Raw genomic sequence first — 56,746 nt, forward strand, 5'->3', positions numbered from 1 at the left:
CCTCATTTCACCGGCAACTCGCCGACCACTGCGTCCAACAACACAACCCACCCTGAACAGCAGAAATGACGCCCACACAAACCTCAGGAGCGCCATATACGTTCGACTCTAGCAACGAAGTCCCGACCGGGCAATACCCGAATCGCAGGCTGAGTTACGTGGGCACGATCGGGGCGGAGGGTCAAGCGCTGACCGCTCATCTGCGGGCCAGGGACACAGGTGGCGCAGGGCGTGAGCTGACTGTCAGCCCACGCGGATACCCTGGGCGGCGAGGAACTCGCGGGCTCGACCCAGTTGGCGGTCGGTGGAGAAGACGTTCCACTGTTCGGCGAGGCTCTCCTGGTGGACGAGGTCGCGGAACCGGCCGAACGCGCCCTTGCCCTCGATCGCCCGCTCCAGTCGCTCCCTCAGCGCCGAATCATTCTGCCGCTCAGCGAAGGCCGCCATGTCCCGCCAGCCATCCCGCGAGCCGGTGCAGTCGAACCGGAGCCAACGGTCGGGCTCCTCCTCCACGTCGACGGCGGCGTCCTGCCCGACCATCATCGGGTCAGTGCTGCTGGCGTCGTACACGTCCCCGGTGTGCAGGTCGACGTAGCCACCGGCCGACATGCTTGGATCGCCCTCCAGTTCGCTACCGAGCATCGCGAGGTCGACCGGCGCCACCCGCCCTGCGAGCGGCTCGCGGCGCAGGGACGCGAGCAGGTCCTCGGCCAGCACCTCGTCACCCGTGCCGGCGCGCCACGTCAGCCGGTTGACGACCGACAGTGTCACCGGCTCGGCCTGATCCCGTCGCTGTTCCAGTGCCATCGGTAGACCGGCCCCCACCTGTTGCAGCGCGTCGTCGACGTCACGGCCGCGCACCGCGGCGAGGAAGCGGTCCGCATCTTTTGCCACGATGGCTGCGCGCAGATCGGACAGGTCGAGCGGGGGCATCTGCTCACGTCCGGGCCACGCGTGCAGCAGCATCGGATGCGGCTGGGGTGGTCTGCGCGGAGCCCGACTGTCCCCGTCGTCGTCGGCCCACCGGCGCCCGTACTGGTCCGGAATGCTGCCCCATCCCCAGTACGGCAGTGGACTCGGTGGAGTGATGCCCAGCACTTGTACGGGGTCGACCTTGTCGGCGCCCACCACACAGCGGTGGATCCAGTCATCACCCAGGTCGAAAGTGAACTGGAACTCCGCTCCGGGCGCCAGCAGCCGAGCGACCTTGGCCGACTCGATGTCCACCGGCTCCGCAATGGGCCCACCGATCGACCCCGCCATCTCGGCCCCCGTCTCCGTGTCGGTGACCACTCGTCCATCGGCAAGGGTGAACATCGACAGGTGAGACCTGTCCCACCGGGCGAAGGCGTCGTTGACCGCATTCGCGAGGTCCATGAAGGTGTGCGACGGCCCGACCGCGAACACGCGGCCGGGCCACGGCCACAGTTCCTCGCCGCGCCCGCCGAGCAGCTCCACGGTCACCGACAACCACGTTCGTGCCATCCCCCGAGGATGGCATGCGGGCCGCTGCGCCGTCAGGTTACAGCCGCAGAGTGCCGGCCAACGGAATACGATTTTCAACGTTCCGCGATGAGTCCGGCCGTCTCTTCCGGTCTGTCTATGTGTATCCCGTTCATCCGATCATTGGAGGAATCGCCCATGCCCCGCACCCGGATCCACAATATGAATATCTCCCTCGACGGCTATGCCGCCGGCGAGCACGTGACGTTCGACGCCCCGATCGGCGGTGCCGAACGGCTATTCGATTGGTTCGACGGACGCGTCATTCACGGGGTCGACCGGGTAGACGCCCCAGTCACCCTGGACCGCGCCGTGACGAGCCTGTGGAGCCAGGGCATCGGCGCGGAGATCATGGGCCGTCGCAAGTTCGGCCCCCAAACCGGCGATTGGCCCGACGACGGGTGGCGGGGCTGGTGGGGCGACGAACCGCCATTTCACACACCGGTGTTCGTCATGAGCCACTATCCACACCCCAGCATCGACTTTCCGAACGGAACCAGCTTCCACTTCGTGGACGCGCCACCCCATGAGGTGCTGCGCATGGCCCGGGAAGCTGCCAACGGTCGGGACATCCGTATAGGCGGAGGACCCTCGACCGTGCGGCAGTTTCTGCAAGCCGACTTGATCGACTTCATGCACCTGGTGATCGTGCCCATCACCCTCGGGCGCGGCGTATCCCTCTGGGAGGGCTTGAACGGCATCGAAGACCGCTTCACAGTCGAGACCGTCACCTCCCCGAGCGGGCTTACCCACCAGTTCTGGAACAAGCACGGCCACGACTGAACCCGGTGGCTGTTGCAGTCGAACCCGTTACCACTTCCGGGCGGTGAGCAGGAGGTACTCCCAGTTCATCACGGTGCCGCCGGTGCCGTAGTCGAAACGGCGTGCGAGATCGGCGAGTTCGTGATCCAGCGCGGCGACCCGGGCGGGGTCGTCGGCGATGTTCCGGTACACCGCGATGGTCGGACCGTAGCGGGTCTTGAAGTAGTCGCGGAAGTCCTCCGGCGACCGGAACTGGTCGATGCGCACCGTGTGCCGGGTGGCCACGATGTCGGTGACCCGGTGGCCGAACAACGCCCGGACGTGTTCCTCGCGACCCCACAGCGGCGGGGGCTGCGCGCCCGGAGGGGGCGGGGGTGCGTACGGTTTCATCGTTGCGAACATCTGGCCGATGAAGCCCTCGGGGGTCCAGCTGAGCAGGCCGATCGTCCCTCCCGGCCGGCAGACGCGGACGAGTTCGTCGGCGCTCGCCTGATGGTGCGGGGCGAACATGACGCCGACACACGACATGACGGTGTCGAATTCGTTGTCGGCGAACGGCATTGCCTCGGCATCGGCCTCGCGCCACTCCACCTCGACTCCGAGTTCGGCGGCCCGGCGGCGTCCGGCGTCGAACAGTTCGGGGGTGAGGTCACCGGCGACGACGCTCGCGCCGGACAGCGCCGCGGGAATGGCGGCGTTGCCGGAGCCTGCCGCGACGTCGAGAACACGGTCACCGGGCCTGACCCGGCTCGCCCGGACCAGGGCGGGGCCGAGGCCGGCGATGATGTCGGTGGCCAGGGCGGGGTAGTCGCCGAGGGCCCACATGGCGCGGTGTTTGTTCTTCAGGTCGCGGTCGGCTTGCACTGCGTCGATCGTGTCATCCATCTCGGTACTCCGGTGGCTCGGCTGCATCGGTCGAGATCCAGCCTGGCCGGACTGTGGTGCCCCGAACAGGCACCCTCGGGGTAGGTTCCCGTCACCTCGGATGTCAGTCCTGGTCGCGGAACTGCGCCGCGAGTTCGCTGCGCGAGCGGATACCGAGTTTCGCGTAGACCCGGGTCAGGTGGTACTGGACGGTCTTGACGGACAGGAACAGCTCGCCCGCCGCCTCCTTGTTGCTGGCTCCACCCGCGACGAGTTCGGTCACGGCCCGTTCCTGCGGAGTCAGTTCCTCGAGCGTGAACCGGCTGCGTTTGAGGTTGAGGCCGCCGGCCTTGAGTTCACGGTCGCACCGCTGCACGTAGGAGGTGGCTCCGAGCGCGAAATACCCCTCCCGGGCCGCCTGCATGACGGCGTCCGCTTCGCGCCGCTTGCCTGCCCGGCGCAGGGTCTGGCCGTATGCGAAGTTCACGCGGGCACGATCGTAGGGGAGGGGAAGGGTGTCGAGGTGCGTCAAAGCCGTCTCGAACACGTCCCGGGCGGCATCGATGTCGCCACGCGCGCCGGCGACGCGACCGCGGGCGTATCCGAGACGTGCCATCGCCGACCGGTGCCCGCGCTCCGCGGCGCGTTCCTCGTGCGGGGTGAGGAAGGCGTCCGCGTCGTCGACGCGTCCGGCCATCACGAGAGCGTTCGCGTAGACGTCGGGCCACTGCCAGAAGCCGGGCTCGTCGATGCCCTCGCGGGGCTCGAGACGGGTGAGAGGCTCGAGCGCCCTGATCACGGCGGCGTAGTCGGCCTGCACTTCGGCGCATTGGGCGCGTGCCAGGGCGGACGGAATGAACATCATCGGGTAGTCGTGCGAACTCGCTGCCGCGAGGCGGAGGTGCTCCTGCGCGGCGGGCCAGTTTCCGCGCAGCGCGTGTGTCTGCGCGCCGGTCCAGTGTACGAGGGGCCGGACGAGGTCGAGCGCGGCGTCCTCGAGTTGGTGTCCGGCACGGTCGACCGTGGCGATGGCGCCGCTCCAGTCGCCGAGGGCGAATTGCGTTCGCGCCAGCCAGGCCTGCGCCCACAGCGAGATGCGGGTCGAGCCCATCCGGAACGCGGTGGGGACGGCGCTCTCGAGTTCCTGGCGCGCCGATTCGGGATCGTCCAGCGCCAGGTCGAGCCAACCCCTGGCCATGTCGAAGCGCTGGGACTGGGCACCGAGGGCGATCTTCGCGGACAGCGTGTCGTAGGCGGCCCGTGCCTCCACGATCTGACCCGTGGCAGCGAGTCCGAGTCCCATGATCGCCGCGGATTCGACGGCCGACGGATCGCCCGGATCGACGAGAGCCACGGCCCGGCTGGCCCATTCGACGAGGTCCGGTCCGTGCCAGCGGACGAGTGAGTCCAGGACGCGGCGCTGGCAGATCAGCGCGGCGGTGGCCGGATCGGTATCCGGGTCGCATGCGGTCCACGACTGGGTGAGCAGCAGATCGGCCTCCGCGGGTCGTCCCCGGAGGATTGCGAGGTAGCCGAGTACGGCGTCGCGTAACGGACTTTCGGGGAAGCTCTCGATCTCCGGTGCGAAAGCCAGTGCCTGGGGAAGGTTGCTGGCACCGACGAGAGCGTCGACGGCCCGGATGAGGCGTTGTTCGCGTTCGCCGCGGTCCGCGGTCAGGCGACTCGACTTGATCAATGCGTCCGCGACGGCCGACCACGCCCCGACGGTCGCCCTCTGCGCAGAGTAGGTGTCCAGTTCGTCCGCGAGCGCGGGGTCTGCGAACGGCGCCGCAGCGGCGCGATGGTCAAGCCGCCTGCCCTCGTCGTCGACGATCCGTGCGGCATGATCGTGCAGGTCACGCAGTCGGATGGGCCCGAGGCCGCGGTAGACGGCGGCCCGGGTCAGCGGTGACGGGAAGGTCAGCACGGTCACGCCGCGATGCTCGCCGACGGTGAGGAGGCCGGCCCGATGGATTTCGTCGAGCGCCTCCACCGGGTTCTCGATGGCGGCGAGCGCGGCGGCGTCGGCGAATCGGGGATCCCCGGCGAGTACCGCCGCCGATTCGACGAGCGCCCGGGCAGGCGCTGAGCACGCGGACAGTTGTGACTGCACTTTCGCCGCGCACGTGCGGGGCACCGGGAGGACCGGCTGCCACTGGCCCCACGCGCTCGGATCGACCTCCTGCAGAAGTTGCGTGAGGTGCCGCGGATTCCCGGCAGTGTGCTGAACGAGCTGGTGCGCCACCGGGGCCGGAAGATCGACATGCGCAAGGGTATTCGCAAGTTCGCGGGTATCGGATGCATCGAGCGGGCGGACGTGGATCCGATGCCGGCGATGTCGGTCGAGGAGATCGAGCACGTCCGCGGGAACACCGTCGGGAGGTTCCGAGTTCGTGACGAGGACGATCATTGCCGGTCGGTCGAGCAGATGCACGGCGGAGCTCAGCGCCTGCAGTGAGGGAAGGTCTGCCCAGTGCGCATCGTCGAGCACGACGACGAACGGCGCGTCACCGGCAGGCGGATCCACCGCCGCGACGAGTTCGCGAGCGACGTCCAGGGGGTCCTCCGACGTCACCGCCGCACCCAGGAGCTGTTCGGCGACCCCGAAGGGATGGCCCGAAGCCCACGGGTCGCAGACCGCGGAGAACGCGGGCAGGTCGGGATGCGCCGCGAGGAAGTTTTCCACCACAGTCGTCTTGCCGATGCCCGGCACGCCTTCGACGACCACGACGACGGGCGCGTTCTCGGCCGCCTCACACAGGATCGACTCTAGTTCGGCGAGTTCGCGGGAACGCCCGACGAGCTCGATGTTCCCTGGGTCACTCACACCACTCACCGTATCGCGACGCCTGATTTCGGCGTGTTCCTGGCGAAAACTGGGAACGCTTGTACCGTGAGGTTAGAAGCTGCTGGTCAGAACGACTGCGAGTCGAAGGATTCGGTGCATTCATGACGACGGAGGTTAACTCCACGAAGCTGGAGCGGGTGGCGATCCGCTTTGCCGGAGACTCCGGCGACGGCATGCAGTTGACCGGCGACCGGTTCACGTCGGAGGCGGCGGCGTTCGGCAACGACCTCGCCACCCAGCCCAACTTCCCCGCCGAGATCCGGGCGCCTCAGGGCACGCTCCCCGGTGTGTCGTCGTTCCAGATCCAGATCGCGGACTACGACATTCTCACGGCCGGCGACCGCCCGGACGTCCTGGTCGCCATGAACCCGGCGGCGCTGAAGGCGAACCTGGCCGATCTGCCGCGCGGCGGCATGATCATCGTGAACACGGACGAGTTCACCAAGCGGAATCTCGCGAAGGTCGGATACGCCACCAGCCCCCTCGACGACGACTCACTCGAGGACTACGTGGTGCACCCGGTGGCGATGTCGACGTTGACGGTCGGCGCGGTCGAACCCGCCGGACTGAGCAGGAAGGACGGCGAGCGGGCGAAGAACATGTTCGCGCTCGGGCTGCTGTCGTGGATGTACAACCGCCCGACCCACAGCATCGAGCGGTTCCTGCAGACCAAGTTCGCAGCGAAGCCGCAGATCGCGGAGGGCAATCTGCTCGCGTTCAGGGCCGGGTGGAATTACGGGGAAACGACGGAGAGTTTCGCGACCACCTACGAGGTGTCCGCGGCGACGCTTCCACCCGCCACGTACCGCCAGGTCACCGGGAACACGGCCCTGGCCTACGGGGTGGTGACCGCGGGACGGTTGGCGGCGCGGGACGTCTTCCTCGGCACCTATCCGATCACGCCGGCGTCGGACATCCTGCACGAGCTGAGCAAGCACCGGAATCTCGGCGTCACCACGTTCCAGGCCGAGGACGAGATCGCTGGAATCGGCGCGGCGCTGGGCGCGTCGATCGGGGGTGCGCTCGGTGTGACGAGCACATCCGGACCCGGACTGGCGCTGAAGAGCGAGGCCATCGGGCTGGCGGTGATGACGGAGGTCCCGCTGCTCGTCATCGACGTCCAGCGCGGTGGCCCCTCCACCGGGCTGCCGACGAAGACCGAGCAGTCGGACCTGTTGCAGGCGATGTACGGGCGCAACGGCGAGTCGCCGGTCGCCGTGATCGCGCCGCGCTCACCCGCGGACTGTTTCGATGCCGCGGTCGAGGCCGCCCGGATCGCGTTCACGTACCGCACACCGGTGCTGTTGCTGTCGGACGGCGCCATCGCGAACGGCAGCGAACCGTGGGCCATCCCGGACGTGTCCGAACTCGACCGGATCGACCCCGGCTGCGACACGGCACCCCCGGTGGACGGCGAATTCGCACCGTACGCCCGCGACCGGGAGACGCTCGCCCGTGCCATGGCGATACCGGGCACTCCCGGCCTCGAACACCGCATCGGCGGTCTCGAGAAGGCCGACGGCAGCGGCGACATCTCCTACGATCCCGCCAACCACGACCTCATGGTGCGCCTGCGCCAGGCCAAGATCGACGGAATCGCCGTTCCCGACGTGGTCGTCGACGATCCCTCGGGTGAGGCCGACCTGCTGCTCGTCGGGTGGGGCAGCTCTTACGGGCCCATCGGTGAGGCCTGCCGACGTGCCCGCCGTGAGGGCAAGAAGGTGGCCCACGTGCACGTGCGCAACCTCAACCCGCTGCCCGTCAATCTCGGTGCTGTGCTGCGCAGCTACGGGACCGTCGTCGCACCGGAGATGAATCTGGGCCAGCTCGCGATGATCCTCCGTTCGAGGTTTCTCGTCGACGTGCAATCGGTGACCAAGGTGCAGGGGCTCGCCTTCCTCGGCGACGAACTGCACGAGGTGATCGACTCCGCGCTGGCCGGAACGTTGCGTGAGCACGAGCTTGCGAAGACCTCCGACGCGCTTGCGTCGGCGACGTACCGATCGACCGGACCCCGGCAGGAGGAATCGGCGTGACACGGATGATCAGTCGTGTCGGTGCGGATCTGGGCCTGAGCGCCACCGCGCACGTGCCCAGGACCGACGAACCGCAGAAGGCCAAGGACTTCACGTCGGACCAGGAGGTCCGTTGGTGTCCGGGCTGCGGAGACTACGTCATTCTCGCCACGATCCGAAGTTTCCTGCCGGAGTTGGGACTCCGACGCGAGAACCTGATGTTCGTCTCCGGCATCGGATGCTCGAGCCGGTTCCCGTACTACCTCGACACGTACGGCCTGCACACGATCCACGGTCGCGCGCCCGCCATCGCGACGGGTCTCGCGGTGACGCGCCCCGACCTGTCGGTGTGGGTGGTGACCGGCGACGGCGATGCGCTGTCGATCGGGGGCAACCATCTCATCCACGCTCTGCGGAGGAACGTCAACATGACGATCCTGCTGTTCAACAACAGGATCTACGGGCTGACCAAGGGGCAGTACTCGCCGACCTCGGAGGTCGGCAAGGTCACCAAGTCGACGCCGCTGGGGTCGGTGGACCACCCGTTCAACACGCTGTCCCTCGCGCTGGGAGCCGAGGCTACGTTCGCGGCCCGCGCCATGGACTCGGACCGCAAGGGGTTGACGGAAGTGCTGCGGCAGGCGGCGGCGCACCGCGGCACGTCGTTCGTGGAGATCTACCAGGACTGCCCGATCTTCAACGACGGCTCGTTCGACGTCCTACGCAAGGACGGTTCCGAGCAGCGCCTCATCCCGCTGACCCACGGGGAGCCGATCGTCTTCGGGTCTGCCGGCGAATACTCCGTCGTCCGAGCCGGTTTCGGTCTGAAGGTGGTCGCGACTGCCGATGTCGACCGGGACGAGATCGTCGTGCACGACGCCCACACCGACGACCCCGACTACGCGTACGCGCTGTCGCGGCTCTCCGACCAGGACCTCACCCACACCGTGACCGGCGTGTTCCGCAGCGTCACGCGGGATACGTACGACGACATGGTGCGCCTGCAGAACGAGATCTCTCGGGAGAAGGACCCCGTCGACGACGGCTCGCTGCAGCGCCTGCTGACCGGTCACGACACCTGGACGGTGGAGTAGGCGGCCGCCGCCTCGCCGCGGGTGGCCCGTACACGCGGAACGAAGAAGGTGACGAATGCGCCGAGAACCGCGATGCCCGCGAAGACGTAGAACGCCACCTGGCTGCTGATGCCGGCGCTGATCAGTGCTCCGCCGATCAGGGGGCCGAAGATGCCGCCCAGCCGGCCGAATCCGGCGCACCAGGCCACTCCGGCGCCGCGCGCGGACGTCGAGTAGTAGTTGGAGACGAAGCCGTAGATCAGGACCTGGGTGCCGATGGTGCCGACTCCGGCGACGGCGACGGACGCGAGGAGCACCGGCAGCGGGAAACCGAGCGTCAGGAGAATCAGGGCCAGCGCGGCGAGCCCGAATGTCGTGGCGACGACGCGTTGCGGTCCGATGCCGTCGGCGACCTTGGAGGCGATCAGACCGCCGAGGATCGCGCCGCCGTTGAGGACGAGCAGGAACGACAGCGAACCCTTCGCGTTGAAACCGGCGTCTTCCATGATCTTCGGAAGCCACGTGTTGAGTCCGTAGGTGAGCAGCAGGCCGGAGAAGCTCATCATTCCGAGAAGAGCAGTGCCCCAGGCGTAACGGCGCGTCGCGAGTGCGGCGAAGCCGACCTTCTCGACCGATGCCCGTTCCGCGGCGATCTCGTCGGCGCCGGGCATCGGGATACCGGTGCGTTCGGAGATGCGGCGGGCCTTGTCCTCGTTCCCGCGGGCGACGAGCCACTTCGGCGACTCGGGCAGTTTCACGAGCGCCAGCGGTAGCAGGATCACGATGGGCAGTGCGCCGATCCAGAAGAGGCCACGCCAGCCGATCGTGTCGCGCAGGACAATCGCGAGGAGGGACGCGAGCACCCCGCCGGCGGGGACGCCGCTGTAGACGATGGCGTTGTACAGGTTCCGCTTTCCGGGAGGTGCGAACTCCGCCACCATCGCACCGGCGGTGGCGACGAGGCCGCCGACCCCGATGCCGGTGAAGAATCGCAGCAGGCCGAACATGGTGACGTTGGTGGCCAACGCGGCGAGTCCCATCCCGATGGAGAACCAGGCGATGTTGACGAGCATCATCCGCCGCCGGCCGAGGTAGTCGCCCACTGCGCCCGCGGTGAGTGCGCCCACCATGACACCGATCAGCGCGTACGAGCCCAGTGCACCGGCCTGCTGCGCGGAGATCTCGCCGAGTTGGCCGGGATCGTTCATCAACGTCGGGAGGATGGTGCCGTACACGACCAGGTCGTAGCCGTCGAAGATGATCGCGATCGTGGCGATCGCGACGACCCAGGTGACGGCACTGCGGTGTTTCGGGCTTGCCCAAGTGTCGGGGGTGGTGGAGGGGTTCATGGTGATCTCCGCTCGGTGGGTGTGACGGGAAACCGGGCCGTACTCGTATGTGCGCTGTATCACAATCGAATTCGAATAAAGAAATGCCCCATCGGCGAGACGATGCAATGCGCCCCGCCGATGAGGCGGTCGAGATCTGTCGGCTGCTAGCCGAGGTCGCCGCCGGCGACGGGTAGGACCGTCCCGGTGATGTAGGTGGCCTCGTCGGAGGCCAGGAAGACGATGGCCGCGGCCTGCTCGTCCAGCGTTCCGTACCGCTTCATCAGGGACGAGTCGACGGTCTGGTCGACGATCTGCTGGTACCAGACCTTTTCCTGATCGGTTTCCGCGCCGGGGCCGCGGGGAACACGGCGAGCGGGTGCCTCGGTGCCGCCGGGAGCGGTGGCCACCACGCGGATTCCGTACTGCGCGGCTTCGAGAGCGAGTGAAGCGGTCAGGGCGTTGACCCCGCCCTTCGACGCCGCGTAGGGCACGCGGTTGACACCCCGCGTGGCCACCGAGGACACGTTGACGATGGTGCCCGACTGCTGCGCGATCAGGTGGGGGAGGACGGCGCGGCACGTCCACAGGGTCGGGAACAGTGAGCGCTGCACCTCCGCCTGGATCTGCTCGGCGGTGTAGTGCTCGTACGGCTTGGCCCAGATGGTGCCGCCGACGTTGTTGATCAGCACGTCGAGCCGGCCGTGCTGCTGCCGTGCCTCGTCGATCGCGGCCTCGGCGTCCGCGAACTGTTCCAGATCGGCGGTGATGCTGTGCGCGTCGGTTCCGTTTTCGCGCAATCCCTTCGCGACCTCGTGGACGAGTTCGGCGCGGTCGATCAGAATCAGCGACGCACCCTCTGCCGCGAGTCGGGTCGCGACCGTCAGGCCGATGCCCTGCGCTGCGCCGGTGACTGCGACGACCTTGCCGTCGAAGCGGTGCGGAGTGACGAGTCCACTCATGCGACGGCACTCCTCTCGATGGCGCGGCACATGGTGGCCTTCGCGTGCGCGCTGTGGCTGATGATCAGGTCGTGGGCGGCGGCCCGGTCACCCTTCTCGAAGGCGGCGACGATGTCGAGGTGGTCGTGCTGGATGTGCTCGTCCACCCAGTCTGCGGTGCGAAGCACCTTGGTCATGAGTTGCGTGACCTCCAGGCGGTTGTACGCCTCGAGGAGCACGTCGTTGGCGGTGCACCGGAACAGGAATTCGTGGAAGGCGGCGTTGGTGTCGGTGAAGGCGCCGGCGTCCGTGAAGTGATCGTTCTCGATCGATTCGCAAGAGGTCTCGGCGAGGATCCGGTACTCGGACAGCTGTTCCTTCGTCATCCGGCCGATGGTCAGTTCCATCGCACCGAGTTCGAGCGCCATGCGGGCGTCGAACTGTGCGCCCGATTCGGACAGCGGCTGGTGTTCCTCGCCGATCTCGTACTCGGGGGCCGCCTCGACCGCGTCCGCCGCCGCCGGTGCGGACGCCTCGGACCCACTCGGCGTCGCCGCGTTGTTGAACTTCTCGAAGTAGAAGTTCGCCGGCGTGACGCCCTCCGACTTCAGATGGTCGCGCACCGCCTCGACCATGGGCGGCGGACCGCACAGGTACACGTCCACATCGCCGTCGTTCAGGTGTGCGGGCTCGAACAGGCCGGTCACGTACCCCTTGTTCGGCGCACTGCTCGCCGGGTCCGACACGCAGTAGTCGAACGTGAACTGGGGCAGGGACTTCGTGTATTCCTCGAGCTTGTCCAGCTCTACCAGGTCCGCGTCGGACGAGACTCCGTAGACCAGGTGCACGGGGTGGTCGGCGGCGTCGGTGCGCATCTTGTCGAGGATCGAAAGCAGTGGGGCCAGTCCGGTGCCGCCTGCCAGCAGCAGGGCGCGACGCTTCTGCTCGCGGAGGAAGAAGCTTCCCATCGGGCCGGTGAGCTCGAGCGTGTCGCCGACCTGTGCGCGGCTACGCAGGTACTCCGACATCAGGCCGCCGTCGGTGATCTTGACCAGGAACGACAGTTCCTTCGACGTGGGTCCGGTGCTGAACGAGTACGAGCGTGTCGCCTCGGTCCCGGGAACGGTGATGTTCACGTACTGGCCGGGGAGGAAGACGAGGTCGTCCCGGTTCGCGATCTCGATCGTGAACCCGATGGTGGTGTCGGAGAACTTGCGGATCTCCGTGACCGTCGAGGAGAAGGTGCCTGCGGCGGTCTTGGCGACGTCGGACGTCGTCGGGATCTGCAGTACCAGATCGCTTTCCGGCATCATCTGGCACGGAAGGCAGTAACCCTGCTCCGCCTCTTCATCGGTGAGCGCTTCCTCGATGTAGTCGCCGCCGTCGTACGTGCCGGATTCGCAGAGCGACTTGCAGGTGCCGCACGCCCCGTCTCGACAGTCGAGGGGAATGTTGATGCGCGCGCGGTAGGACGCGTCGGCGACCGTCTCGTCGCCGTCACACTTGATGAAGCGGGTGATCCCGTCCTCGAAACTCAGTGCAACTTGGAAAGTCATGGAAAACAGCTCGATTCGCGAAGAATGGGGAAGAAATCAGATGTGGTAGATGTCGACCACGTGGTGGATGTAGTCGTTCTTGAGCACGACCTTCTTCTTCAGGATCAGAGGCTGCTCACCGGAGAAGTCGATGGTGTAGAACGAATTCCCGAAGTACGTGTCGACCGTGTTGTACCGGAAGTAGAGCGTGAACCAGTTGAACCGGACGTCCACCACGTCGCCGCGACGGTCGGTGACCTCGACGTTCGAGATGTTGTGACCGGTGCGCGGCTCCGGAAGGCTCGTCGCGCTGGACCGGTCGGTCTTGATGCGGAACACCCGGTCCTCGATGCCGCCACGGTTGGCGTAGTAGATCAGGGAGATCTCGGTCATCGGGTCGGTGGTCAGTTCACCGTCGTCGGCCCACGCCGGCATCCAGAACTCGGAGTCGGGGTGATAGCACTCGATCCACTTCTCGAACTCGCGGTCGTCGAGGTAGCGGGCCTCACGGTAGAGGAACTGCTCGATGTCGTGCTGGGTGACAGTGCTTTCGGCTACTGCGGTCATGTTCGTCGTCTCCCTCAGCGGTTGTTCGCGGCAACGTCGGCGTCGAGCGCCTTGGTGAGTGCTTGCACCCAGTAGCCGTGCTGGATCGGGTAGAGGCCCTCGTCCTCGGTCTTCACACCGCTGGAGATGGGGTTGATGCCGATCTTCTTCGCGTCCTCGTCGGGGCCCTGGAGTTGGTGGGTGACACCGCGGCTGAGGTCGTTGAACGGTGCGGCACCGGCCTGGTACGTCTTCTGGCAGGAGCGGAACTCCTCGAGATCGTCCGGGGTGGCCATGCCGGTGGCGTTGAAGAAGTCCTCGTACTGGCGGATGCGCGCGGCGCGTGCCGTCCGGCTCTCACCCTTGGGGGCGATGCAGTAGATGGTGACCTCGGTCTTGTCGACGGAGATCGGACGGAAATGCCGGATCTGCGAACCGAACTGGTCCATCAGATACACGTTCGGGTACAGGCACAGGTTGCGGGACACACCGATCATCCAGTCGGCACGGTCCTCGCCGTACTCGGCGACGAGTTCCTCGCGACGCTCGTTGAGCGGGCGGTTGGCGGGGTCGGCCCACTTGGTCCACAGCAGCAGGTGACCGTTGTCGAACGAGTAGTACCCGCCCTGCTGCTTCGACCACTTGCCGGCGTCCATCGCCTTCGTGGCGTTGGTGGACTCGCCCGACTCCCGACGCGACGTGGTCGCGGCGTAGTTCCAGTGGGTGGCGGACACGTGGTAACCGTCGGCGCCGTTCTCGGTCTGCAGCTTCCAGTTGCCGTCGTAGGTGTAGGTGGACGCACCGCGCAGGACCTCGAGGCCGTCGGGCGACTGGTCGACGATCATGTCGATGATCTTCGTGGTGTCACCGAGGTGTTCCTCGAGCGGCGGCACGTCGGCGTTGAGGCTGCCGAACAGGAATCCGCGGTAGTTCTCGAACCGCGCGACCTTGGTGAGGTCGTGGGAGCCGTCCTTGTTGAACTGTTCCGGGTAGCCGGCCTCGCGCGGGTCCTTGACCTTGAGGAGCTTGCCGGAGTTGTTGAACGTCCAGCCGTGGAACGGGCAGGTGAACGTGGTCCGGTTGTCCGTCTTGCGCCGGCAGAGCATGGCGCCGCGGTGGCTGCACGCGTTCACCAGGGCGTTGAGCTCGCCCTCCTTGTTGCGGGAGATCACGATCGGCTGGCGGCCCATGTACGTGGTGAAGTAGTCGCCGACGTTCGGGATCTGGCTCTCGTGGGCCAGGTAGATCCAGTTGCCCTCGAAGATGTGCTTCATCTCGAGTTCGAACAGGTCCTCGTCGGTGAATACGCTACGTCGCACCTGGTAGCGACCGGTTTCCGCGTCCTCGATGAGTGCGTCGGCCAACTTGGCGCGCACGTCGTCGGACGGCGCTGTGTACAGGGTTTCAGTCATGGGATCCTCCAAGATCTCCGGGGGGCTTGCGCCCTGCGAGGGCGCCCGGGTCCGGCAATGGATTCCACTCTTGCAGCCTGTGCGCTGCATCACACTAGGTATTTACCGAGTACTGACTAGGACGTGTCCGGCATGCGCACACGAGCCGGGATCGGACGGCAGGACCCTGGACACGCAGACGCACCCCTTCTCCGCGTCCGCACCCGAATTCGGAAGCTATTTCGGGTGCGGTTGCGGAGAAAGGGTGCGTCTGTGGGGTCGAGCGGTTACTTGTTGCCGAAGTACGAGACGTCGTCGTTGCCGATCAGGTCGGGCACGGTCCAGCCGTCGAGGTCGTACTCGGACAGGCACTGCTCGGCCAAGCCCTTCATGGACGCGACGTCGCCGCGGTTCTCGGCGGCGAACAGCAGTTCGGCCTTGACGTTCTCGTGGTTGCCGGAGTAGTTGCGCTCGTAGAGTTCGTGGCGGCCACCGAACTCGCTGCCGATCGAATCCCACAGGGCCTTCATGATCTTGACGCGTTCGACGGCGGTCATGCCGTCGGAGCCGCGGACGTACTTGTCGAGGTACGGCCGGACGTCGGGGCTCTTGAAGTCGCGAGCGCTCGAGGGCAGGTAGATCAGGCCGGATGCGACGTCCTGTTCGATGATCTCCTTGATGCGCGGGTAGCCCTGGATCATGAACATCCGGTACGTGAGGCCGTATTCGAGCTTGGGGATGACGGTGTCGCCGATCCACGGCTCGGGGTTTCGTGCCATCGATTCGGTGAGTGACCAGAACAGGTTTCGCCAGCCGATGACCTCGCCGACGCGGGTCTGCACTCCGCGGAAGCCGCCGGCGCCGGTGGCGTCGAGGGCCTTCATCAGCATGCCGGCGATGAAGTCGAGTTTCACGGCCAGACGCGTGCAGCCCTGGAACGTGAAGCGGGGCAGGAACCCGGACTGCGGGAAGAAGCCGTTGATCTTGTCGACGTCGCCGTACATGAAGACGTTCTCCCACGGCACCAGCACCTTGTCGAAGATGAAGATGGTGTCGTTCTCGTCCATCCGGCTCGACAGCGGGTAGTCGAACGGGGTGCCCATCACGGCCGCGTTCTGGGTGAACGAGGACCGGCAGATCAGCTTCACGCCCGGTGCGTCCATCGGGACGGTGCAGATGAGGGCGAATTCCTTCTTCTTGATCGGCAGGCCGTAGTGGGCGATGAAGTTGTAGTTGGTGATGGCCGAGCCGGTGGCCACGACCTTCGCGCCGGAGACGATCAGGCCGGCGTCGGTCTCCTTCTCGACCTTCATGAACACGTCGCCGACCTCGTCCGGCGGGAGCTGGCGGTCGACGGGCGGGTTGATGATCGCGTGGTTCCAGTAGAGAACCTTCTCCTGCGATTCCTTGTACCAGCGTTCGGCGTTGTCCTGGAACGGGGAGTACAGCTCTTTGTTGGCGTGCAGGGTGCCGAGGAACGAGGCCTTGTAGTCGGGGGAGCGGCCCATCCAGCCGTAGGTCATGCGTGCCCAGGTGGCGATGGCGTCGCGTTCCTTCAGCAGGTCGTCCGAGGACGTCGGGGCCTTGAAGAACGGCATCGTCACGCCGCCGTTGCCGGTGTCGGTGGGGGTGGTGACCTTGTCGACGTGCTCACCGGTGTGCATCGAGTCGTAGAGACGCGCGGTCATCCGGATCGGGTTACGGAACGCCGGATGCGTGGTGACGTCTTCGACGCGCTCGCCGTGCAGCCAGATCTCGCGGTCGTCGCGCAGCGACTCGATGTACTCGTCACCGGTCATCGGGCGGGTGGCGAAGTTCGCGGTGCGGTTGGCTTCACAGTCGGCGGCGGGGTTGACCTTCGTCGGGTCGAGCGTGGTCTCGGGAGCGCTTTCGGTGGTGGTCATGGAATGTCCTTTCGGATTCGGCGGTCAGTTGACGGGCTGAAGATGGAACGGGGTGAAGGAGGTGGTGGAGTCGAACCAGCCGCTGTTCGGATCGTCCATCGATCCGTTCCACGCGGCCGACGCGGACGGTGAGCCGAGGTCGTGGAACGTGCTCCGGTAGAACAGCAGCGGATCCTTGCCGCTCGAGTCGGCAGCCACGATCTCACCGATGAAGATGATGTGGTCGCCGCCGTCGTACTCGGCCCACGGCCGGCACGACAATGTGGCGGCGGCGCCGCAGATGACGGGCGCGGTCGGTCCGTCGGCCCACACGGGTTCGGGGTTCTGCGGGCGCCCGGCGAAATGCATCGCGGTGTCCACCTGGTCTGCGGCGAGGATGTTGACGGCGAACGGCGCCTTGCTCAAGTAGTTGCAGGCCTTCGACTTTCGGGTCAGGGTGATCTGGCACAGTCTCGGCTCGATCGAGACGGCGGTGAAGGCGGTGACCGTCGCTCCGTGCGGCAGGCCCTCGGAGTTGGCGCATGTGATGACCGTGACTCCGCTGGCAAACTGCCCGAAGATGTTCCGGAGTTCGCGCTGCTCCATGGTCGGAGCCTCCCTTCCTGTCCGGCGCGCTGATGAGGTACGGACGAAAGTACGACCGTGAGCACCGTGCGTCGATCCGCTGAGCGCGGAGGTGATCCGCTTTGCGCAGTGACTTGGATCACCGTGGAAATTGCAATCGAAGGTGTCCGTGGTCACACTGGTGCCATGCAGCCCACGTCCAAGCTGGTTCGCGCCGAAGATTGGGACGAAGCGTCGCACGTGGTGTCGGACGTGTACTTCCCGCATCGGCTGACGCCGCTGAACAGGTCGAACGCGCGCAACACCGTCGCGGAGGCGGTGGAACTCGGACCTGTGAAGATCACGCATATCGGCTGGGGCGCGGACGTGTCGATCCAGTCGGACCACCCCGGCGCGTATGCGATCAACGTGCCGCTGTCGGGTCATCTGGAATCGGTGACCGGCAAGCACGAGGTGTCGTCCGTGCCCGGGGCAGGAACGATCTGCCCGCCCGACACCACGACGCTCATCACCGCCTGGAGCAAGGACTGCTCCATCATCGGCGTGCGCGTCGACCGCGACTACCTGCACCGCGAGATGGCACGGATCCTGGCGCGGCCGGGACTGCGACTGCCCCCGCAGCTGGACCTGACCAGCGAGAACGGTGCCAGCTGGCTGGCTCTGGTGCGGTCGCTGCTCGACCAGATGCTGCGGTCGGACGGAATCTACACGAACCCTCTCGTCGCCGAGCAACTGTCGGGGGCGGTCACCACGGCGCTGGTCCTGGCGGCGATTCCGGACGACGAGACGGCCGGTGCCGGTACTCGGCCGCGGATCGTCAAGCGCGTCATCGACGAGATCCACGCCGACCCCGCGCGGGCGTGGACGGCGGCCGAGATGGCCGAGATCGCGGGTGTCGGGGTCCGCCGCCTGCAGGAGGGATTCCAGGAGTACGTCGGGGTGAGCCCTCGCGACTACCTGCTGGACGTTCGGCTCGAACGCGTCCACGACGACCTGCTGCGCGCGGACGGTTCGTCGACGGTCGCCGAGGTCGCGATGCGCTGGGGCTTCACCCACACCGGCCGGTTCGCTGCGGCGTACCGGCGGAAGTACGGCGAGGCGCCCTCCGAAGCGCTCCGGGGCTGACGGTCCGGCGTCAGCTCACGTACGAGAAGATCGTCGCCATGCCGGCGGCGAGGTGATAGTCGTTGTGGCAGTGCGTGATCCACTGACCGGGGTTCGTCGTGTCGATGTCGGCGGCGACGGTCTGCCCGGGGAGCACGATCACGGTGTCCTTCCGCGGTCCGGAGCCGTCCGGGCGGGCCACGGCGAACGTGTGCCCGTGCAGGTGCATGGGGTGGAACATCATCGTGGGGTTCGTGTAGACCAGCCGCACTCGCTGGTCCCGGTGGACGGTCAGCGGGGTGTGGTCGGGATAGGCCTGGCCGTTCACCGTCCACACGTACTGCTTCATGTCGCCGCCGAGCTTCGCCTCCAGGGTGACACCCGGGTCGACCACGGGGAGCCGGACGGCGTCGGTGGCCCGCAGGTCGGCCACGGTGAGCGGGGGAGGGCCCAGCTCACGGGGCGCCACGGCGGGGTCGGGGGCTGCGCCGCCGCCGGTGCGCACCATCGCGAATCCCTGCGCGCCCTTCCCCTCGGCGACCGCGACCAGCGGGAACACCCCGTCCTGCAGGGTGACGACGGCGTCGTACCGCTCGCCCATGCCGATCAGCACCGAGTCGGTGTCGACCGGTTCGACGGGGAAACCGTCCGTGTCCGTGACGGTCAGCCGGTGGCCACCCAGCGCGACCCGGAACGCGGTGTCGTCGCCGGCGTTGATCAGCCGGATGCGGGCGCGTTGCCCCGGCCGTGCCGTGAAGACGGTCGGATCGCCGGGTGCTTTCCCGTTCAGCAGGTACACCGGGTACCGGACGTCGCCGGAGTCACCGCCGAGCACGGGCGACGTCATCTCGGGCATGGACGTCATTCGCCCGCCGCGGAGTTCGTCGAAGACCTGCGACGGCGTGCGGTCGGTCAACCAGTCGGAGAGGACGACGACGAATTCGGCGTCGTAGTTCGCGGGTGCCCCGGGATCGTCGATGATCAGGGCCCCGTACAGCCCGCGGCCGCGCTGGAGGTCGCCGTGCGTGTGGTACCAGTACGTGCCCGGGTCGGGCGGGATGAAGTCGTAGACGAACTCTGTGCCCGCCGGTATCGGAGCCTGCGTGACATCCGGGACCCCGTCCATGTCGTTGCGGATGGCCAGCCCGTGCCAGTGCACCGTGGTGGAATCCGGGAGCTGGTTGCGAAACCGCACCTGAACCCTGTCCCCGACGTTCGCCCGCAGGATCGGGCCCGGCAGTTGCGTGTTGTACAACCACGCGGCGGTGCGCGTACCTGCGATGTCGACGTCGGACTGCGTCGCGGAGAGCTCGTAGGCCACCGGCCTGCCGGCGGGGAACCGGTGTTCCTCGGCCTCGGCGTATGCGCGCACCTCCGGAGAGTCGGGCCCGATCGCGCCCTCCGTGTCGTCGCTGCGGGCGCAGGCCCCGGTGAGCCCGAGGAGGGCGGCTCCCGCTCCCCACTGCAGCACACGCCGCCGGGACAACTGCACGTCGAGTGGACGGTTCCCAGGCATCCCCCCGCTCCTTCCGCGGGTAGACCGTTTCCCGTGACGCTACTCGGGCGGGCTACGCCAGGGCGCCGATTCGTGCCCGGTCGCGGAGGGCGATGAGTTCGCGGGCGTGCGCCTCCAGCTTGCGATCCTCGTCGGACTGCGGAACCCACTGCCGCACTGCCGTTGCGGCGCCGTCCTCGTCGACGGCGGCGACGACGGTGAGGCAGTGCGTGGTGAGGTTCATTTCGCGAGTGCGCGGGTCGCCGGACCGCACGTGCACCGAGATGTGCATGGTCTGCGCGCCGGTGTGCAGCAGGCGGGCGTCGACCTCGACGACGTGACCGATCTGGATCGGGCGGTAGAACCGGACCCCGCCGGCGTAGACGGACACGCACGGCGTGCCGTTCCACGACGTGCCGCACAGGTAGGCGGCCTCGTCGATCCAGCGCATCACCGTTCCACCGTGCGTCTTGCCGCCCCAGTTGACGTCGGTGGGCGCGGCGAGGAAGCGGGTGAGCGATTCCGGTGCGGTGCCCGCGTCGGTGTAACTCTGTTTGCTCATCGCTTCTTCGATGTCGGCGCGCAGACCGATGCGCATGACCGCCTCCTCGGACTCGGCGCGGTCGGAAGCGGTGTTCGGCTTCCACGGCGGCACGCTCGTGGGCTTACCGGAATCGTCGACGGCGACGAAGATGATGAGGCAGTTGCTGGCTTCGGTGAACTGCCCGGTGCGCGGGTCCGCCGACGACACGGTGCACTGGATGTGCATGCTCGAGCGCCCGGTGTGGACGAGTCGCGCTTCGACCTCGACGAGGTGTCCCGACTCGATGGAGCGAGTGAACTTGATGTTTCCCACGTATGCGGTGACGCAGTAGCTCCCGCTCCAGCCGACCGCACAGGCGTAGGCGGCCTTGTCGATCCATTCGAGGATCCGGCCCCCCTGGACGGCCCCTCCGAGCGTCGCCACCTCGGTGGGTGCGGCCAGGAAGCGGAGGGTGATGCTGCGGGGAGGCGTGGTCATCGATGTGATCCTCGGGAATTCGACGTGGCCGGCACGAGGGCGCGAACCGGGGACGGCGAAACGTCGTTGTCCGCCGGTGGCGGGGAAATTATCCCACAGATGCACCGGACCGACCCGTCCGCGATGTGAACGGACCCAGGTTGACGAATGCCTGTGACCACGCGCACACTCGACAACGACCGCACAGCGTTCTCCATGTACGCACAGCGTACGAGAGTGATCGGATCAGGTGATGACCTCGACGTCGACGACGACCGCACCTCACGTGGACCGAGCAGGCCTCGACCACGTCGATCGGGAGTTCTACCTCCCCGCGCAGCGAGTACTGCCGTGGAAGGCGAACCTCGCGGCACTCCCCGGTGAACCGGGAACCCCGCTGCGCATCGCGGGGGTCGTGCGGTCACGCGACGGCGAACCACTGTCGGGGGCGGAGCTCGAGATTTGGCACGCGGACGCCGACGGCTGCTACTCCGGGTACTCTGTCGAGATTCTGCGCAACAACCTGCGCGGCATCGTCGTCACGTGCGCCGGGGGCCGCTTCGACATCTCGACCGTGCAGCCCGCGCCTTGCGAATTCTCCAGCGCCCGAGGCGAAGCCGATGTCGGTCACGTCAACGTCGTCGTGCATGCGCGTGGCTTCCGGCCGCTCGAGACGCGCCTGGTGCCGACACCGGGCGCATCGCGTGAGGTAGTCGCGTCCGCCGTCGAGTCGCTCGTCGGCCTCGGTGCCGGCGGAGAGGTCTCCTGCGACTTCGTGCTCGACCCGATCTGACCGACGTGACGCCGTCAGCCGGCGTAACCCATGTCCGAGCTCAGGGCGGCCGCGGCGGCGAGAACGCACGGAACGGCCTGCTCCCGGAACTGCGCGGGAGTGTTGCGCGCGGACGACGTGGAGCACGCGACCACGCCGACCACTGTGCCGCCGGCGTCGCGGACGGGGGCGGCCAGCGAGATCAAACCCTTCTCGAGCTCCTCGGATGTCAGTGCGAATCCCTGTTCGCGGACCTTGGCGAGTTCCCGCTCGAGTTCGGCTGGCGTGCTGATGGTTTCGGGCCCGAGTTTCTGGAACGTGGACTCGGCGACCACCCGCTCGACGACGTCGGCGGGGGCCCAGGCCAGGAGTGCACGGCCCATGGACGTGGCGTACGCGGGGACGCGGGTGCCGACGGAGACGTTGATGCTCATGATCCGGCGGACGGGGACGCGCGCCGCGTAGACCACGTCGGCGCCGTCGAGCACGCCGAGCGACGCGGATTCCTGGGTCTTCTCGGCCACCTCGAGCAGTCGGGGCATCGCGGCCTCGATCAGTGCGTGCGACTCCGAGTAGTGCTGTCCGATGCTGAGCACGCGAGGGGTGAGCGACCACCGGCCTCCCGACCCGGCGACGTACCCCAGCTTCTGCAGGGTGAGCAGGATCCGGCGGACCGCGGGGCGCGACAGTCCCGCTTCCGTGGCGAGTTCTGCCAGCGTCGGGTTCGGACGCTGCGCGTCGAACGCGAGGAGCACTGCGAAGCCGCGCTCGATGCTCTGGATGTAATCGCGATCGCTCTCGGTCATTGCGGCCTCCACCAGCGATTCGTGTGCATATTCGGACTCGGGGTTGACATTTCAATGTGACTGCGCGCACAGTAGTGGTGTACGCACAGCGTTATGTTAGTACGCAGAGCGTACAGAGTGCAAGACCCTCGGCGCGTGAACACCCACCGCGTCGTCCAAAACTCGATATCAGCCCAATCCGCTCCCCTCCCAGCCCAAGGAGAAACAGATGACCACCACCGAGAGCCCCACCGCCGCCGGATCCGGCTCCGCCGCCACCGACAAGTTCAAGGCCGAGCGCGTCACCGCCGACACCTCGCCGGAGCGGCTGGCGGCCATCGCCAAGGATGCACTCGGCGCACTCAACGACGTGATCCTCAAGCACGGCGTCACCTACCCCGAGTACCGCGTGTTCAAGCAGTGGCTCATCGACGTCGGCGAGGGCGGCGAGTGGCCGCTGTTCCTCGACGTGTTCATCGAGCATTCCGTCGAAGAGGTCCTCGCCCGCAGCCGTAAGGGCACCAAGGGCAGCATCGAGGGCCCGTACTACATCGAGAACTCGCCCGAGCTGCCGTCGAAGTGCACCCTGCCGATGCGTCCCGAGGACGAGAAGATCACCCCGCTCGTCTTCTCGGGCCAGGTCGCCGATCTCGACGGCAACGGCCTCGCGGGCGCGAAGGTCGAACTGTGGCACGCCGACAACGTCGGCTACTACTCGCAGTTCGCCCCGCATCTGCCCGAGTGGAACCTGCGCGGCACCATCATCGCCGACGAGGACGGCCGCTACGAGATCACCACGATCCAGCCGGCGCCCTACAAGATCCCGACCGACGGCCCGACCGGGCAGTTCATCGAGGCGCAGAACGGTCACCCGTGGCGTCCCGCGCACCTGCACCTCATCGTGTCGGCGCCGGGCAAGGAATCGGTGACCACGCAGCTGTACTTCAAGGGCGGCGAGTGGATCGACAGCGACGTCGCGTCGGCGACCAAGCCGGAACTGATCCTCGACCCGAAGACCGGTGACGACGGCAAGAACTACGTCACCTACAACTTCGTGCTCGACCCCGCGTGACCCGTTCCACCCGTAGAGAAAGTGATCCGATGACCGACCTGTCGATCGTCTCCGTCGAAACGACGATCCTCGATGTGCCGTTGGTGCGTCCCCACAAGTTCGCCACCACGTCGATGACGGCGCAGCCGCTGCTGCTCGTCGCCGTCACGACCGCGGGCGGCGTGACCGGCTACGGCGAGGGCGTCGTCCCCGGCGGCCCGTGGTGGGGCGGCGAATCGGTGGAGACGATGCAGGCGATCGTCGAGCGGTACATCGTCCCGGTGCTGCTGGGACGGGGTGTCGACGAGATCACCGGCATCATGTCGGACATCGAACGAGTCGTCGCCAATGCACGTTTCGCGAAGGCCGCCGTCGACGTCGCGTTGCACGACGCCTGGGCCCGCAGCCTGGGTGTGCCCGTGCACACGCTGCTCGGCGGCGCCTTCCGGAAGAGCGTCGACGTCACGTGGGCCCTCGGCGCCGCACCCGCAGAGGAGATCATCGAGGAGGCGCTCGGGCTCGTCGAGTCGAAGCGGCACTTCAGTTTCAAGCTGAAGATGGGTGCGCTCGATCCCGCCGTCGACACTGCGCGGGTGGTCCAGATCGCGCAGGCACTGCAGGGCAAGGCCGGCGTCCGCATCGACGTCAACGCCCGCTGGGACAGGCTCACCGCGCTGAAGTACGTGCCCCGCCTCGTCGAAGGCGGCGTCGAACTGATCGAGCAGCCCACACCCGGTGAGCAGCTCGAGGTCCTCGCCGAGCTCAACCGGCTGGTCCCGGTTCCGGTGATGGCGGACGAGAGCGTGCAGACTCCGCACGACGCCCTCGAGGTCGCACGGCGCGGCGCCGCCGACGTCATCGCCCTCAAGACCACCAAGTGCGGCGGACTGAAGAAGAGCCGCGAGGTGGTCGCGATCGCCAAGGCAGCCGGAATTGCCTGCCACGGAGCCACGTCCATCGAAGGCCCGATCGGAACCGCGGCGTCCATCCACTTCGCCTGCGCCGAGCCCGGCATCGATTTCGGCACCGAACTGTTCGGACCGCTGCTGTTCAGCGAGGAATTGCTGCAGGAACCGATCCGCTACGCCGACGGTCAGGTGTTCCTGCCCGAGGGTCCCGGACTCGGCGTCGAGCTCAACATGGACGCAGTCAAGACCTGGACCAGGAACTAAGGAGCACACCACCCGATGGCACTCTTTCACGTCCGCATGGACGTCGCCATTCCCCGTGACCTCGACCCGAAGGTCCGGGAAGACACCATCGCCAAGGAGAAGGCGTACTCGCAGGAGCTCCAACGCTCCGGCAAGTGGCCCGAGATCTGGCGGATCGTCGGGCAGTACAGCAACATCAGCATCTTCGATGTCGAGTCGGCCGACGAACTGCACGAGATCCTGTGGAACCTTCCCCTGTTCCCGTACATGAAGATCGAGATCATGCCGCTCACCAGGCACGGTTCCGACGTCAAGTAGGCCCTCCGGGCTCGTGCGCCTTTTTGGTTGTTCCCGCTACCAAAAGGGCTCACGGGCGCGGAGCGCCTGCGAGTAGCCGGTCGACGGCGCGCACGCTGAGGACGTGGTCGAGCGCCATGGTGGCGCTGCCGACCACTCCCGACAGTTCCCCGTGCGTCCAGGGGAGGATCTGAAGCTGTTGGGTGGCAACGGCGATCGCGTTGCCGTATAGGGTTTCGCGTAGCCCGGCGACGAACGTGTCGTAGGCCTGCGCCATGTCGCCGCCGACGATCACGACCTCCGGGTTGAGGAGGTTGACCGCGCCCGACAGGACCTCGCCGATCTGCCGTCCGCTCTCACGGATCATTCGCCGGGCCTCGGCGTCCCCGGCGAGGGCGAGGGTGATCACGTCGCGGATGTGGGTGACTTCGCGTCCCTGCTCCTGCAGATTGCGGACCAGCGCCCACCCGCCGGCCACGGCCTCGATACAACCCACATCACCGCAGCGGCACACAACTCCTTGTGCCGCTGCGGTTTTCGTGTGCCCGATCTCGCCTGCCGCGCCGAGGGCGCCCCGCTGGAGCACGCCCCCGGACACGAGGCCGGCGCCCAGCCCGGTCGACGCCTTGATGAGCAGCATGTCGGCGAAGTCGCGGCGTTCTCCGCGCCGCTCCGCCAGCACCATGACGTTGGCGTCGTTGTCGACGAACACGGGTGCGTCCGTGACGTCGGCGAGGAACGGCTGGAGGGGGACGCCGTCCCAGCCCGACATCATGGGGGAGTTCAGGCTGCACCCGCGTTCGGTGTCGACCGTCCCGGGGAGGCTGATCCCGATCCCGACCGTCCGTCCCGCGGTCTCGCCCAGACTCTCGCGCAGTGCGATGAGGCGTTGCGCGATGACGGGCATCAGCTCGGCCGGGCTGGTGCCGATCTCCTGCTCCACGTCCTCGGCGACGATCACGTCGCCGGCGAGGTCGCAGATGGCCAGCTGCGTGCGGCTCCGGCCGATGGCCGCCGACAGCACGACACCGGCCTGGACGTGAAACGAGAGCTTCACCGGCGGCCGCCCGCCGGTCGATACGCCTTCTTCGCGTTCGACGACGAGTCCCGAGGACTGCAGCGACGACACCCGGGCCGCGACAGCCGTGCGCGACAGCCCGGTGAGGTTGCCGATCTCGGTGCGCGTCGTGGCTTGCCCTGCGCGAATGAGGGCGAAGACGTCGCCACCCGTCGCCGGGGAGGTCGTCGAGCGAGTCGTCCGCATGGTGGCCATTCAACCAACCGGACACGCGTCTGACAACGTAAGCCACGGATCTTTGTTCGCAGAAATACTTAAGTCTGTATTGATCGAAAGCGAAAGGTCGCCTATCGTCGTCTGTGATGGCCCACACATCCGGCTTTCAGAGGGAGATGACATGTCACCAGCGACCACCGTGGATCCGTGCGATTTCGTCGTGTTCGGCGGCACCGGCGACCTGGCGGTTCGTAAGCTGCTTCCCGCGCTCTACCTGCGCGACAGGGACGGCCAGCTGCCCGCCGAAACCCGCGTGATCGGTGCCTCGCGAGCCGGTCTCGACACCGACGGCTACCGCGACAAGGTGCGGGGTGAACTCGCGCGGTTCGTCTCCGGCGATCAGCTCGATTCGGACACCTGTGAGCGATTTCTCAGTCGGCTCGAATACGTCTCCGTCGACGCCGGGGACCCCGAGAACTGGGCGGGCCTGAGCGACTGCCTCGCCGCGCGGGAAGGTTCGATCCGGGTCTTCTACCTGGCCTGCGCTCCCGGTCTGTTCGGGCCGATCTGTGAGAACCTCGCCCTGAACGGTCTCGCCGACGCGCAGTCCCGCGTCGTGCTGGAGAAGCCCATCGGACACGACCTCGCCTCGGCCCGCGCCGTCAACGACGCGGTCGGCGCCGTGTTCGAGGAATCGCAGATCTTCCGCATCGACCACTACCTCGGCAAGGAGAGCGTCCAGAACCTTCTGGTCACGCGATTCGCCAACACGTTCCTCGAACCGCTGTGGAACTCCTCGTCGATCGACCACGTGCAGATCAACGTGGCCGAGTCGCTCGGGGTCGGCAGTCGTGGCGGCTACTACGAGTCGGCGGGTGCCCTGCGCGACATGCTGCAGAACCATCTCCTGCAGATGCTCTGCCTCGTCGCGATGGAACCGCCCACCTACGTCGACCGCGAGACCGTGCGAGACGAGAAGCTCAAGGTCCTCCAGGCCCTCAAGCCGATGAGCCCGCAGGACGTCGAACGCTGCACCGTCGCAGGTCAGTACGGTCCCGGCCTCGCTGACGGGATCGCCGTCCCCGGATACCAGGAGGACGTCGAGAACCCGGGCAGCGCCACCGAGACGTTCATCGCGGTCAAGGCCGAGATCCAGAACTGGCGTTGGGCCGGCGTGCCGTTCTACCTGCGCACCGGCAAGCGCATGGACCGGCGGTGCTCGGAGATCGTGGTGCAGTTCAAGCCCGTCCCGCACCCCATGTTCCCCGGCAGCGAGGGCCACAGCGAACCCAACCGCCTGGTGATCCAGTTGCAGCCCCACGAGGGCATGCGGCTGCACATGACGGCGAAGGAACCCGGCCCCGGCGGTATCCGGCTCAAGCCGGTGTCGTTGGACCTCAACTACATCGAAACGTTCAAGCGTCCGTCACCCGACGCCTACGAGCGGCTGCTGATGGACGTGGTCCGGGGTAACCCGACCCTGTTCATGCGCCGCGACGAGGTGGAGGCCGCCTGGGAGTGGGTCGAGCAGATCCTCGTCGGCTGGGAGAAGTCCGAGCGCGGCCCGCGCCGCTACCCGGCCGGCACCAACGGACCGACCGACGCGACCACCCTGATCGAGCGCGACGGCCGCGCCTGGCACGAAGGAGTCACCGCATGACCGACGCACCCACACCGACGGCCGACGTGCACCCCGTCCTCGCCGCCGTCACCGAACGAATCATCGAGCGCAGCAAACCCGAGCGCACGGTCTACCTCGACCGTATCCGGCAGGCCGCCGACCGCGGCCCGGCGCGCGGCAAGCTGGCGTGCGCGAACCTCGCGCACGGCTTCGCAGCGTCCGGCCCGGCCGACAAGAAGGCACTGCGCAGCTTCGTCAAGCCCAACATCGCGATCGTCTCGTCGTACAACGACATGCTGTCGGCGCACCAGCCGTTCGAGCACTTCCCGCGGCAGCTGAAGGCCGCGGTCATGGAGGCCGGTGGCATCGCCCAGTTCGCCGGTGGCGTCCCCGCGATGTGCGACGGCATCACCCAGGGCCGCGACGGCATGCAGCTGTCGCTGTTCAGTCGCGACGTCATCGCGATGGCGACGGCGATCGGACTGTCCCACGACATGTTCGACGCTGCCCTCATGCTCGGCGTGTGCGACAAGATCGTGCCGGGAATGCTCATCGGTGCACTGGGATTCGGTCACCTGCCGACGATCTTCGTCCCGGCCGGGCCGATGACGTCCGGTCTGCCCAACAACGAGAAGTCGCGCGTGCGGCAGTTGTACGCGGAGGGCAAGGCCGATCGCGAGGAACTGCTCGACGCGGAAGCGGCGAGCTACCACGGCGTCGGCACGTGCACGTTCTTCGGCACCGCCAACTCCAACCAGCTCCTCATGGAGGTCATGGGCCTGCACCTGCCCGGATCGAGCTTCGTGAACCCCGGTACCCCGCTGCGTGAAGCCCTCACGTCGGAGGCGGGAAGGCGCGTCACCGGCCTCACCGCACTCGGTGACGACTACACGCCGGTCGGCGAGGTCGTGGACGAGAAGGCCGTGGTCAACGGTTGCGTCGCACTGCTCGCCACCGGCGGCTCGACCAACCACACGATGCACCTCGTGGCGATCGCCCGCGCCGCCGGCATCACCCTCACCTGGGACGACCTGTCGGAACTGTCCGCGGTCGTGCCGCTGCTCGCCCGGATCTACCCCAACGGCTCGGCGGACGTGAACCACTTCCACGCGGCGGGCGGCCTCGGCTACGTCGTGTCCTCGATGCTGGACGCGGGACTGCTGCACGAGGACGTGAAGACCGTCGTCGGCCCCGGGCTCCGCCGCTACACCGAGGAACCGAAGCTGTCCGGCGAGGGCGTCGAATGGCAGCCGGGCACGCGAATCAGCCTCGACACCAGCGTGTTGCGCGGACCGGAAGATCCGTTCGACGTCAACGGTGGACTCAAGATGCTGACCGGAAACCTGGGTTCGTGCGTGATGAAGACGTCGGCCGTCCACCCGGACCACCGCGTGGTGACCGGTCCGGCCAGGGTTTTCGACGATCAGCTCGACTTCCTCGCCGCGTTCGAGGCGGGCACGTTGACCGGTGATTTCGTGGCCGTGCTCCGGTACCAGGGCCCGCGCGCCAACGGCATGCCCGAATTGCACAAGCTCACACCGGTACTCGGTGTTCTGCAGGACCAGGGCCGGAAGGTCGCGCTGGTCACCGACGGCCGGATGTCCGGCGCCTCCGGGAAGGTTCCCGCGGCCATCCACCTCACCCCCGAGGCGGCGGCGGACGGACCGCTCGCGCGTGTGCGTGACGGCGACGTCCTGACCGTCGACGCCGTCACCGGCTCCGTGAACGTGCACCTCGACGACGAGGAACTGGCCGCCCGCCCGGCGACCGGTCGTATGCTCGGTGCCGACGAATGGGTCGGCACGGGGCGCGAACTCTTCGCCGGCCTGCGTGCCGCTGTCGGACCGGCGACCCAGGGCGCCAGCGTTTTCCACCCCCAACCCGTCTAAGGAGTATTTCAGTGACGAACAGCCCCTCCCTCCTCGACCGCGTCCCGGTCATCCCTGTCGTCGTCGTGGACGACCTCGGCGACGCGGTGCCGGTGGCCCGCGCGCTGGTGGCCGGCGGCATCCCGATGATCGAACTGACCCTGCGCACGCCGTGTGCTCTCGACGCCATCAAGGCGATCGCGAGCGAGGTGCCGGAAATCTGCGTCGGTGCGGGCACGATCGTCGAACCGGTCCAGGCCGTGCAGGCGGCGGAAGCGGGAGCGCAGTTCCTGGTCTCGCCGGGCAGCACCGAAACTCTCCTCAAGGCCATGACGGACACCGGACTGCCGCACCTCCCGGGCGCGGCGACGGTCTCCGAGGTGCTCTTCCTGCTCGAGCACGGCTACCGCGAACTCAAGTTCTTCCCCGCCGAGGCGTCGGGTGGCGCAAAGTTCCTCGGCTCGATCCACTCACCCGTTCCGGCGGCACGGTTCTGCCCCACCGGCGGTATCTCGACGTCGAACGTCGGGGACTACCTGTCGCTGCCCAACGTCGGCTGCGTCGGCGGATCCTGGCTCACGCCCGCCGACGCCGTGAAGCAGCAGGACTGGGACCGGATCAGCGGCCTCGCACGTGAGGCGGCGGCACTCGCCCGGTAGCGGGAGAAGCGGCGCGGTACGGTGATTTCGTGCGCGACAGTGACAACGGTGACTCCCAGAGGCCGGGTTCTCAGTCCTCGCTGAAGTCCGCCAACCAGCACCGTGTGGTCCGCGCGCTCCAGACGTCGGGTGAGCTCACCCAGGCGGAGATCGCGCGTCGCACCGGATTGGCGCCCGCCACCGTGTCCAACATGGTCAAGGAATTGACCGCGGCCGGGATGGTCGCCGTGCCGGGCGGCGACCACCCGGGCCAGCGGGGCCGGGCGGTGCGGCTGACCCGCAAGATGGGGCTTGCAGTCGGGATCGACTTCGGGCACCGCCATCTCACCGTGGCCGTCGCCGACATGGCACACCAGGTGCTCGCCGAGGAGCGCGTCGAACTCGGTGCGGGTCACCGCGCCGCGGACGGCGTGGTGCAGGCGGGCGCTCTTCTCGACGCGGCCCTCGATCGACTCGGCTGCGACCGTACGTCCGTCCTCGCCGTCGGCATGGGTCTGCCCGCGCCGCTCGAGACCGACACCGGCGAGGTCGGCGGCCCGTCGATTCTCCCGGGGTGGGTCGGTGTCGACGCGGCCGCCATCGCGTCGGAGTATCTCGGCACCGCGGTGCACGTCGACAACGACGCGAACCTCGGCGTGCTCGCCGAACACATGTGGGGAGCGGGCCGCGGAACCACCGATCTCGCCTACATCAAACTGTCCGACGGAGTGGGTGCCGGCCTCGTCCTCGACGGCCGGCTCTACCGCGGAAGAGGCGGCACCGCAGGCGAAATCGGCCACCTGACGCTCGACGAGTTCGGTCAGGTATGCCGCTGCGGCAACCGCGGCTGCCTCGAGACCCTCGTCGCCTCGCACGTCGTGATCGGGTTGCTCGCACCGAGTCGCGGTCCCGACCTCACCATCGCCGACATCGTCGCGATGGCCGAGAGCGGAGACGCCGCCTGCATCCGGGTGCTCGCCGACACGGGGCGGCACGTCGGCGTTGCGGTAGCGAGCCTGTGCAACCTCGTCAATCCCGAACGACTCGTCATCGGCGGTGAACTCGCGCTGGCAGGCGAACTGCTGCTCGGGCCGATGCGCGAGGTGGTCGGCCGCTACGCGGTGCCCAGCGCGGTCCGTTCCCTGGATATCCGCGTCGCCGAACTCGGCCCCCGGGCGCAGGTGCTGGGCGCCGTCGCGCTGGGTCTGCGATCCGCGCTTCCGGCCTGACTGTTCGTCACTGAATTCTCGCACCGCTGCATGGGGTGCACTCTGCGCACATCACGGCTACCGCGTTCATAAATGAACATTTGTGCGGTGACGATCATCTATTTGTGTTCATATCTTGACGGTTCCCCGTTTCGTTGCCTACTGTGTTCCGCACCACAACGAATGCGCTCTCGCGCGGGCCTCGGCTCGATCCGAGACTCGATCACCCCCTTGCTCACGAGGAGTCCCATGACTGAACACGTCCTGTTGCCCGGTGCGGAATCGCCCGGCGACACAGCAGAGGGCACTTCGGTTCCCGTCCGTATCGCGGTCGTCGCCGCACTCGGCGGGTTGCTGTTCGGCTACGACAGCGCGGTCATCAACGGCGCAGTGTCGGCGATCGAAGGCAGGTTCCAGGTCGATTCCGCTCTCCTCGGATTCGCGATCGCCTCGGCACTGCTGGGCGCTGCGGCGGGAGCGATGCTGGCCGGGCGGATCGCCGATCGGTACGGACGCCTCGTCACCATGCGGGCCGCTGCCGTGATGTTCCTCCTGAGCGCCATCGGCACCGGATTCGCGGCCAACGTCGAGATGCTGGTGACGTTCCGGATCGTCGGCGGCATCGGTGTGGGTCTGGCCTCGGTTATCGCACCCGCCTACATCGCCGAGATCTCGCCCGCCCGGGTGCGTGGACGGCTCGGGTCGCTGCAGCAACTCGCGATCGTCACGGGCATCTTCGTCTCGCTCCTGGTCGACTACGCCCTCGCTGCCCTCGCCGGCGGATCGCAGGAAGAGCTCTGGTTCGGGCTCGAGGCCTGGCGCTGGATGTTCCTCGCGATGTGCGTGCCCGCACTGGCCTACGGACTGCTGTCGCTGACGATTCCCGAATCCCCCCGCTACCTGATCGCCCAGGGCCGCCTCGGTGAGGCCCGCGGCATCCTCGCGGTCCTGCTCGGCGAGAAGGGCTTGGACCTCAAGATCGAAAGCATCCGTTCGACGCTGGACGGTGAGGCGCAACCGTCGATCCGTGATTTGAAGGGCTCCGCGTTCGGCCTGATGCCGATCGTGTGGATCGGCATCGGACTGTCGGTCTTCCAGCAGTTCGTCGGTATCAACGTGATCTTCTACTACTCCAGCGTGCTGTGGCAGGCCGTCGGCTTCGACGAGGGCAGCTCCCTGCAGATCACGGTCATCACGTCGGTGGTCAACATCGCCACCACTCTCATTGCCATCGCCTACATCGATCGTGTGGGCCGGCGACCGCTGCTGATCATCGGCTCCGCCGGTATGGCCGTGACGCTCGCGACCATGGCGTTCATCTTCGGAACCGCGTCCACCACTGTCGTGGACGGCGTCACGACGCCGCACCTGACCGGACTGCAGGGCCCGATCGCGCTCGTCGCCGCCAACCTCTTCGTGGTGGCCTTCGGAATGTCCTGGGGCCCCGTGGTGTGGGTCCTGCTCGGCGAGGCGTTCCCCAACCGCATCCGGGCCGCCGCCCTGTCGCTCGCCGCGGGCGCGCAGTGGGCAGCGAACTGGCTGATCACCGTGACGTTCCCGTCCATGAAGGACTTCTCGCTGGGAATCTCGTACGGCTTCTACGCCGTGTGTGCGGTGCTGTCACTCGTCTTCGTGTTGCGCTGGGTCAAGGAGACGAAGGGCGTGGAACTCGAAGCGATGCACTCCGATTCGGTCGTGTAAGACCTCCCGCGCACCGAAGTGGACACCCGCGAGTACTCACTCGCGGGTGTCTTCTTCGTCTTTCATCTGCTCGACTGCCGTCGCGGATTCGCTCACGATCGCACGCATGGCCGTCTCCGCCGCGTCCGCGTCGCCCATCTGAATGGACGACGCCACCACGCCGTGCAGCCGGATTGCTTCGGTCTCGGCGACGTGCGGCATCAACGAGTGCCGGGTGCGGCCCTCGAGCACCTCCACGACGATCTGCGACATCGCGCGCAACAGGGGATTCCCCGACGCGGTCAGCAGGGTGCGGTGAAAGTCGGAGTCGTGGGCCAGGTAGGCGTCCGTGTCCGCCGCGCGGGACGTCGACGACATTCCGATGACGGCCGCCGTCAGCGCCCCGCACTGCTCCGGCGTCGCCCGAGTCGCAGCGAGACGCGCGGCGAGCGGTTCGATGCCCGACCGCAGTTCGCTCAGGCTCGACAGCTGGTCGAACCGCTGCGGGCCGGCCAGCTTCCACCGAATCACGCTCGGATCCAATGAATTCCAGTGCTCCTCACCCAGGACGGTGATCCCGACCCGACGTCGCACGGCCAGCAGTCCGAGCGATTCGAGAACGCGGACCACCTCGCGGACGACGGTGCGGGAGACGGAGTACTGGGTGACCACGTCGTCGGCGGAGATCCGGGTGCCGGGTGCCACGACTCCGGCCACGATGTCGCTACCCAGCCGATCGAGCACCGTTTCGTGCAATTGCCGGTACTCGCCGCCGCCTGCGTTGGTCATCCGCTGATGTTCCCACGGTTGCCCCCATTGAACACACGTTGGCGCGCGATTCAGACTCTAAGTAGTACTTAATTGGCTACCGCCTTGAAATCATATGGTTTATGAGGCAGAGTGACCTGAGTCACGAACAAGGGTCATTCCATCACCGATCTCCCTGGAGCAACAGAATGAGTACCGCGTCACTACTCGCAGCGGCCGACAGTGCCGGCCACGACGCGCGGCTGATCACGGCCGCCGTCGTCGGCGTCGCCGTCATTATCGCGCTGATCACCTGGCTCAAACTCCACCCGTTCCTCGCGCTGTCGATCGGCGCCGTCGGCGTCGGTATCGCCGCAGGTCTGGGTGCGGAAGACTCGGTGAAGTCGTTCGTCGAGGGCTTCGGGGTCACGATGGGCGGCGTCGGAATCCTGATCGGGTTCGGTGCCATGTTCGGCAAGTTGCTCGCCGATTCCGGTGGTGCCGACCGCGTCGTCGACACCCTCGTTGGACGGGCGGGCCCGCGGACGCTGCCGTGGATGATGGCGCTGGTCGGCGCCGTGATCGGCCTGCCGATGTTCTTCGAGATCGGCCTCGTGCTCCTGATGCCCGTCATCATCCTGGTCGCGCGGCGTTCGGGACTGTCGTTGATGCGTATCGCGATTCCCACGCTGGCGGGTCTGTCGGCCATGCACGGTCTCGTTCCGCCGCACCCAGGGCCACTGGTCGCGGTGGCGGCCCTGGACGCCAACCTCGGACTCACCCTCGCGCTCGGCGTCCTCGTCGCGATTCCCACCGTCATCATCGCCGGGCCGCTGTTCAGCAAACTGGCGGCACGCTGGGTGGACGTCCCCGTCCCCGAGCTCTACGTGACCGTCGAGGACCGGGAAGGCGCCGAGGCCGCCGCCGAGCATCGCCGGCCCAGCTTCGCGGCCACCCTGTCCGCCATCCTGCTGCCTGTGGTCTTGATGCTGGGCAAGGCGATCGCCGACGTGATCGCCGCCGACTCGGAGTCGCCCGCGAAGGCGCTGCTCGACTTCCTCGGCACGCCGGTCGTGGCCCTTGCACTCGCGGTGCTCGCCGGGATGGCGCTCCTCGGCCGGGGTGGCGGCATGGACCGCAAGGCCATCGCCGCCTCGCTGGAGAGTTCGCTGCCTCCGATCGCCGGAATCCTCCTCATCGTCGGTGCCGGCGGCGGATTCAAGCAGGTCCTGATCGACACCGGCATCGCCGATGTGATCGCCGACGCGATCAAGGACAGCGCCCTTCCCGTGCTGTTCCTCGCCTGGCTCGTGGCCGTGCTCATCCGTGTCGCCACCGGATCGGCCACCGTCGCGACGGTCACCGCGTCCGGCATCCTCGCGCCCGTCGCCGCCGAGCTGACCTCCACGCACGTGTCGCTGATGGTGCTGGCGATCGGGTCCGGCTCGCTGTTCCTGTCGCACGTCAACGACGCGGGATTCTGGCTGGTGAAGGAATATCTCGGCGTCACGGTGGTACAGAACCTGAAGACGTGGACGGTGATGGAATGCGTCATCTCGGTCACCGGTCTGGCCGGTGTCCTCGCGCTGAGCGTATTCATCTAAAGGGGGCTGAGAAATGTCGAGTGAGGTTGGTGAGATGCACGTGAGTACACGCGAACCTGCAGGACGCACGCCGCAGACCGCGGATCCGGTCCTGGTGCTGATGGGGGTGTCGGGGTCCGGGAAGTCGACGGTCGCGGGAATCATCGCCGGCGCCATGGGCTGGGACCTGCAGGAGGGAGATGCCCTGCACCCACCCGCGAATGTCGCGAAGATGGCGTCGGGGCAGCCGTTGACCGACGAGGATCGCTGGCCGTGGCTCGATGTCGTCGCGGGGTGGATTCGGGAACACACCGAGAACGGTCTTCCCGGGGTCATCACCTGCTCGGCGCTGAAGCGCAGCTACCGCGACGTGCTGCGGGGCGACAACGTCGTGTTCGTGCATCTCGCCGGGTCGCGGGCGCAGATAGGGGAACGGCTGACCGCTCGGCTCGACCACTTCATGCCCCCGTCGTTGCTGGACACGCAGATCTCGACGCTCGAACCGATCGAGCCGGACGAGGACGCCATCGTGGTGGACGTGGGCGGATCGCCCACCCACGTCGCGACCGAGATCATCGCTCGACTCGAGGAGCGACTCGGGCGGTAAATCCCGGGCAATCGGACGGAAATCAGTCGAAGTCGCTCGGCAACGGGCGACTTCGACTTACCGTGGCGGGAGGTCTCGGGGAGCGGACGTGACAGTTTCGGGTGCGTTTCTCTCCGGATCGCCCTAGGGTGTCCACTTGGCTGGACAAGCGTCCGATACAACGGAGGGCAGTATGCGAACGCGTGAATCGATCGTGTGGCACTGGGATGTCAGTCGGCGGGCGCGCATGACTTTCTGGTTTGCCAGGTGTTTCGTCAAACCGCTGTTCACGATATGGCCGACGACGGACCGCGGCATCGAACTGCTGGCGACCCTCGACGAGCTGATCGACCGGCTTCCCAAGCCGAAGGGCCTCGACATCGAGGCGATCTCGCTCGGCGGGGTGCCGTGCGAGAAGATCACCCATCCGCGACCCACGGTCACGTCGATGGACGGCGCCACCATCCTCTACTTCCACGGCGGCGGATTCGTGTTCTGCGGGCTCGCCACCCACCGGGCACTGTGCGGGCTGCTCGCCGCGCGGTCGGGTGCGCCCGTCGTCTCGGTCGAGTACCGGCAGCTTCCAAGGGGTGCGATCGGGGCGTCGCTGGTGGACGCCCTCACCGCGTACACCGAGGTGCTGAAGGTCTGCGACGACCCCACCAGGGTGATCGTCGCGGGCGACTCGGCGGGCGGATATCTCGCGATGAAGGTCGCGGAAGTTGCCGCGTTGCGGGGCCTCACCCGCCCGGCGGCCGTCATCGGGTACTCCCCGCTGCTCAACCTCGACCTCGAGGATCACGACCCCGACTTCATGAAGCGCGATGCGTACCTGCCGATGTCGCAGGTGGCCAAGCTGAAAGATCGCTGGCTGGCCGGGCCCGATCAGATTCCGGGCGCCCAGTCTCCGGTGAACGCGGATCCGGCGCTGTTCCCGCCAGTCTTCCTCACTGCCGCCGAATACGAGATCATGCGGCCCGACGTCGAGATCATCACCGACAGGTTCGATCGTGAGGGACGGCAGATCGAGACCCACATCTGGAGTGGGCAGATCCACGCGTTTCCGGTGATCGGCAAGGTGCTGCGGGAGAGTCGCACGATCATCGGACTCACCGTCGACTTCGCGTCCCGCGCGCTCACGGAGTCGAAGCGGCACTCGGCCTGAACTCCTGAACGGCAGAACGGGTGGGCCTGTGCCCACCCGTTCTGCCGTCCGGGAACTATGCGGGGTTGAGCACCCTGCGCAGCAGCGGTGACACCGTGATCAGCAAACCCAGCAGCGCGACTCCCGTGACGAGGACGAGGCCGGAGTGGAACTGGTGGAACCCGGCGCCACTGATACCGGTGGCCGTGTGCGAGCCGGCGGTGACGAGTGCGGTGGTGAGTGCCAGCACGAGTGCGGCGCCCACCTGCGCGGACGTCTGCACGAGGCCCGACGCCAACCCCTGCTCGGAGTCGTCGACGCCCGACGTGGCCTGGGCCATGATCGACGTGAAGCCCAGCGCGAAACCGACGCCCAGCAGCAGCACGCTCGGCAGGATCGCCACCACGTAGTGGGGCTGATCGCTCCCCGAGAAGAGGAACCACAGGTAGCCGAGGCTCAACGAGGTCAGTGCCGCAATGATCATGCGGGCCGTGCCGAACGCGTCGATCAGGCGTCCGACGAACGGTGATCCGAAGGCCACGATGATGCCGGCGGGCAGGAGACCCAGCGCCATCTCCAGCGGCGACCATCCGAGCACCGACTGCAGGAAGATCGTCATCATGAACTGGAAGCTCAGGTAGGAGCCGAACAGCGCGACGATGCTGAGGTTCGCCCGCACGATCGAGCCGACCCGGAGAATGCTCAGACGCACCAGCGGGTGCGCCACGCGGTTCTCCACGACGAAGAACGACGCCAACAGGGCTGCGGCCAGTGCGAACGAGCCCAGCGTGAGCGGATCGGCCCAGCCGCGGGCCGGTGCCGACACGACGGTGTAGACGGCGAGCAGCATTCCGGACACCAGAGTGGCGGCTCCGACGATGTCGTGTCCGCCGTTGTCGGCGGCGCGGTCGCGGGGAATCAGGATGGTGCCCGCGACGAGAGCGAGGACCGCGAACGGTACCGGCATCAGGAAGGTCCAGCGCCACCCGGCGCTGGTCAGCAGTCCGCCCAGGATCAGGCCGGACGAGTAGCCGCTGGCTCCGAAGACGGAGAAGATCGACAGCGCCCGGTTGCGGGCGGGCCCCTCCTTGAACGTGGTGGTGAGGATCGACATCGCGGTCGGTGCGGTGAACGCTGCGGCGAGTCCCTTCACGAAGCGGCTCGCGATGAGCAGCGTCCCGTTGTCGACGAGTCCGCCGACCAGGGACGCGATCGCGAACACGGTGAGTGCGATCAGGAAGACGCGGCGGCGTCCGAGGAGGTCGGCAGTGCGTCCGCCCAGCAGGAGCAGACCACCGAATCCGAGTACATATCCGTTGATGATCCATTGGAGCGAGGTGGTGGACAGCCCCAACTCGGTTCCGATGGAGGGCAACGCAACACCCACCATCGAGACGTCGAGGCCGTCGAGGAACATGACGAGGCACAGCACGGCCAGGACACCCCAGAGGTGGGGTGTCCAGGCCTGGTCGGTCGACGGGGGGGTGGTGGTGCCCGACGAGGTGGCGAGGTCCGGGGTGGCGTCGCTGATAGTCACAGAGAGAATGTAGATGCACGTGCAATCAATGCGCAAGCACTAATTTCGTTTGCATTTAATTCGCTTGCACCTTTTGCGTACGCGCGCTAGGGTGCGGTTCATGAGCTCTGAAGCAGACCTGCGCGGCACGTGGCGGCTGCTCGCGAGCAGATACAACGAGATCGCCTGCGAGTTGGATCGTGAGATGCAACACGCTCACAGCCTGAGCATGAGTGATTTCGAGACGCTCGACCGACTCATGGACGCCACCTGCGAGCGACCTCGGATGCAGGACCTGGCGGCCGAGATGTACCTCAGCCCCAGCGCCCTGTCCCGGAGCGTGGCCCGGCTGGAGAAGGCGGGCCTGGTCGCGAGGGCGTTGTGCGAGGCGGACCGGCGGGGCGTATTCGTCGACGTCACCGACGCCGGCCGCGAGGTGCACGCCGACGCCAAGAAGATTCAGGTGGGCGTGCTCACCGAAAGGCTCTCGGACGCAACCTGATCCGTCAGGTCAACGAGGTGGGTGTCGCGTAGTCGTCGGACGGGAACTCGCCGTCGACGACGGCTGTCACCACGGTGCTCTCGAGTGTGATCGCCCCTCCGTGATTGTCCAGGAACGCGGTGTCCGCGGCGTCGCGACCCGTCGCGATCCGCAGGAGCGCCGAACGCGGGGCCAGTCGGGTCGCGTCGACCACACGCCATTCACCATCGACGAACGCCTCGACGACAGCATGGAAGTCCATAGGATCGCACCCCGGCGCGTACACGGCCACCAGCCGCGCCGGGATGGTGACGGCCCGCAGAAGCGCCACCGTGAGGTGGGCAAAGTCACGGCAGACGCCCGCCCCGGACAGCATCGTGTCGACGGCGCTGTCGGTGGATCTGCTCGAACCCGCCTGGTAGAGCAGTCGCGACCCCACCCACGTGGTGATGTCTTGCAGCAGTTCCGGATGCGGCTTGGACAGATTGAATTCGCCGCCGGTGAAACCGAAGAACTTGTCCGCCTCCGCATATCGGCTCGGGCGCAGATACTTCGACAGGTCGTAGTCGGTGACCGGAGGCGAATCGGCCTTACCCAGAACCGAAGCCGAGTACTCGACGTGCAGCGAGCCGGGAGCAGTGTCCAGAAGGTGGACACGAGTACCGTGCTCCGCCAACATCTCTCGCGCCTCGACACGGTTACCGTCGAGGGTGAACGTCAGCGATTCCGACAACTCCGAACCCGGGGTCCGGGTCACCGCGATCTTGAATTCGAGACTGGTGGCGTCGGTGACCTCGATGTCGAGAGTGGCGCTGACGTGACGTTTCATCAGCCCATCCTGGCATCCATCGTCCAGGGGTGCAGAACACCCCCGCCGAAGTCAGGCCTGCACGCGCGGCCGCAACCACTCGACGAGATCGTCGAGAACCTCCTCGTTCTCCGGTTCATTGAACACCTCGTGGAACAGATTTTCGTAGATCTCCACCGTGAGATCCTCCGAACCGACGTACTCCGCGATGAGTTCCGTGCCGTGCACACTCGCGAGTCCGTCGTCCTGGCCGTGCTGCAGCAGCAGGGGAACCGTCAACGACGGCAGACGCTCCGGCAACCGTTCGGCAGCGAGGATCATCCCGCGCGCAATCCCGGCAGGTACCTTCCCGTGGTGGACGAGGGGATCCTCCTCGTACGCCGACACGACCGCAGGATCGCGGGAGACCAGCTTCGCGTCGAGCGACTCGACGGGCACTCCGGGGAGGAAGCGACCCACCAGTTTGCCGATCTCGACCACGATGCGCGGCGTGCCACTCGTCACGTCGACCGCAGGCCCGGACAGCATGAGTGCCTTCAGATCCTGCTGGTGGTCGAGTGCATAGGTCAGCGCGATGGAACCGCCCATGCTGTGCCCGAGGAGGAACCGGTCGGCTCCCGGCCAGTCCGTCGACGCGATGCCGAACAACTGGTGCAGGTCGTCGGTGAACTCGGTCCAGTCCTTCAGGTGGACCCGTTTGCCGCCCGACCGCCCGTGCCCACGGTGGTCGGGCGCGTAGATCGCGAGGTCGAGTTCCCCGAGCCGCTCGATCACGTGGTCGTAGCGCCGGGCATGCTCGCCGAAGCCGTGGCACAGAACCAGCACGCCGCGCGGGCGCCGCTCGGGGAGCCACACGTCGTAGACGATGGGAATTCCGCCGACGCCGGCGAAGGATGATTCTCGATGCTGCATGATGCCCCTTCGTGGTCCGAATTCGACGACTCAGATCATCGCACGGTGAGGTACCCCGGCACGGGACAAATTAGGGTATCGGCCCCTTCGACAACAGCTCGATGACGGCGCGCGAGGTGCGTCGCCGCAGCCAGCCGCGCGGTCCGTCCTCGCCGAGCGCGGCGCGGGCGGCGTTCAGGCCCGACACCCCGTGTACGCCTCCACCCGGATGCGCGGAGGCACTTCCCAGGTACAGGCCCTGAACCGGCGTCTCCGAACGGGACGTCCCCGGCCCGGGGCGGAAGATCAGCTGCTGATGGAGTTGCGCCGTCCCGCCGTTGACGGCGCCACCCACGAGATTCGCGTCGGCTGCCTCGAGATCGGACGGGCGCTGGACGACCCGACCGACGACCCGCTCCGAGAAACCCGGTGCGTGCGCCTCGAGGACGTCGTCGACTCGCGCGGCCAGCAGATCGGCGGACGCGTCGTCGGTGATGTCCCGCGGTAGATGCGTGTACGCCCAGGCGCTTTCGGTGCCCTCCGGTGACCTGGTGGGATCCGCAGTCGTCATCTGCCCGAACAGCAGGAACGGGCTGGACGGGACGGTGCCGGTGGTCAGGTCGGCCATCCAGCGGACGAGTCCGTTGTCGTCGGCGCCCAGATGGACGGTGCCCGCCCCGCTCAGACTGGGTGAACGCCACGGAACCTTCTGCGACAAGGCGTAATTGACCTTCAGGACGGGCGTGTCCCACTCGAAGTGCTCGAGGTCGGCCCGCACGCGGGCGGGAACGACGTGGTCCGGAAGCAGCGACCCGTACAGCGCGGGCGCGGACACGTCGGCGATCACCGCCCGACGTGCCGTGTAGCGGACACCCGACGCCGTCCGCACACCCACGGCGCGACCCGACCGGACGTCGATCCCGGTCACGGCGTCGCCGTAATGGAAGTGCGCACCTGCGTGCTCGGCCCGGCGCACCATCGCGGCCGACAACTCGCCCGCGCCGCCCACCGGAACGGGGTAACCGCCGTCCTGGGCGAGCATCGTCAGGATGTAACCCATGACGCCGCTGCCCGGTGCGTCCGGCGGGGTGTCGGCGTGCATCGCGTTACCCAGCAACAGAAGTCGCGCCGCCTCGCTGCGGAACAGTTCATGCGCCATCCGTCGTGCCGGCAGGAGGAGGAATCGGGCCAGCCGCAGCGACTCGGCTGTGCCCAGCTGCCGCAGCAGTCGGCTCGGGCCACGCACGGGCGGGAACGGGCTGAACAGAGTGCTCAGCAGCGGTCCCTTGATGTCGTGCCACTGCTCGACCAGTGCCGTCCACGAGACACCGTCACCAGGTTGACGGCGTTCGAGGTCGGCGGCCGTGTCCACGGGGTCGGGATGGATCACCGGTGCGTCCTCGTCGGCAGCCGAACGGGCGTGCCCGAGCGCGCTGGGCGCGTGACTCCAGCGCAGTCCGTGCGATTCGAGGTCGAGGCCGCGGAGCGCCGGTGACACGGTGGACAGGGGATAGAACGCGCTGAACAGGTCCGAGGTGAAGCCGGGGACGAGTTCTGCCGACCTCACCGCACCGCCGGGCGTCGGCTGCGCCTCCACGACCGCGACGTCCCAGCCCGCATCTGCCAGGGTCGCGGCCGCGACGAGTCCGTTGGGACCGGATCCGATGACCACTGCGTCGACGTTATTCACTCGACCAGGCTTTCAGAAAAGGCGGCGCTCCGCTCAGATGGACGAGGGCGTGAACGTCACCGGCATGTGCTTGAGCCCGTTGATGAAGTTGGAGCGGAGGCGCTGCGCCGGTGCCGTCTGCTCCATGTCCGGCATGCGACGCAGAATCTCGCTCAGCATCACCTTCATCTCCGCGCGAGCGAGGTTGGCGCCGAGGCAGAAATGGTGACCGCCGCCACCGAACGCAATGTGCTGGGAGTAGTGGCCGGTGGGCCGATCGATGTCGAACGTGTAAGGGTCGTCGAACACCGCCTCGTCGCGGTTCCCCGACATGTGCCAGATGACCACGCGGTCGCCCTCGGAGATCTCGACGTCGTGCAGCACGGTGTCTGTCATCGCAGTCCTGCGGAACTGCATGACCGGGGTGGCCCAGCGCAAACCCTCCTCGATCAGCGCGTCCAGCTTGGACGGATCCTCGAGCACCTTCCTGCGCTCCTCGGGATGCTCCATCAGCGCCAGCTGGGTGTGTGAGATGGCGTTGCGGGTGGTCTCGTTACCCGCGACCGCGAGGAGCATGAAGAACATGTTGAAATCCAGCTCGCCCAGCTTCTCGCCGTGCACATCGGCCTGGATGAGAGCTGTCGCGATGTCATCGCGGGGGTGCTTCTTGCGGTCCTCGAACATCTCCAGGCTGTAAGCGAACATCTGGGCCGCCGCCGCCCGTTCCTGACCTTCCTCCAGATGGAATTCCGGATCGGAAGAGCCGATCATCTGATTCGTCAGATCGAAGATCAGTTTGCGATCTGCCTGGGGCACGCCCAGGAAATCGGCGATCGCTTGAAGCGGGAGCTCGGACGCGACGTCGACGACGAAGTCGCACTCTCCACGCTCGATCACCGCGTCGACGATGGCCGTGGCCCGCCGCGCGAGAATCTCGTGCAACTGGCCGATGCGGCGGGGCGTGAAACCCTTGCTCACGATCTTCCGGAGCGCCGTGTGGTCCGGTGGGTCCATGTTCAGCATCATCAGCTGCTGGCCCGCCAGGTCTTCCGGGCTCAGGTCGTCGATGTAGGTGGCGCCCCGCCACGACGAGTACGTCTCGGCGTCCCGGTTCACCGTCACGATGTCGGCGTGCCGGGTGACACACCAGAACGGGTCGCCGCGCTCGTCGACGTGCCGGTAGACCGGTGCCTCCCGCCGCAACACGGCGAACATCTCGTGGGGCACGCCCTTCGCGAAGGTGTCCGGGTTGTAGAGATCGACGTCGGCGAGCTGCACTGTCCCTCCTGAGGCCTCACGTACGAGAATACGTTCTAGTCCTGGAGGATGTGGAACAACGAAAAACGGCTCCGGAGAATTGAATCTCCGGAGCCGTTTCCAGTGGTAGCGGGGACAGGATTTGAACCTGCGACCTCTGGGTTATGAGCCCAGCGAGCTACCGAGCTGCTCCACCCCGCGTTGCATTGATAACACTACACCCTTCCCGGAGTGCTCTTGACCAACCCCGGGGAGGGCTAGGTCACATCAGCCGGAACTGGACCATTTCAATGGCGTTCTCGATCGCCTCGGAGACCTCCCGCAAGCGTTCGTCCGCGCCGGCCGCAGCCAAGATCTGCAGGCGGTCGGCGTCCCCCATCGGAATGTGCGTCGCGATCTCATAGAGCCTCGTGCCGAGCGACCCGCGGAATCCGCCGATGACGGGAACGTCGGGCGGCACGTTGCCGGTCTCCGTCGCGAGACGGCGGAGCAGGCCGTACAGAAATTCGAGTCTCTCGATGAGGGACGGGAATTCGTAGTCCGCTGTCTGGGTGCCGGTGTTCTCGTCCGGCCACACATCGACCTCGGCGATCGGATACGGGTTGTCGGGCAACCACTTCGACACCTTGATCCGTTCCTCCGTGCGGCAGAACAGCTCGTACCGCCCGTCGCCGATCGAGGCGTGGGATTCGATCCGCGCGATGGTGCCGACATCGTGGCGGACATCGCCGCCGCCCACCTCGTTGCCGCGGGCAATGAGAACGACCCCGAAACGGGGACCGTCCGGTGCGTCCAGGCAGTCACGGACAAGTTCCTGGTAGCGGGGTTCGAAGACGTGGAGGGGGAGCTGCTGACCGGGCAGCATCGTCGAACCCAGCGGGAACATGGGGAGCAGAGTCATCAGGGGATTCTCAATCGGGGTACGGGCGTCGCCGGCAACGGGTCGACGCGATCGATCTCGTCCGTGAGGTGTTCCGACCACGTGAGGAGGCCGGCGATGTCGAGGCCGTGCGGCGCCTCCACCTCGTAATGCCGGATCCGGTCGTGGCCTTGGCGCAGCAGAGACCGCGCGCCGGTCTTGTTGCCCCGCATCAGATGGGTGAGACCCACCGCGAGCTGAGCGAGACCCTGCCACAGTTCCCGCTCGTCCTCGGGAGCGATCTTCCACGTACCCTCGAGGATCTCGTGGGCGTGGAACGGCATGCCGTGGTCGAGTAGCCGCTGAGCCTCCGTGATCGCCTCGTCGGGTGGTAACCGCAGGTCGTCGGGGATGCGCGGCACACCCTCGGCGTCGTGCGGCAGGGGTCGCCCGAGTTCGTCGCGGGGGCGTGCATTGAGGGGTTTCCCCGCCCCGTCCCTGTCACGATCGGTCATGGGACAAGGGTAACGCTCAGCCGCGGGTCGGCGAAGGGTTGGCGAGGGCCGCCGACACGCGTTTCGACAGCTCGTCGCGAACCAACCGGACTGTCGCCGACCGCAGATGAACACGGTCGTCCTGGTGATAGAGGTACCGGCCGTCCGCTTCGACGTCGATCCAGGTCAATTCGCCCAGAACAGGCTCGTCGAGCCCACTGCGCGCGCCCCGGACGCAGATGTAGCCGATTCCGGTCCGCGGCCGGCCCACGATCCTTCGCAGGAGAGTGCCGTCGGAGGCCCGGGCGTTCTGCAGGACGGAAGTACCGCTGCTTCGGTTCTCGAGGTCGTCGGGATGCGCGGTCAGAGACGGGGTTCGTCCGGGCGCGCAGCCTGGCAGGTCTTCCAGGAGTTGGGTGGTCAGCCAGTCGACGCCCTCTGCACTGGCCTCGATCCGGATGTCGCCGCGGCCCGCTGCGCCGCGCAGCTGTTCGGCGACGACGGCGACCCTGCCCCGGATGCTGCCCCTCCGGCGAAGCCCGGAGTCGAGTTCGGGGGAGGGTGCGAGCACCGTGACGGACAGTTGCGGATCCCGGAGCGCCTGGATCGCGGCGACCAGTTTCGGTTCGTCGAGCGCCGTCCGCCACTGTTCCAGTTCGATTTGCTGGACGGCGTACCGGTCTTCCGTCGCGGCCGCGGACCGGTATTGCAGCGGGTACGGCATGCGGTCGAGATCGGTTGCCTCCCACAGACACATGAACTGGGCGGACGTCAGCCGCCAGTTCATGCGCCGATCACCGGGGGTGCGACGGGGTCGAGTTTGCCGATCAGTTCGTTGCCGTTGTCGACGGTGATGAGGTAGCTCGGCGTCTGATGCTCCGTGTCGCCATCGCCGTTGCCGCCTGCACGGCCGGGCGCACCCATCATCCCGGGTGCCATACCCATTCCGGGACGACTCATGCTCGGCTTCACCGGAGTCGCCGCTGCAGCAGCGGCAGCCGCTCCGGCGCCGGCCGCGGCACCACCGGACGGGATCGGGCCACCCGGAACCACACCGCTCGAGTTTGACTCGGAGTCGCGCTTGTCGTTCTTCCGGCGCGCGCTCGACGCCGAGCCCCCGATGCCCGATCCGCCGGCACCGGACCCCGAACCTCCGCCGATTCCGCCACCGTAACCCGCGGCGCCCGCGCCGCTCCCCGACTGCGAACCGGCACCGGCCGCGTTCTGCGCATTCGCGGCGGCAGTCTGTGCGGCCGAGCCGGATCCCGCCCCGGCGCCCTGGTTGGCAGCGGCTTCGGCATTCGCCGCGGACGTAGCCGCGGACTCATCCCCGGCGGAATCCCCGTCCGCGGGGTTCTCGCCATTCGCCGACGAATCGCCCTCGCCCGACGCGGAGGAGGTATTGCTGTCGGTTGTGCCCCACGGGTTCGACCCGTAAGGCAACGTCCCCTGCGGACTTGAGACACCATCAGAGCGGGCACCGTCTCCAGAGGGAGCGTAGGGCTCCGGCAGTTGCGGGACGTTCGTGCCGACATCCCGGTAGTTCGGCACGTAGATCGCCTCCAACCTCCGAACCGCTTCGAGCCGTGCGGCCTCCCTCGCAGTCTCGGACGTTTCCGCCGCAAGCGGACTCACTGGGAGTTCAGACAGGACGCCTTCGGAACTAGCTGGCTGAGGCACAGAGGCTTTCACGTCCTCGGCAGTGCTCCGGAGGATATCGAGCTTGACGGCAATCGCGGCTAGCCCTGAGGCTAACTGCCCGCTCGACTGTGCAAGTTTTTGCGTCGCGGCCGTGGCGGCGTCGGCAGCAGCCCCCTCCCAACTTTCGGCGATCGTGTTTCTGAGGACGGCGAACCCAAAGGCAAGAGGCAGGGCGTTAGAGATGTCATGGCATGCTTGCGCAATTCCGTCGATATCAGCCGGTTCGATGAGTTGAACATGTGTGTAAATCTCTTCGTGGCTGAACCCGTGGAAGCTTTCCATGGTTTCGATATATGGATCGTCCGGTCGTGCGCCGCTGAACAGTTTGTTTGCCGAGTCCTGAAGGCTCGCACGCCGATCCTGCCCCACACCTCCTGAGACCAACGAACCAAGGATTGTCGAGGTAACGTCCTGTGGTGGCACGACTCAGCCCTCCTTCGGAATGTAGCGTTCGAAAATGCGGGCGGTTTCTTCGAGGCCGGCGCACCACTCAGATTCGGGCGCGGGACCCGCATAATCAACGACGAGCCGGCGAGTGAAACCAAGGAATCCGTCTGACGTTTCGATGCTGAGATCGCAGGCGTTTCTAACTGCGGGATCGAACTTCAAGAGAGCGCGGCGGCCGTTGATTTCGATCGGTGTCGCGTAGGCCCTCGTCTTCTCTTGCTCCTCGGCGAAAGAGACATTCCCTGAGAGGACGTTCATACCGTATCGCCGTTCTGGTGTGTCGTAGCTGCAACCGAGGAAGGTGTAACTCCCACCTTTGAAATCGGCGTTCTCTTCACTATTGGGGTCGTATCCAGCCTCAATCAATGCGGTGTCAGGAAGATCAAGGCAAGGATCGAACGTGACCTGAGGTCGGTCAGAATTGTCGACGTAGCGGGGCGTACGAGTCGTCGTGGTGAGCGAAGTATCTGAATGGGTACTGATTGCAGGGGTGCCGCATCCTGACACCACAACCGCAAGTCCGGCGACGCTGACGGCCGTAACCCAGCCTCTCATGCGTTTATACCTCCCTGGATTGTTCCCAGAGCTATTCGGATCGCGCTATCGGCGTCCCCAAATGCCTCGCCGCCAGCCGCGAAGGTATCCCGCATCAACACGATCGCGTCACGAAACTGGTCAAGACGTGCGACGACAGAGTCCTCATCCCCGGTGAACTTTCGCTGATAGCCAGCTTGCAATTCTTGCGCAGAGGTGAATCCTCCAAAGCCGCTAACCAGCCGTAGCCGATCCGCCTTTGTCGCGGCCTCATCAATCTGCTCCAGCATCGTGTTGCACACGCCGACACACTTCTCGATTGCGTCATCTTCCAGACACAGTGTTTTGCTCATTCCCATCCCCCCAGTACTCGACAGGACCCCCACGGCCGCGTGCGGAGATGCTACCGCACAGGTGTGTCACTCGGTCTAGTGCGCAGCGACCCGATGTTCAGGCCGCGTGAAGGTATTCGATGAGGATGCGTTCCACCGGTGAGCTGATCTGAACCTCACGGAACGGCAACGGTTTCGGTAGTGGTGGTGCGGTTGATCGGTACCGGTGTCCGGTGGGGGTGTGGATCTCAATCTTGTGCAGTCCGCCGGGCAGTTGGTGGGGCTTCGCCCTCCACCCTGCGCCTTGCTTGGCGTAGTTGCAGGCCGCGCACAGACCGGCGCCGTTGTGTGCGGTGGTCGGGCCCTCGTGTTCGCGGGGTTGGATGTGGTCGTGATGCCGGACCGGCGCATCGCACCACGGTGTCCGGCAGGTTCGATCGCGCAGATCGATCAACCTCGCCAACCCGGCAGGGAAACAGCGGGCCTGGGATTCGGTTGCGGTCAGTGCTCCGGAGTGCGGGTTCGCGTACAGGCGGCGCAGAGTCACCCTCGCCTCGTCCCCGGTTTCCGGATCGATCGTGGCCCGGACTGCCTCATGTATCCAGTGCCCCGCCAGTGCCGCGGGGACGGGCCCGTACCCCTGCACGTAGGCGGGTTCGGACCCTCGGTCGAGGAGCGCGCGGTCGGAGATCACGAGGTTCACGGTGATCGGAGGTGCCGTCGCGGTGTGGGGCGCGCCGGTCACTCGGGAGACGAGGAGGTCGGCCATTATCTGCGACCGTGTGCGCTCGTCGCCGGCGGCGAGGATCGAATCGGCGTCACGGGCGAGGGTCGCGTGCACCGCGACCCCCTGTGCCACCGGCAGTAGGGCGCTGACGTAGGCCATGGTGTCCGGCGCGGGACGGGAAGTGACCCGCCGATCTGAGACCGCCTTGCGGGCCCGTCGCACCATGGCTTCGGCGTCGACTTCTGCGGCGGCCGCGCGAACTTTCGCGCACACCGCCTGGTCGCCGAGCGAGTCCAATGTTGCCGGGTTCGCGCACAGCAGGTAGTCGAGTGCAGTGCGGTCTTCTCGGGTCAGGCACGCCGTTTCGCGGACGAGGATCGTTGCTCGCCACTCGCTCAGCAACCCTCGTTCGAGCAGCGCCAAGGTGCAGGGCATCTCGTGGACCAGCGCGGTCGCCATGCCGAGATGACGGCCACCCCGAAACGGTGAGTCCCGTCGTGCCAACGCCACCTGGTTGGCGATGCCTTGCCCTCGCTGCGCTACCGGCACTTCGCGGTCTGCTCGTGCGGCGCGGATGGAGGCGTCGAGGTCTGCGGTCACCCGGGCTTGCACGCCCGCACAGGCGGCTTTCACCTCTTCGAGTGTGCGGAGTACGTCGATGCGTGTCGCATCGTCGATCTCCCGGTCGAGTTTCGGTAACTCGGCCAGAAACGCGGTCACCCCTGCTGCATCCACCCCGACCCCCCGGCTGCCGTCGATTCCCCCGAATCGAACGTATGTTCTAGTCTAGCCGACCCTGCGGGACGTTGGCAATACCTAACCGGCACCCACCAGGCGCATGGCGAGGTCGGAGTAGAGGTTTGCGACGGCCTCCGGTTCGGTGTACGCGCCGGCCGGGAACCAGCGGCAGATGTCGACGCACAGTGACATAAGCGCGAGGGTGACACCTTCGCCGTCGGGCACCGTGAATTCGCCCGATGCGGCCCCGGCGTCGACGACGGCACGGACGATGTGGGTGATGTCGCGGCGCAATTTGACCACGTCGCGATAGTGCTCGGGCGTGAGAGCGTTGAGTTCGTACTGCACGACGCGAGCCTGTGCGTGGTGCGTGGCCTGCCAGCTCGCGAATGCGCCGATCAGCGCCTGCAGTCTCGTCGAGGGGGCCTCGTCGGGGCGGTCTGCATTCACGACAACGTCGAGCGCGGCGGTGTGGCCTTCGTAACTGATCGCGAAGAGCAGCTCTTCCTTGGATCGGTAATGCGGGTACATCGCGGCGGGGCTCATATCGAGGCGGGCGGCGATCTCCCGGGTGGTGGTACCCCCATAACCGCCGGTCGCGAATGCGTCGACGGCTGCGGCTCGGATGCGGGCGGCAGCCTTGGAAGGGCTGATCACCTGGTTCGGTGATTCGCTCATGTCGTTCTCCATCCTCGGCTGCGCGGCTGTTGACAATACCGCGCCACACGATCAGTATAAGCAAGCGCTTATAAAATAAGCACACGCTTACATGCCGGAAAGCGTGGACACACCACAGCTGGATTTCGAAAAAGGAGCGGTCATGCGACGCACCCTGTACGGCCCCGATCACGAGGCATTCCGCGAATCGGCACGGGAGTTCGTGAACCGCAACCTCCTGCCGGTGGCCGACAAGCTCATCGAGCAGCGCTTCATCGACCGCGAGATCTGGCTCGAAGCCGGGCGCAACGGATTCCTCGGGCTCGAGGTCCCCGAGGCGTACGGCGGAAGCGAGGCCGGCGACTACCGGTTCAATGCGGTTCTCGCCGAGGAGCTTTCGCGGGCGAGCGCGGCCGTGTCGTCGAGCTTCGGTATTCACGCCGACGTCGTCGCGCCGTACCTCGTGCAGCTCACGACCGAGGAGCAGAAGCAGCGCTGGCTGCCGAAGTTCTGCACCGGTGAACTGCTCACCGCGATCGGCATGACGGAACCCTCCGGTGGTTCCGACCTCGCCTCGCTCAAGACCACCGCGGTCAAGGACGGCGACGACTGGATCATCAACGGTTCCAAGACGTTCATCACCAACGGCTACAACGCCGACCTGGTGATCGTCGCGGCGCGCACCAGCCCTGAGAAGAAGTCCAAGGGCATCACCCTGTTCGCCGTCGAGACGGGCATGGAAGGCTTCGAGCGCGGACGCAAGCTCGACAAGGTCGGCCAGCACGAGGCGGACACCGCCGAGTTGTTCTTCGAGAACGTGCGTGTCCCGTCGACGAACATCATCGGTGAGATCGACCGTGGATTCATCCACATGATGGAGATGCTGCCGCAGGAGCGTGTCGGCGCCGCTGTCTCGAACCTCGCGCACGCCGCGCCGATTCTCGAGGAGACGATCCAGTACGCCAAGGACCGCAAGGCATTCGGACAGCCCATCGGTTCATTGCAGTGGAACAAGTTCCTTCTCGCGGACCTCGTCACCCGTGTCGAGGTCACCCAGGCGTACGTCGACAACTGCGTCGCCGCACACGCCGACGGTGAGCTCACCGCGGTGGACGCCGCCAAGGCCAAGTGGTGGACTGCTCAGGTGCAGAACGAGGTCCTCGACCACTGCGTGCAGCTGCACGGTGGCTACGGATTCATGACCGAGTACCGTGCCGCCCGTGCGTGGATGGATGCCCGTGTCACCAAGATCTGGGCCGGTTCCAACGAGATCATGAAGGAACTGATCGGCCGCGACCTCGGCCTCTGAACCCCTACCCCGTAGCCCGACGACAAAGGAGTCGCCTCGTATGTCCGTTCTCGACAAGTTCAGCTTGACCGATCGGGTGGTCGTCGTGACCGGTGCGTCGTCGGGCCTCGGGGTCGCATTCGCGCAGGCCGCGGCGGAGGCCGGTGCCGACGTGGTGCTGGCAGCGCGCCGCACCGACCGTCTCGAGAAGACCGCCGAACTGGTGCGGGCCGCGGGACGGCGGGCGTTGTGCGTCGCGACGGACATCGCCGACCCGGCTCAGGCGCAGAACATGATCGACGCGGCCATGGAGAAGTTCGGCCGCGTGGACGTGCTCGTCAACAACGCCGGTGTCGGTACGGCTGTCCCCGCGACGCGGGAGACTCCGGAGCAGTTCCGGCAGGTCGTCGACATCAACCTGAACGGTTCCTACTGGGCGGCGCAGGCGGCGGGCAAGGTCATGAAGCCGGGCAGCGCGATCGTGAACATCGCGAGCGTGCTCGGTCTCACCACCGCGGGACTTCCGCAGGCCGCGTACGCCGCGAGCAAGGCCGGGGTCATCGGTCTCACTCGCGACCTGGCGCAGCAGTGGGGTGCTCGCAAGGGCATCCGGGTGAATGCGATCGCCCCCGGCTTCTTCGAGACGGAGATGACGGACCAGTACCAGGACGGGTACCTCGAATCGATGAAATCGCGGCTCGTTCTCGGTCGCCTCGGTGATCCGGAGGAGCTGGCCGCGACCGTGGTCTGGCTCGCGTCGGACGCCGCCGCGTACGTCACCGGTCAGACGATCGCGGTGGACGGCGGCATCACCATCACCTGAGCGTCGGGTTGGGCGGCGCTGCCGTGCTGGCGTATAAGTAGGAAATGACCACGCGCACCGTCCATGAAGAGTGGGACGACCAGCCCGCCCCGTCGATGGCGGCCACCGATCTGTTGCGGGAGCCTCCGGCGACCCCACGTGGTGCACGCACGCGCGCGGCGTTGGTGGCGGCCGCGCGGACGGTGTTCGAGCGGTCCGGGTACCTCGACGCCAGGCTCACCGACATCACGAAGGAAGCCAACTGCTCGACGGGGTCCTTCTACACCTACTTCGACAACAAGGAGCAGGTGTTCGCCGCCGTGCTCGAGGTGGCGCAGGAAGACATGATGCATCCGGGCATGAAGCGGGTGCAGGACACCGACGACCCGTATGCCGTCCTGGAGGCGAGTAACCGCGCCTACCTGGAGGCCTATCGGCGTAACGCCAAGCTGATGGGGCTGCTCGAGCAGGTCGCGCACATCGACCCGGCGTTCGCGGACCTGCGGCGCCAGCGGGCCGACGCGTTCATCGCGCGCAACGCGCGAGGCATCGCGGAACTGCAGGCGCGGGGCATCGCCGACAAGGAGCTGGACCCGATGCTGGCGTCGCGGGCGTTGTCGGGGATGGTCAGCAGGCTGGCCTACAACGTGTTCGTGGCCAGCGTGAACGGGACCGACGGCACTCCGGTCGATTTCGACGACGTCGTGTTCACCACGACACGCATCTGGGCAAACGGGCTGAGGTTCCCCGAGCTGAGCTGAGCTCTCTCCGACGGCGTGAGCGCGTGGGGCACCCAGGTCGACGAAGCTGAATCCGACACCGGGTTCAGGTGATTTCTGTGGAAGACTGGGGTCACGTTCGTGTCCCCTCGAGGGAGGAATCTCGTGCAGGTTGCGCAGAAGGTCGCCATCGTCACCGGTGGCGGAGGTGGAATCGGCGGCGCACTCGCGGAGCGGCTCGCCGCCGAGGGTGCCAAGGTCGTCGTCACCGATCTCGATGGCACCGCGCTGGAATCGATCGTCCGAAAGATCAACGCCGAGCACCGCGGCGCTTCGCTGGCGGTGCAAGCCGACGCATCAGACGACGCACAGATCGCCTCGGTCATCGACGCCGCGGAGCAAGCCTTCGGCCCCGTCGACCTCTACTTCGCCAATGCGGGCGTCGCGGCAGGGGAGGGCCTCGAACCCGACGACGCGGTGTGGGATCTCGCCTTCGACGTGAACGTCCGTGCGCACATCCGGGCGGCACGCCGCTTGGTTCCCGGCTGGATCGAGCGCGGCGCGGGGTACTTCGTCAGCACGGCCTCGGCCGCCGGGCTGCTCACCCAGATCGGTTCCGCGCCGTATTCGGTGACCAAGCATGCCGCCGTCGGTTTCGCCGAATGGCTGTCCGTCACGTACGGCGACAAGGGGGTCCGCGTCAGCTGCCTGTGCCCGATGGGCGTCAACACCAAGCTGCTCACCGACGACGCCGCGCTGTCGGCTACCGCCGCACGTGCCGTCACCACCGCGGGTTCGGTGCTCGAACCGTCCGAGGTGGCCGAATGCGTTCTTGCCGCAATGGAAGCCGAACAGTTCCTGATCCTTCCGCACCCTGAAGTGCTGGAGATGTACCGGCACAAGGGCGCCGACTACGACCGATGGATTCGGGGAATGCGCCGCTACCAGGCCTCGCTCCTCGCCCAGCCGTCCTGACCCGACCGCACGAGGAGTCCGCATGTCGCTGTTCGATGTATCCGATCGCGCCCGGCAATACCAGACTGATCTGCTGGAGTTCATGGATTCGCATGTGTATCGGGCGGAGGCGGTGTACGAGGAGCAGATGCGGGAGTCGGGGGATCCGCATTTCCAGCCGCCGGTGTTGGAGGAGTTGAAGGCGGAGGCGCGGCGTCGGGGGTTGTGGAATCTGTTTCATCCGCATCCGGGGACGGGTGCGGGGTTGACGAATCTCGAGTATGCGCCGTTGGCGGAGATTATGGGGCGCAGCCATATTGCGTCGGAGGCGTGCAATTGTAATGCCCCGGATACGGGGAACATGGAGGTGCTCGAGTTGTTCGGTACGGCGGAGCACAAGGAGAAGTATTTGACGCCGTTGCTGGCGGGGACGATGGCGTCGGCGTTTGCGATGACGGAGCCGGCGGTGGCGAGTTCGGATGCGACGAATGTGGAGTTGTCGATGGTCCGGGACGGTGACGAGTATGTGCTGAACGGGCGGAAGTGGTTCGCGTCGAATGCGTTGCATCGGAATTGCCGGGTGTTGATCGTGATGGGGAAGACGGATCCGTCGGCGGCGCCGCATCGGCAGCAGTCGATGATGGTGGTGCCGATCGATGCGCCGGGGGTGACGGTGATGCGGGGGTTGCCGGTGTTCGGGTATCAGGATCGGGAGGGGCATGCGGAGATCGACTTCGCGGATGTGCGGGTGCCGGTGGTGGATGTGTTGAAGGGGGAGGGGGAGGGTTTCGCGATTTCGCAGGCGCGGTTGGGTCCGGGTCGGATTCACCATTGCATGCGGGCGATTGGGATGGCGGAGCGGGCGTTGGAGTTGATGTGTCGTCGGGCGTCGTCGCGGGTGACGTTCGGGAAGCCGGTCAGTGAGAATGCGAATGTTCAGGATTGGATTGCGGAGGCGCGGATCGAGATCGAGATGATTCGGTTGTTGACGCTGAAGGCGGCGTATCTGATGGATACGGTGGGGAACAAGGAGGCGCGGACGGAGATCGCGGCGATCAAGGTGGCGGCTCCGAATATTGCGTTGAAGATTGTGGATCGGGCGATTCAGGTGCACGGTGGGGCGGGGGTCACCGACGACTTCCCGCTCGCCATGATGTACGCCCATCTCAGGACATTGCGTCTCGCGGACGGACCGGACGAGGTCCACAAGATGTCCATCGCGAGAAGAGAACTGCGTAAATACCGTACGAAGACCGAGAACAATCAGCATGGAGGAAACAAGTGAGCCAGGAACGTAGAACCGCCATCGTCACCGGATCCGCCCGGGGAATCGGTGCCGCCGTCGCGAAGCGGCTGGCCGACGACGGCTACGCGGTCGCCGTCCTCGACCTCGACGAGGCCGCGTGTGCCGGCACCGTCGACGCGATCAAGTCCGCCGGCGGCGAAGCGCTGGCCGTGGGCGCGAACGTCGCCGACGAGGCGTCGGTCGCTGCGGCTGTCGAGCGGGTGGCGAATGAGCTGGGCGCCCCGACGATCCTGATCAACAACGCCGGAATCACCCGCGACAACCTGCTGTTCAAGATGACCGTCGACGACTGGGACGCGGTGATGAACGTGCACCTGCGCGGTGCGTTCCTGATGTCGCGGGCCGTGCAGAAGTACATGGTGGACGCCAAGTTCGGGCGCATCGTGAACCTCTCGAGCACCTCTGCGCTGGGTAACCGCGGGCAGGTCAACTACTCGGCCGCCAAGGCCGGCATGCAGGGCTTCACCAAGACGCTGGCATTCGAGCTCGGCAAGTTCGGCGTCACCGCGAACGCGATCGCGCCCGGCTTCATCGAGACCGAGATGACCGCCGCGACCGCCGAGCGGGTGGGTGTCGGCTTCGAGGACTTCAAGAAGGCGGCGGCGTCGCAGATCCCGGTGAACCGCGTCGGGCAGCCCGAGGACATCGCGCACACCGCGTCGTTCTTCGTCAGCGAGGGCGCCGGATTCGTGTCGGGTCAGGTCGTCTACGTCGCCGGTGGACCGAAGGACTGATCGATGAAGGCGTGGCGTGTACACGAATTGGGGCAGCCGAGGGACGTTCTGACGTTCGAGGACGTCCCCGACCTCGAACCGAAGCCGGGGGAGTTGCTCGTCAAGGTGCTCTCGGCGGCCGCCAACTTCCCGGACGTGCTGTTGTGCCGCGGTGAGTACCAGATCAAGCCGCCGCTTCCGTTCACTCCCGGTGTGGAGCTGTGCGGCGAGGTGGTGGGCCTGGGCGAGAGTGTCACCGAGTTCTCCATCGGCGATCGGGTGATCGGCATGCCGAGCCTGCCGAACGGCGGGTTCGCCGAGTTGGCCGTCATGTCCTCGGCCACCGCGTTCCCCGCTCCGGAGGCCCTCGACGACGCCGAGGCGTCGGCGCTGTCGATCGGGTACCAGACGGGATGGTTTGCGCTGCACCGCAGGACGCAGATCCAGCCCGGCGAAACCCTGCTCGTGCAGGCTGCGGCAGGTGGTGTGGGCAGCGCGGCCGTGCAGCTGGGTAAGGCGGCAGGCGCCAAGGTGATCGGCGTCGTCGGCGGGCCCGAGAAGGCGGCCTACACGCGGGAACTCGGTGCCGACCTGGTGATCGACCGGCACAGCGAA

General features: G+C 66.8%; 52 protein-coding genes and 1 tRNA gene (1 of these 53 cut by a window edge). 24 read left to right on the top strand and 29 right to left on the bottom strand.

Features of this window, described 5'->3' with window-relative positions; translation table 11 throughout:
* Positions 1-243: 243 nt before the first annotated feature.
* A complete protein-coding gene (locus tag ACFWAY_RS35340; protein ID WP_378513798.1) occupies positions 244-1,485 on the bottom strand; it encodes a hypothetical protein in 1,242 nt (413 codons plus the stop codon).
* Between the two features lie 156 nt (positions 1,486-1,641).
* Between ACFWAY_RS35340 and ACFWAY_RS35345 the strand changes: the two genes are divergently transcribed.
* Positions 1,642-2,286 carry a dihydrofolate reductase family protein gene (locus ACFWAY_RS35345; protein WP_378513799.1) on the top strand — a complete coding sequence of 215 codons (645 nt, stop codon included), beginning with the start codon at positions 1,642-1,644 and terminating at the stop codon, positions 2,284-2,286.
* A 27-nt stretch (positions 2,287-2,313) separates the two neighbouring features.
* Here the strand turns inward: ACFWAY_RS35345 and ACFWAY_RS35350 are convergent, their stop codons facing one another.
* Positions 2,314-3,150 (bottom strand): class I SAM-dependent methyltransferase, encoded by an 837-nt coding sequence (locus ACFWAY_RS35350; protein WP_378455986.1) that lies wholly within the window; start codon positions 3,148-3,150, stop codon positions 2,314-2,316.
* A 103-nt stretch (positions 3,151-3,253) separates the two neighbouring features.
* Positions 3,254-5,956: an AAA family ATPase gene (locus ACFWAY_RS35355; RefSeq protein WP_378513800.1), complete on the bottom strand. Its 2,703-nt coding sequence runs from the start codon at positions 5,954-5,956 to the stop codon at positions 3,254-3,256.
* A gap of 122 nt (positions 5,957-6,078) precedes the next feature.
* Here ACFWAY_RS35355 and ACFWAY_RS35360 point away from each other — a divergent pair, with 122 nt between their 5' ends.
* Both ACFWAY_RS35360 and ACFWAY_RS35365 read left to right on the top strand, forming a co-directional pair.
* Complete coding sequence (locus ACFWAY_RS35360; protein WP_378513801.1) at positions 6,079-8,013, top strand: 2-oxoacid:acceptor oxidoreductase subunit alpha; 1,935 nt, start codon at positions 6,079-6,081, stop codon at positions 8,011-8,013.
* A 5-nt stretch (positions 8,014-8,018) separates the two neighbouring features.
* Complete coding sequence (locus ACFWAY_RS35365; RefSeq protein ID WP_378513826.1) at positions 8,019-9,086, top strand: 2-oxoacid:ferredoxin oxidoreductase subunit beta; 1,068 nt, start codon at positions 8,019-8,021, stop codon at positions 9,084-9,086.
* On the opposite strand, the gene ACFWAY_RS35370 is transcribed toward ACFWAY_RS35365, so the two are convergent.
* The 7 genes from ACFWAY_RS35370 to ACFWAY_RS35400 all read right to left on the bottom strand — a co-directional run bounded on the left by ACFWAY_RS35370 (position 9,062) and on the right by ACFWAY_RS35400 (position 17,295).
* On the bottom strand, positions 9,062-10,414 hold the full coding sequence (locus tag ACFWAY_RS35370; RefSeq protein ID WP_378513802.1) for an MFS transporter: 1,353 nt from the start codon (positions 10,412-10,414) through the stop codon (positions 9,062-9,064). The genes ACFWAY_RS35365 and ACFWAY_RS35370 overlap by 25 nt on opposite strands.
* Positions 10,415-10,560: 146 nt before the next feature.
* On the bottom strand, positions 10,561-11,355 hold the full coding sequence (locus ACFWAY_RS35375; protein WP_378455982.1) for a 1,6-dihydroxycyclohexa-2,4-diene-1-carboxylate dehydrogenase: 795 nt from the start codon (positions 11,353-11,355) through the stop codon (positions 10,561-10,563).
* Positions 11,352-12,890, bottom strand: a complete 1,539-nt coding sequence (gene benC, locus ACFWAY_RS35380; protein ID WP_378513803.1) for a benzoate 1,2-dioxygenase electron transfer component BenC — start codon at positions 12,888-12,890, stop codon at positions 11,352-11,354. Before benC ends, ACFWAY_RS35375 begins: the two co-directional genes overlap by 4 nt.
* 36 nt (positions 12,891-12,926) lie before the next feature.
* Complete coding sequence (gene benB / locus ACFWAY_RS35385; protein WP_095868035.1) at positions 12,927-13,436, bottom strand: benzoate 1,2-dioxygenase small subunit; 510 nt, start codon at positions 13,434-13,436, stop codon at positions 12,927-12,929.
* A 14-nt stretch (positions 13,437-13,450) separates the two neighbouring features.
* Positions 13,451-14,827, bottom strand: a complete 1,377-nt coding sequence (benA, locus tag ACFWAY_RS35390; protein WP_378455980.1) for a benzoate 1,2-dioxygenase large subunit — start codon at positions 14,825-14,827, stop codon at positions 13,451-13,453.
* Between the two features lie 266 nt (positions 14,828-15,093).
* Entirely contained in the window at positions 15,094-16,710 is a 1,617-nt protein-coding gene (locus tag ACFWAY_RS35395) for a 4-hydroxyphenylacetate 3-hydroxylase family protein (protein WP_378455979.1), read from the bottom strand.
* 24 nt (positions 16,711-16,734) lie between these two features.
* Complete coding sequence (locus ACFWAY_RS35400; RefSeq protein ID WP_378455978.1) at positions 16,735-17,295, bottom strand: flavin reductase family protein; 561 nt, start codon at positions 17,293-17,295, stop codon at positions 16,735-16,737.
* A 165-nt stretch (positions 17,296-17,460) separates the two neighbouring features.
* Between ACFWAY_RS35400 and ACFWAY_RS35405 the strand changes: the two genes are divergently transcribed.
* Entirely contained in the window at positions 17,461-18,399 is a 939-nt protein-coding gene (locus tag ACFWAY_RS35405) for an AraC family transcriptional regulator (RefSeq protein ID WP_378513804.1), read from the top strand.
* A 10-nt stretch (positions 18,400-18,409) separates the two neighbouring features.
* Here ACFWAY_RS35405 and ACFWAY_RS35410 read toward each other — a convergent pair whose 3' ends face one another.
* Together ACFWAY_RS35410 and ACFWAY_RS35415 are read right to left on the bottom strand one after the other, a co-directional pair.
* Positions 18,410-19,894: a multicopper oxidase family protein gene (locus ACFWAY_RS35410; protein WP_378513805.1), complete on the bottom strand. Its 1,485-nt coding sequence runs from the start codon at positions 19,892-19,894 to the stop codon at positions 18,410-18,412.
* 52 nt (positions 19,895-19,946) lie between these two features.
* Positions 19,947-20,894, bottom strand: coding sequence for an acyl-CoA thioesterase (locus ACFWAY_RS35415; RefSeq protein ID WP_378455975.1), 948 nt, complete (start codon positions 20,892-20,894; stop codon positions 19,947-19,949).
* Between the two features lie 232 nt (positions 20,895-21,126).
* Here ACFWAY_RS35415 and ACFWAY_RS35420 point away from each other — a divergent pair, with 232 nt between their 5' ends.
* Positions 21,127-21,666 carry an intradiol ring-cleavage dioxygenase gene (locus ACFWAY_RS35420; protein WP_378513806.1) on the top strand — a complete coding sequence of 180 codons (540 nt, stop codon included), beginning with the start codon at positions 21,127-21,129 and terminating at the stop codon, positions 21,664-21,666.
* A gap of 14 nt (positions 21,667-21,680) precedes the next feature.
* On the opposite strand, the gene ACFWAY_RS35425 is transcribed toward ACFWAY_RS35420, so the two are convergent.
* Entirely contained in the window at positions 21,681-22,451 is a 771-nt protein-coding gene (locus tag ACFWAY_RS35425; protein WP_378513807.1) for an IclR family transcriptional regulator C-terminal domain-containing protein, read from the bottom strand.
* A 208-nt stretch (positions 22,452-22,659) separates the two neighbouring features.
* On the opposite strand from ACFWAY_RS35425, the gene catA reads away from it, so the two are divergent.
* From catA to catC, 3 genes are read left to right on the top strand one after another with little or no spacing between them, the layout of a single operon-like run.
* Entirely contained in the window at positions 22,660-23,502 is an 843-nt protein-coding gene (gene catA, locus ACFWAY_RS35430; RefSeq protein ID WP_378513808.1) for a catechol 1,2-dioxygenase, read from the top strand.
* A 29-nt stretch (positions 23,503-23,531) separates the two neighbouring features.
* Positions 23,532-24,653, top strand: a complete 1,122-nt coding sequence (locus ACFWAY_RS35435; protein ID WP_378513809.1) for a muconate/chloromuconate family cycloisomerase — start codon at positions 23,532-23,534, stop codon at positions 24,651-24,653.
* A gap of 15 nt (positions 24,654-24,668) precedes the next feature.
* Positions 24,669-24,950: a muconolactone Delta-isomerase gene (gene catC, locus ACFWAY_RS35440; protein ID WP_378513810.1), complete on the top strand. Its 282-nt coding sequence runs from the start codon at positions 24,669-24,671 to the stop codon at positions 24,948-24,950.
* 49 nt (positions 24,951-24,999) lie between these two features.
* Here the strand turns inward: catC and ACFWAY_RS35445 are convergent, their stop codons facing one another.
* Positions 25,000-26,193: an ROK family protein gene (locus ACFWAY_RS35445; protein WP_378455969.1), complete on the bottom strand. Its 1,194-nt coding sequence runs from the start codon at positions 26,191-26,193 to the stop codon at positions 25,000-25,002.
* Positions 26,194-26,344: 151 nt separating this feature from the next.
* Here ACFWAY_RS35445 and zwf point away from each other — a divergent pair, with 151 nt between their 5' ends.
* The 5 genes from zwf (at position 26,345) to ACFWAY_RS35470 (ending at position 33,199) form a co-directional block, all read left to right on the top strand.
* Positions 26,345-27,823 carry a glucose-6-phosphate dehydrogenase gene (zwf, locus tag ACFWAY_RS35450; protein ID WP_378513811.1) on the top strand — a complete coding sequence of 493 codons (1,479 nt, stop codon included), beginning with the start codon at positions 26,345-26,347 and terminating at the stop codon, positions 27,821-27,823.
* A complete protein-coding gene (gene edd, locus ACFWAY_RS35455; protein WP_378513812.1) occupies positions 27,820-29,673 on the top strand; it encodes a phosphogluconate dehydratase in 1,854 nt (617 codons plus the stop codon). The genes zwf and edd overlap by 4 nt, the downstream gene beginning before the upstream one ends.
* Positions 29,674-29,684: 11 nt before the next feature.
* The gene (gene eda, locus ACFWAY_RS35460; RefSeq protein WP_378513813.1) at positions 29,685-30,311 is read left to right on the top strand and encodes a bifunctional 4-hydroxy-2-oxoglutarate aldolase/2-dehydro-3-deoxy-phosphogluconate aldolase; all 627 of its coding nucleotides are present in this window, start codon (positions 29,685-29,687) and stop codon (positions 30,309-30,311) included.
* Positions 30,312-30,340: 29 nt separating this feature from the next.
* A complete protein-coding gene (locus ACFWAY_RS35465) occupies positions 30,341-31,519 on the top strand; it encodes an ROK family transcriptional regulator (RefSeq protein WP_378455965.1) in 1,179 nt (392 codons plus the stop codon).
* Positions 31,520-31,747: 228 nt separating this feature from the next.
* Positions 31,748-33,199: a sugar porter family MFS transporter gene (locus ACFWAY_RS35470; protein WP_378455964.1), complete on the top strand. Its 1,452-nt coding sequence runs from the start codon at positions 31,748-31,750 to the stop codon at positions 33,197-33,199.
* Between the two features lie 36 nt (positions 33,200-33,235).
* Here the strand turns inward: ACFWAY_RS35470 and ACFWAY_RS35475 are convergent, their stop codons facing one another.
* Complete coding sequence (locus ACFWAY_RS35475; RefSeq protein WP_378455963.1) at positions 33,236-33,967, bottom strand: FadR/GntR family transcriptional regulator; 732 nt, start codon at positions 33,965-33,967, stop codon at positions 33,236-33,238.
* A gap of 167 nt (positions 33,968-34,134) precedes the next feature.
* Between ACFWAY_RS35475 and ACFWAY_RS35480 the strand changes: the two genes are divergently transcribed.
* The 3 genes from ACFWAY_RS35480 to ACFWAY_RS35490 all read left to right on the top strand — a co-directional run bounded on the left by ACFWAY_RS35480 (position 34,135) and on the right by ACFWAY_RS35490 (position 37,259).
* Positions 34,135-35,529 carry a GntP family permease gene (locus ACFWAY_RS35480; RefSeq protein ID WP_378513814.1) on the top strand — a complete coding sequence of 465 codons (1,395 nt, stop codon included), beginning with the start codon at positions 34,135-34,137 and terminating at the stop codon, positions 35,527-35,529.
* 34 nt (positions 35,530-35,563) lie between these two features.
* Positions 35,564-36,115 (top strand): gluconokinase, encoded by a 552-nt coding sequence (locus tag ACFWAY_RS35485; protein WP_378455961.1) that lies wholly within the window; start codon positions 35,564-35,566, stop codon positions 36,113-36,115.
* A gap of 172 nt (positions 36,116-36,287) precedes the next feature.
* Positions 36,288-37,259: an alpha/beta hydrolase gene (locus tag ACFWAY_RS35490; RefSeq protein ID WP_378455960.1), complete on the top strand. Its 972-nt coding sequence runs from the start codon at positions 36,288-36,290 to the stop codon at positions 37,257-37,259.
* A 55-nt stretch (positions 37,260-37,314) separates the two neighbouring features.
* Here the strand turns inward: ACFWAY_RS35490 and ACFWAY_RS35495 are convergent, their stop codons facing one another.
* Positions 37,315-38,811, bottom strand: coding sequence for an MFS transporter (locus ACFWAY_RS35495; RefSeq protein ID WP_378455959.1), 1,497 nt, complete (start codon positions 38,809-38,811; stop codon positions 37,315-37,317).
* A gap of 64 nt (positions 38,812-38,875) precedes the next feature.
* Here ACFWAY_RS35495 and ACFWAY_RS35500 point away from each other — a divergent pair, with 64 nt between their 5' ends.
* A complete protein-coding gene (locus tag ACFWAY_RS35500) occupies positions 38,876-39,256 on the top strand; it encodes a MarR family winged helix-turn-helix transcriptional regulator (RefSeq protein ID WP_378513815.1) in 381 nt (126 codons plus the stop codon).
* Positions 39,257-39,260: 4 nt separating this feature from the next.
* Here the strand turns inward: ACFWAY_RS35500 and ACFWAY_RS35505 are convergent, their stop codons facing one another.
* The 13 genes from ACFWAY_RS35505 to ACFWAY_RS35565 form a co-directional block, all read right to left on the bottom strand.
* A complete protein-coding gene (locus ACFWAY_RS35505; protein WP_378455957.1) occupies positions 39,261-40,064 on the bottom strand; it encodes a transglutaminase family protein in 804 nt (267 codons plus the stop codon).
* Between the two features lie 51 nt (positions 40,065-40,115).
* The gene (locus ACFWAY_RS35510) at positions 40,116-40,955 is read right to left on the bottom strand and encodes an alpha/beta hydrolase (RefSeq protein ID WP_378455956.1); all 840 of its coding nucleotides are present in this window, start codon (positions 40,953-40,955) and stop codon (positions 40,116-40,118) included.
* Positions 40,956-41,025: 70 nt separating this feature from the next.
* Positions 41,026-42,624 (bottom strand): phytoene desaturase family protein, encoded by a 1,599-nt coding sequence (locus tag ACFWAY_RS35515; protein ID WP_378513816.1) that lies wholly within the window; start codon positions 42,622-42,624, stop codon positions 41,026-41,028.
* 33 nt (positions 42,625-42,657) lie between these two features.
* The gene (locus ACFWAY_RS35520) at positions 42,658-43,881 is read right to left on the bottom strand and encodes a cytochrome P450 (RefSeq protein ID WP_378458974.1); all 1,224 of its coding nucleotides are present in this window, start codon (positions 43,879-43,881) and stop codon (positions 42,658-42,660) included.
* Between the two features lie 103 nt (positions 43,882-43,984).
* Positions 43,985-44,061 (bottom strand) — tRNA-Met (locus tag ACFWAY_RS35525).
* A 61-nt stretch (positions 44,062-44,122) separates the two neighbouring features.
* Entirely contained in the window at positions 44,123-44,761 is a 639-nt protein-coding gene (locus ACFWAY_RS35530; RefSeq protein WP_378458973.1) for an LON peptidase substrate-binding domain-containing protein, read from the bottom strand.
* The gene (locus tag ACFWAY_RS35535; protein ID WP_037230957.1) at positions 44,761-45,234 is read right to left on the bottom strand and encodes a DUF309 domain-containing protein; all 474 of its coding nucleotides are present in this window, start codon (positions 45,232-45,234) and stop codon (positions 44,761-44,763) included. The genes ACFWAY_RS35530 and ACFWAY_RS35535 overlap by 1 nt, the downstream gene beginning before the upstream one ends.
* 16 nt (positions 45,235-45,250) lie before the next feature.
* Positions 45,251-46,000 (bottom strand): ESX secretion-associated protein EspG, encoded by a 750-nt coding sequence (locus ACFWAY_RS35540; protein WP_378458972.1) that lies wholly within the window; start codon positions 45,998-46,000, stop codon positions 45,251-45,253.
* Positions 45,997-47,337 (bottom strand): hypothetical protein, encoded by a 1,341-nt coding sequence (locus ACFWAY_RS35545; RefSeq protein WP_378513817.1) that lies wholly within the window; start codon positions 47,335-47,337, stop codon positions 45,997-45,999. Before ACFWAY_RS35545 ends, ACFWAY_RS35540 begins: the two co-directional genes overlap by 4 nt.
* A gap of 3 nt (positions 47,338-47,340) precedes the next feature.
* Positions 47,341-47,916 carry a DUF3558 domain-containing protein gene (locus tag ACFWAY_RS35550; protein WP_378513818.1) on the bottom strand — a complete coding sequence of 192 codons (576 nt, stop codon included), beginning with the start codon at positions 47,914-47,916 and terminating at the stop codon, positions 47,341-47,343.
* Positions 47,913-48,248, bottom strand: coding sequence for a hypothetical protein (locus tag ACFWAY_RS35555; protein WP_378513819.1), 336 nt, complete (start codon positions 48,246-48,248; stop codon positions 47,913-47,915). The genes ACFWAY_RS35550 and ACFWAY_RS35555 overlap by 4 nt, the downstream gene beginning before the upstream one ends.
* A 97-nt stretch (positions 48,249-48,345) precedes the next feature.
* Entirely contained in the window at positions 48,346-49,689 is a 1,344-nt protein-coding gene (locus ACFWAY_RS35560; protein ID WP_378513820.1) for an HNH endonuclease, read from the bottom strand.
* 81 nt (positions 49,690-49,770) lie between these two features.
* Complete coding sequence (locus ACFWAY_RS35565) at positions 49,771-50,370, bottom strand: TetR family transcriptional regulator (RefSeq protein ID WP_378513821.1); 600 nt, start codon at positions 50,368-50,370, stop codon at positions 49,771-49,773.
* Between the two features lie 142 nt (positions 50,371-50,512).
* Here ACFWAY_RS35565 and ACFWAY_RS35570 point away from each other — a divergent pair, with 142 nt between their 5' ends.
* From ACFWAY_RS35570 to ACFWAY_RS35600, 7 genes are all read left to right on the top strand, one after another.
* Positions 50,513-51,658, top strand: coding sequence for an acyl-CoA dehydrogenase family protein (locus ACFWAY_RS35570; protein WP_378458990.1), 1,146 nt, complete (start codon positions 50,513-50,515; stop codon positions 51,656-51,658).
* Between the two features lie 40 nt (positions 51,659-51,698).
* Positions 51,699-52,460 (top strand): SDR family NAD(P)-dependent oxidoreductase, encoded by a 762-nt coding sequence (locus tag ACFWAY_RS35575; protein WP_378458989.1) that lies wholly within the window; start codon positions 51,699-51,701, stop codon positions 52,458-52,460.
* A gap of 44 nt (positions 52,461-52,504) precedes the next feature.
* Complete coding sequence (locus ACFWAY_RS35580; protein ID WP_378458988.1) at positions 52,505-53,200, top strand: TetR/AcrR family transcriptional regulator; 696 nt, start codon at positions 52,505-52,507, stop codon at positions 53,198-53,200.
* 123 nt (positions 53,201-53,323) lie between these two features.
* Positions 53,324-54,133: an SDR family oxidoreductase gene (locus ACFWAY_RS35585; protein ID WP_378513822.1), complete on the top strand. Its 810-nt coding sequence runs from the start codon at positions 53,324-53,326 to the stop codon at positions 54,131-54,133.
* 22 nt (positions 54,134-54,155) lie between these two features.
* Positions 54,156-55,397: an acyl-CoA dehydrogenase family protein gene (locus tag ACFWAY_RS35590; protein ID WP_378513823.1), complete on the top strand. Its 1,242-nt coding sequence runs from the start codon at positions 54,156-54,158 to the stop codon at positions 55,395-55,397.
* A complete protein-coding gene (fabG, locus tag ACFWAY_RS35595; RefSeq protein ID WP_164062969.1) occupies positions 55,394-56,152 on the top strand; it encodes a 3-oxoacyl-ACP reductase FabG in 759 nt (252 codons plus the stop codon). Before ACFWAY_RS35590 ends, fabG begins: the two co-directional genes overlap by 4 nt.
* Before the next feature lie 3 nt (positions 56,153-56,155).
* Positions 56,156-56,746, top strand: the 5' portion of a protein-coding gene (locus ACFWAY_RS35600; RefSeq protein WP_378513824.1) for an NADPH:quinone oxidoreductase family protein. It continues 399 nt past the right edge of the window; only the first 591 of its 990 coding nucleotides appear in the window; its start codon is at positions 56,156-56,158; its stop codon lies off the right edge, out of view.

It is taken from the genome of Rhodococcus sp. NPDC059968, assembly GCF_042738615.1.
Classification (GTDB): Bacteria; Actinomycetota; Actinomycetes; order Mycobacteriales; family Mycobacteriaceae; genus Rhodococcus_F.

Bases quoted from the DNA above. Each gene is read 5' to 3' on its own strand.
- edd (WP_378513812.1), top strand. From the start codon at position 27,820: ATGACCGACGCACCCACACCGACGGCCGACGTGCACCCCGTCCTCGCC.
- zwf (WP_378513811.1), top strand. From the start codon at position 26,345: ATGTCACCAGCGACCACCGTGGATCCGTGCGATTTCGTCGTGTTCGGC.
- ACFWAY_RS35470 (WP_378455964.1), top strand. From the start codon at position 31,748: ATGACTGAACACGTCCTGTTGCCCGGTGCGGAATCGCCCGGCGACACA.
- ACFWAY_RS35425 (WP_378513807.1), bottom strand. From the start codon at position 22,451: ATGACCGAGAGCGATCGCGATTACATCCAGAGCATCGAGCGCGGCTTC.
- ACFWAY_RS35475 (WP_378455963.1), bottom strand. From the start codon at position 33,967: ATGACCAACGCAGGCGGCGGCGAGTACCGGCAATTGCACGAAACGGTG.
- ACFWAY_RS35395 (WP_378455979.1), bottom strand. From the start codon at position 16,710: ATGACCACCACCGAAAGCGCTCCCGAGACCACGCTCGACCCGACGAAG.
- ACFWAY_RS35340 (WP_378513798.1), bottom strand. From the start codon at position 1,485: ATGGCACGAACGTGGTTGTCGGTGACCGTGGAGCTGCTCGGCGGGCGC.
- ACFWAY_RS35510 (WP_378455956.1), bottom strand. From the start codon at position 40,955: ATGCAGCATCGAGAATCATCCTTCGCCGGCGTCGGCGGAATTCCCATC.
- ACFWAY_RS35575 (WP_378458989.1), top strand. From the start codon at position 51,699: ATGTCCGTTCTCGACAAGTTCAGCTTGACCGATCGGGTGGTCGTCGTG.
- ACFWAY_RS35420 (WP_378513806.1), top strand. From the start codon at position 21,127: ATGACCTCGACGTCGACGACGACCGCACCTCACGTGGACCGAGCAGGC.
- ACFWAY_RS35435 (WP_378513809.1), top strand. From the start codon at position 23,532: ATGACCGACCTGTCGATCGTCTCCGTCGAAACGACGATCCTCGATGTG.
- benB (WP_095868035.1), bottom strand. From the start codon at position 13,436: ATGACCGCAGTAGCCGAAAGCACTGTCACCCAGCACGACATCGAGCAG.
- ACFWAY_RS35565 (WP_378513821.1), bottom strand. From the start codon at position 50,370: ATGAGCGAATCACCGAACCAGGTGATCAGCCCTTCCAAGGCTGCCGCC.
- ACFWAY_RS35410 (WP_378513805.1), bottom strand. From the start codon at position 19,894: ATGCCTGGGAACCGTCCACTCGACGTGCAGTTGTCCCGGCGGCGTGTG.
- ACFWAY_RS35530 (WP_378458973.1), bottom strand. From the start codon at position 44,761: ATGACTCTGCTCCCCATGTTCCCGCTGGGTTCGACGATGCTGCCCGGT.
- ACFWAY_RS35570 (WP_378458990.1), top strand. From the start codon at position 50,513: ATGCGACGCACCCTGTACGGCCCCGATCACGAGGCATTCCGCGAATCG.
- ACFWAY_RS35350 (WP_378455986.1), bottom strand. From the start codon at position 3,150: ATGGATGACACGATCGACGCAGTGCAAGCCGACCGCGACCTGAAGAAC.
- ACFWAY_RS35555 (WP_378513819.1), bottom strand. From the start codon at position 48,248: ATGAGCAAAACACTGTGTCTGGAAGATGACGCAATCGAGAAGTGTGTC.
- ACFWAY_RS35485 (WP_378455961.1), top strand. From the start codon at position 35,564: ATGCACGTGAGTACACGCGAACCTGCAGGACGCACGCCGCAGACCGCG.
- ACFWAY_RS35590 (WP_378513823.1), top strand. From the start codon at position 54,156: ATGTCGCTGTTCGATGTATCCGATCGCGCCCGGCAATACCAGACTGAT.
- ACFWAY_RS35370 (WP_378513802.1), bottom strand. From the start codon at position 10,414: ATGAACCCCTCCACCACCCCCGACACTTGGGCAAGCCCGAAACACCGC.
- ACFWAY_RS35535 (WP_037230957.1), bottom strand. From the start codon at position 45,234: ATGACCGATCGTGACAGGGACGGGGCGGGGAAACCCCTCAATGCACGC.
- ACFWAY_RS35540 (WP_378458972.1), bottom strand. From the start codon at position 46,000: ATGAACTGGCGGCTGACGTCCGCCCAGTTCATGTGTCTGTGGGAGGCA.
- ACFWAY_RS35580 (WP_378458988.1), top strand. From the start codon at position 52,505: ATGACCACGCGCACCGTCCATGAAGAGTGGGACGACCAGCCCGCCCCG.
- ACFWAY_RS35445 (WP_378455969.1), bottom strand. From the start codon at position 26,193: ATGCGGACGACTCGCTCGACGACCTCCCCGGCGACGGGTGGCGACGTC.
- ACFWAY_RS35400 (WP_378455978.1), bottom strand. From the start codon at position 17,295: ATGGAGCAGCGCGAACTCCGGAACATCTTCGGGCAGTTTGCCAGCGGA.
- ACFWAY_RS35550 (WP_378513818.1), bottom strand. From the start codon at position 47,916: ATGAGAGGCTGGGTTACGGCCGTCAGCGTCGCCGGACTTGCGGTTGTG.
- catA (WP_378513808.1), top strand. From the start codon at position 22,660: ATGACCACCACCGAGAGCCCCACCGCCGCCGGATCCGGCTCCGCCGCC.
- benA (WP_378455980.1), bottom strand. From the start codon at position 14,827: ATGACTGAAACCCTGTACACAGCGCCGTCCGACGACGTGCGCGCCAAG.
- ACFWAY_RS35505 (WP_378455957.1), bottom strand. From the start codon at position 40,064: ATGAAACGTCACGTCAGCGCCACTCTCGACATCGAGGTCACCGACGCC.
- ACFWAY_RS35490 (WP_378455960.1), top strand. From the start codon at position 36,288: ATGCGAACGCGTGAATCGATCGTGTGGCACTGGGATGTCAGTCGGCGG.
- ACFWAY_RS35360 (WP_378513801.1), top strand. From the start codon at position 6,079: ATGACGACGGAGGTTAACTCCACGAAGCTGGAGCGGGTGGCGATCCGC.
- ACFWAY_RS35365 (WP_378513826.1), top strand. From the start codon at position 8,019: ATGATCAGTCGTGTCGGTGCGGATCTGGGCCTGAGCGCCACCGCGCAC.
- catC (WP_378513810.1), top strand. From the start codon at position 24,669: ATGGCACTCTTTCACGTCCGCATGGACGTCGCCATTCCCCGTGACCTC.
- ACFWAY_RS35415 (WP_378455975.1), bottom strand. From the start codon at position 20,894: ATGACCACGCCTCCCCGCAGCATCACCCTCCGCTTCCTGGCCGCACCC.
- ACFWAY_RS35345 (WP_378513799.1), top strand. From the start codon at position 1,642: ATGCCCCGCACCCGGATCCACAATATGAATATCTCCCTCGACGGCTAT.
- ACFWAY_RS35375 (WP_378455982.1), bottom strand. From the start codon at position 11,355: ATGAGTGGACTCGTCACTCCGCACCGCTTCGACGGCAAGGTCGTCGCA.
- benC (WP_378513803.1), bottom strand. From the start codon at position 12,890: ATGACTTTCCAAGTTGCACTGAGTTTCGAGGACGGGATCACCCGCTTC.
- ACFWAY_RS35500 (WP_378513815.1), top strand. From the start codon at position 38,876: ATGAGCTCTGAAGCAGACCTGCGCGGCACGTGGCGGCTGCTCGCGAGC.
- ACFWAY_RS35480 (WP_378513814.1), top strand. From the start codon at position 34,135: ATGAGTACCGCGTCACTACTCGCAGCGGCCGACAGTGCCGGCCACGAC.
- ACFWAY_RS35405 (WP_378513804.1), top strand. From the start codon at position 17,461: ATGCAGCCCACGTCCAAGCTGGTTCGCGCCGAAGATTGGGACGAAGCG.